55 protein-coding genes and 1 pseudogene are annotated in these 44,150 nt (G+C 40.9%); 8 read left to right on the top strand and 48 right to left on the bottom strand.

The features are described from left to right. Positions 1-258: 258 nt before the first annotated feature. From ADH27_RS05395 to tgt, 31 genes are all read right to left on the bottom strand, one after another. Positions 259-1,560 (bottom strand): gamma-glutamylcysteine synthetase, encoded by a 1,302-nt coding sequence (locus ADH27_RS05395; protein ID WP_048716293.1) that lies wholly within the window; start codon positions 1,558-1,560, stop codon positions 259-261. A gap of 196 nt (positions 1,561-1,756) precedes the next feature. Next, the gene (gene rplQ, locus ADH27_RS05390; RefSeq protein WP_006595176.1) at positions 1,757-2,143 is read right to left on the bottom strand and encodes a 50S ribosomal protein L17; all 387 of its coding nucleotides are present in this window, start codon (positions 2,141-2,143) and stop codon (positions 1,757-1,759) included. A gap of 11 nt (positions 2,144-2,154) precedes the next feature. Next, a complete protein-coding gene (locus ADH27_RS05385; RefSeq protein ID WP_006595177.1) occupies positions 2,155-3,093 on the bottom strand; it encodes a DNA-directed RNA polymerase subunit alpha in 939 nt (312 codons plus the stop codon). 45 nt (positions 3,094-3,138) lie between these two features. Beyond that, a complete protein-coding gene (gene rpsK, locus ADH27_RS05380; RefSeq protein WP_001118385.1) occupies positions 3,139-3,522 on the bottom strand; it encodes a 30S ribosomal protein S11 in 384 nt (127 codons plus the stop codon). Positions 3,523-3,548: 26 nt separating this feature from the next. Continuing rightward, complete coding sequence (rpsM, locus tag ADH27_RS05375) at positions 3,549-3,914, bottom strand: 30S ribosomal protein S13 (RefSeq protein WP_003009631.1); 366 nt, start codon at positions 3,912-3,914, stop codon at positions 3,549-3,551. A 17-nt stretch (positions 3,915-3,931) separates the two neighbouring features. After that, positions 3,932-4,048: a 50S ribosomal protein L36 gene (rpmJ, locus tag ADH27_RS09880; RefSeq protein ID WP_001808836.1), complete on the bottom strand. Its 117-nt coding sequence runs from the start codon at positions 4,046-4,048 to the stop codon at positions 3,932-3,934. 23 nt (positions 4,049-4,071) lie between these two features. After that, positions 4,072-4,290 (bottom strand): translation initiation factor IF-1, encoded by a 219-nt coding sequence (infA, locus tag ADH27_RS05370; RefSeq protein WP_001029883.1) that lies wholly within the window; start codon positions 4,288-4,290, stop codon positions 4,072-4,074. 116 nt (positions 4,291-4,406) lie between these two features. Next, entirely contained in the window at positions 4,407-5,045 is a 639-nt protein-coding gene (locus ADH27_RS05365; RefSeq protein ID WP_006597039.1) for an adenylate kinase, read from the bottom strand. Between the two features lie 96 nt (positions 5,046-5,141). Beyond that, a complete protein-coding gene (secY, locus tag ADH27_RS05360; protein WP_006595180.1) occupies positions 5,142-6,449 on the bottom strand; it encodes a preprotein translocase subunit SecY in 1,308 nt (435 codons plus the stop codon). A gap of 12 nt (positions 6,450-6,461) precedes the next feature. After that, a complete protein-coding gene (gene rplO / locus ADH27_RS05355) occupies positions 6,462-6,902 on the bottom strand; it encodes a 50S ribosomal protein L15 (RefSeq protein ID WP_006595181.1) in 441 nt (146 codons plus the stop codon). Between the two features lie 145 nt (positions 6,903-7,047). Then, the gene (gene rpmD, locus ADH27_RS05350) at positions 7,048-7,230 is read right to left on the bottom strand and encodes a 50S ribosomal protein L30 (protein ID WP_002894509.1); all 183 of its coding nucleotides are present in this window, start codon (positions 7,228-7,230) and stop codon (positions 7,048-7,050) included. A 14-nt stretch (positions 7,231-7,244) separates the two neighbouring features. Continuing rightward, positions 7,245-7,739, bottom strand: a complete 495-nt coding sequence (gene rpsE, locus ADH27_RS05345) for a 30S ribosomal protein S5 (protein WP_006595182.1) — start codon at positions 7,737-7,739, stop codon at positions 7,245-7,247. 17 nt (positions 7,740-7,756) lie between these two features. Next, on the bottom strand, positions 7,757-8,113 hold the full coding sequence (gene rplR / locus ADH27_RS05340; protein ID WP_003010871.1) for a 50S ribosomal protein L18: 357 nt from the start codon (positions 8,111-8,113) through the stop codon (positions 7,757-7,759). An 83-nt stretch (positions 8,114-8,196) separates the two neighbouring features. Next, on the bottom strand, positions 8,197-8,733 hold the full coding sequence (gene rplF, locus ADH27_RS05335) for a 50S ribosomal protein L6 (RefSeq protein WP_048716291.1): 537 nt from the start codon (positions 8,731-8,733) through the stop codon (positions 8,197-8,199). A 188-nt stretch (positions 8,734-8,921) separates the two neighbouring features. Continuing rightward, positions 8,922-9,320, bottom strand: a complete 399-nt coding sequence (rpsH, locus tag ADH27_RS05330) for a 30S ribosomal protein S8 (protein ID WP_006595183.1) — start codon at positions 9,318-9,320, stop codon at positions 8,922-8,924. A 284-nt stretch (positions 9,321-9,604) separates the two neighbouring features. After that, positions 9,605-9,790 carry a type Z 30S ribosomal protein S14 gene (locus tag ADH27_RS05325; RefSeq protein WP_001085699.1) on the bottom strand — a complete coding sequence of 62 codons (186 nt, stop codon included), beginning with the start codon at positions 9,788-9,790 and terminating at the stop codon, positions 9,605-9,607. Positions 9,791-9,807: 17 nt separating this feature from the next. Then, positions 9,808-10,350, bottom strand: a complete 543-nt coding sequence (rplE, locus tag ADH27_RS05320) for a 50S ribosomal protein L5 (RefSeq protein ID WP_006595184.1) — start codon at positions 10,348-10,350, stop codon at positions 9,808-9,810. A 23-nt stretch (positions 10,351-10,373) separates the two neighbouring features. Continuing rightward, complete coding sequence (gene rplX / locus ADH27_RS05315; RefSeq protein ID WP_006595185.1) at positions 10,374-10,679, bottom strand: 50S ribosomal protein L24; 306 nt, start codon at positions 10,677-10,679, stop codon at positions 10,374-10,376. Positions 10,680-10,756: 77 nt separating this feature from the next. Then, a complete protein-coding gene (gene rplN, locus ADH27_RS05310) occupies positions 10,757-11,125 on the bottom strand; it encodes a 50S ribosomal protein L14 (protein ID WP_002894494.1) in 369 nt (122 codons plus the stop codon). Between the two features lie 25 nt (positions 11,126-11,150). Continuing rightward, a complete protein-coding gene (gene rpsQ / locus ADH27_RS05305; protein ID WP_000440801.1) occupies positions 11,151-11,411 on the bottom strand; it encodes a 30S ribosomal protein S17 in 261 nt (86 codons plus the stop codon). Between the two features lie 23 nt (positions 11,412-11,434). Beyond that, entirely contained in the window at positions 11,435-11,641 is a 207-nt protein-coding gene (gene rpmC, locus ADH27_RS05300) for a 50S ribosomal protein L29 (RefSeq protein ID WP_003002350.1), read from the bottom strand. 9 nt (positions 11,642-11,650) lie between these two features. Beyond that, positions 11,651-12,064, bottom strand: coding sequence for a 50S ribosomal protein L16 (gene rplP, locus ADH27_RS05295; protein ID WP_023024998.1), 414 nt, complete (start codon positions 12,062-12,064; stop codon positions 11,651-11,653). Positions 12,065-12,067: 3 nt separating this feature from the next. Continuing rightward, positions 12,068-12,721, bottom strand: coding sequence for a 30S ribosomal protein S3 (gene rpsC, locus ADH27_RS05290; protein WP_006595187.1), 654 nt, complete (start codon positions 12,719-12,721; stop codon positions 12,068-12,070). A 12-nt stretch (positions 12,722-12,733) separates the two neighbouring features. Then, positions 12,734-13,078: a 50S ribosomal protein L22 gene (rplV, locus tag ADH27_RS05285; RefSeq protein ID WP_006595188.1), complete on the bottom strand. Its 345-nt coding sequence runs from the start codon at positions 13,076-13,078 to the stop codon at positions 12,734-12,736. A gap of 11 nt (positions 13,079-13,089) precedes the next feature. Then, positions 13,090-13,371: a 30S ribosomal protein S19 gene (rpsS, locus tag ADH27_RS05280; RefSeq protein WP_000533766.1), complete on the bottom strand. Its 282-nt coding sequence runs from the start codon at positions 13,369-13,371 to the stop codon at positions 13,090-13,092. 102 nt (positions 13,372-13,473) lie between these two features. Beyond that, positions 13,474-14,307 (bottom strand): 50S ribosomal protein L2, encoded by an 834-nt coding sequence (gene rplB / locus ADH27_RS05275; protein ID WP_006595189.1) that lies wholly within the window; start codon positions 14,305-14,307, stop codon positions 13,474-13,476. A gap of 17 nt (positions 14,308-14,324) precedes the next feature. Further along, complete coding sequence (locus ADH27_RS05270) at positions 14,325-14,621, bottom strand: 50S ribosomal protein L23 (protein ID WP_006595190.1); 297 nt, start codon at positions 14,619-14,621, stop codon at positions 14,325-14,327. After that, positions 14,621-15,244, bottom strand: a complete 624-nt coding sequence (rplD, locus tag ADH27_RS05265; RefSeq protein WP_003009591.1) for a 50S ribosomal protein L4 — start codon at positions 15,242-15,244, stop codon at positions 14,621-14,623. The genes ADH27_RS05270 and rplD overlap by 1 nt, the downstream gene beginning before the upstream one ends. 24 nt (positions 15,245-15,268) lie before the next feature. Next, positions 15,269-15,895, bottom strand: a complete 627-nt coding sequence (gene rplC, locus ADH27_RS05260) for a 50S ribosomal protein L3 (protein WP_003010846.1) — start codon at positions 15,893-15,895, stop codon at positions 15,269-15,271. Positions 15,896-15,978: 83 nt separating this feature from the next. After that, positions 15,979-16,287, bottom strand: a complete 309-nt coding sequence (gene rpsJ / locus ADH27_RS05255; protein WP_003009585.1) for a 30S ribosomal protein S10 — start codon at positions 16,285-16,287, stop codon at positions 15,979-15,981. A 427-nt stretch (positions 16,288-16,714) separates the two neighbouring features. Further along, complete coding sequence (tgt, locus tag ADH27_RS05250) at positions 16,715-17,857, bottom strand: tRNA guanosine(34) transglycosylase Tgt (protein ID WP_023024993.1); 1,143 nt, start codon at positions 17,855-17,857, stop codon at positions 16,715-16,717. A 151-nt stretch (positions 17,858-18,008) separates the two neighbouring features. Between tgt and ADH27_RS05245 the strand changes: the two genes are divergently transcribed. Beyond that, on the top strand, positions 18,009-18,896 hold the full coding sequence (locus ADH27_RS05245) for a DUF975 family protein (protein ID WP_239681773.1): 888 nt from the start codon (positions 18,009-18,011) through the stop codon (positions 18,894-18,896). A gap of 159 nt (positions 18,897-19,055) precedes the next feature. Here the strand turns inward: ADH27_RS05245 and ADH27_RS05240 are convergent, their stop codons facing one another. The 15 genes and pseudogenes from ADH27_RS05240 to asnA all read right to left on the bottom strand — a co-directional run bounded on the left by ADH27_RS05240 (position 19,056) and on the right by asnA (position 36,001). Next, the gene (locus ADH27_RS05240) at positions 19,056-19,496 is read right to left on the bottom strand and encodes a CoA-binding protein (RefSeq protein WP_048716286.1); all 441 of its coding nucleotides are present in this window, start codon (positions 19,494-19,496) and stop codon (positions 19,056-19,058) included. A 134-nt stretch (positions 19,497-19,630) separates the two neighbouring features. Then, complete coding sequence (gene polA / locus ADH27_RS05235) at positions 19,631-22,276, bottom strand: DNA polymerase I (RefSeq protein ID WP_048716284.1); 2,646 nt, start codon at positions 22,274-22,276, stop codon at positions 19,631-19,633. 384 nt (positions 22,277-22,660) lie between these two features. Beyond that, positions 22,661-23,023 carry a DUF1304 domain-containing protein gene (locus ADH27_RS05230; RefSeq protein WP_048716282.1) on the bottom strand — a complete coding sequence of 121 codons (363 nt, stop codon included), beginning with the start codon at positions 23,021-23,023 and terminating at the stop codon, positions 22,661-22,663. A gap of 12 nt (positions 23,024-23,035) precedes the next feature. After that, positions 23,036-23,461: pseudogene (locus ADH27_RS05225) on the bottom strand (MarR family winged helix-turn-helix transcriptional regulator). A gap of 348 nt (positions 23,462-23,809) precedes the next feature. Next, positions 23,810-24,433, bottom strand: a complete 624-nt coding sequence (locus ADH27_RS05220; RefSeq protein ID WP_048716280.1) for an HAD-IA family hydrolase — start codon at positions 24,431-24,433, stop codon at positions 23,810-23,812. A gap of 5 nt (positions 24,434-24,438) precedes the next feature. Next, positions 24,439-25,722 carry an MATE family efflux transporter gene (locus ADH27_RS05215; RefSeq protein ID WP_048716279.1) on the bottom strand — a complete coding sequence of 428 codons (1,284 nt, stop codon included), beginning with the start codon at positions 25,720-25,722 and terminating at the stop codon, positions 24,439-24,441. Between the two features lie 60 nt (positions 25,723-25,782). Next, positions 25,783-27,267 (bottom strand): threonine synthase, encoded by a 1,485-nt coding sequence (thrC, locus tag ADH27_RS05210; protein ID WP_048716278.1) that lies wholly within the window; start codon positions 27,265-27,267, stop codon positions 25,783-25,785. Between the two features lie 190 nt (positions 27,268-27,457). Continuing rightward, positions 27,458-28,048, bottom strand: coding sequence for an anaerobic ribonucleoside-triphosphate reductase activating protein (gene nrdG, locus ADH27_RS05205; RefSeq protein WP_048716277.1), 591 nt, complete (start codon positions 28,046-28,048; stop codon positions 27,458-27,460). Further along, on the bottom strand, positions 28,014-28,559 hold the full coding sequence (locus ADH27_RS05200; RefSeq protein WP_009731856.1) for a GNAT family N-acetyltransferase: 546 nt from the start codon (positions 28,557-28,559) through the stop codon (positions 28,014-28,016). Before ADH27_RS05200 ends, nrdG begins: the two co-directional genes overlap by 35 nt. Before the next feature lie 9 nt (positions 28,560-28,568). After that, positions 28,569-29,069: a GNAT family N-acetyltransferase gene (locus ADH27_RS05195; protein ID WP_048716276.1), complete on the bottom strand. Its 501-nt coding sequence runs from the start codon at positions 29,067-29,069 to the stop codon at positions 28,569-28,571. Positions 29,070-29,114: 45 nt separating this feature from the next. Next, positions 29,115-29,255, bottom strand: a complete 141-nt coding sequence (locus tag ADH27_RS10320; RefSeq protein WP_129822760.1) for a hypothetical protein — start codon at positions 29,253-29,255, stop codon at positions 29,115-29,117. 12 nt (positions 29,256-29,267) lie between these two features. Further along, positions 29,268-31,478 (bottom strand): anaerobic ribonucleoside-triphosphate reductase, encoded by a 2,211-nt coding sequence (gene nrdD, locus ADH27_RS05190; protein ID WP_048716275.1) that lies wholly within the window; start codon positions 31,476-31,478, stop codon positions 29,268-29,270. A gap of 125 nt (positions 31,479-31,603) precedes the next feature. Then, positions 31,604-33,385 (bottom strand): heme transporter CcmD, encoded by a 1,782-nt coding sequence (locus ADH27_RS05185; RefSeq protein WP_048716273.1) that lies wholly within the window; start codon positions 33,383-33,385, stop codon positions 31,604-31,606. A gap of 157 nt (positions 33,386-33,542) precedes the next feature. Beyond that, positions 33,543-34,817, bottom strand: a complete 1,275-nt coding sequence (gene hisS / locus ADH27_RS05180; protein WP_048716272.1) for a histidine--tRNA ligase — start codon at positions 34,815-34,817, stop codon at positions 33,543-33,545. A gap of 191 nt (positions 34,818-35,008) precedes the next feature. After that, positions 35,009-36,001, bottom strand: coding sequence for an aspartate--ammonia ligase (gene asnA / locus ADH27_RS05175; protein ID WP_048692049.1), 993 nt, complete (start codon positions 35,999-36,001; stop codon positions 35,009-35,011). Between the two features lie 402 nt (positions 36,002-36,403). Between asnA and ADH27_RS05170 the strand changes: the two genes are divergently transcribed. From ADH27_RS05170 to ADH27_RS05160, 3 genes are all read left to right on the top strand, one after another. Continuing rightward, positions 36,404-38,134 carry an LPXTG cell wall anchor domain-containing protein gene (locus ADH27_RS05170; RefSeq protein ID WP_048716270.1) on the top strand — a complete coding sequence of 577 codons (1,731 nt, stop codon included), beginning with the start codon at positions 36,404-36,406 and terminating at the stop codon, positions 38,132-38,134. Positions 38,135-38,344: 210 nt separating this feature from the next. Beyond that, positions 38,345-38,626, top strand: coding sequence for an autorepressor SdpR family transcription factor (locus ADH27_RS05165; protein WP_048716268.1), 282 nt, complete (start codon positions 38,345-38,347; stop codon positions 38,624-38,626). Next, positions 38,613-39,248, top strand: a complete 636-nt coding sequence (locus tag ADH27_RS05160) for an SdpI family protein (RefSeq protein ID WP_048716265.1) — start codon at positions 38,613-38,615, stop codon at positions 39,246-39,248. The genes ADH27_RS05165 and ADH27_RS05160 overlap by 14 nt, the downstream gene beginning before the upstream one ends. Positions 39,249-39,562: 314 nt before the next feature. Here the strand turns inward: ADH27_RS05160 and ADH27_RS05155 are convergent, their stop codons facing one another. Beyond that, positions 39,563-39,787: a helix-turn-helix transcriptional regulator gene (locus ADH27_RS05155; RefSeq protein ID WP_009732004.1), complete on the bottom strand. Its 225-nt coding sequence runs from the start codon at positions 39,785-39,787 to the stop codon at positions 39,563-39,565. Between the two features lie 2 nt (positions 39,788-39,789). Beyond that, a complete protein-coding gene (locus tag ADH27_RS05150; protein WP_009732005.1) occupies positions 39,790-40,386 on the bottom strand; it encodes a hypothetical protein in 597 nt (198 codons plus the stop codon). A 951-nt stretch (positions 40,387-41,337) separates the two neighbouring features. Between ADH27_RS05150 and ADH27_RS05145 the strand changes: the two genes are divergently transcribed. From ADH27_RS05145 to ADH27_RS05130, 4 genes are read left to right on the top strand one after another with little or no spacing between them, the layout of a single operon-like run. Further along, the gene (locus ADH27_RS05145) at positions 41,338-41,541 is read left to right on the top strand and encodes a hypothetical protein (protein ID WP_003010127.1); all 204 of its coding nucleotides are present in this window, start codon (positions 41,338-41,340) and stop codon (positions 41,539-41,541) included. Continuing rightward, positions 41,534-42,520 carry an ABC transporter ATP-binding protein gene (locus ADH27_RS05140; RefSeq protein ID WP_003010129.1) on the top strand — a complete coding sequence of 329 codons (987 nt, stop codon included), beginning with the start codon at positions 41,534-41,536 and terminating at the stop codon, positions 42,518-42,520. Before ADH27_RS05145 ends, ADH27_RS05140 begins: the two co-directional genes overlap by 8 nt. Beyond that, entirely contained in the window at positions 42,517-43,311 is a 795-nt protein-coding gene (locus tag ADH27_RS05135) for an ABC transporter permease (protein WP_003013825.1), read from the top strand. Before ADH27_RS05140 ends, ADH27_RS05135 begins: the two co-directional genes overlap by 4 nt. A 1-nt stretch (position 43,312) precedes the next feature. Then, complete coding sequence (locus ADH27_RS05130; protein WP_003013947.1) at positions 43,313-44,098, top strand: ABC transporter permease; 786 nt, start codon at positions 43,313-43,315, stop codon at positions 44,096-44,098. Positions 44,099-44,150: the final 52 nt, after the last annotated feature.

The following is a 44,150-nucleotide window of genomic DNA, read 5'->3' as shown; positions in this document are numbered from 1 at the left end:
CTCTCATTAAAATAATTGTTTGTCTTAAACTCATTCTGTCACTGACAGATTTATTGTTTTTTTCATTGTTCAGTACTATAACCTTAGTTATAGCGCCCTGCACATTGGTTCGTCTTGTTCAGTTTTCAAAGGTCTTTGTCGCTCTCGCGCGACAACTATATTAGTATATCACGACCATGAAAACTTGTCAATATCTTTTTTCTATTTTTTTAAATTTTTTGTTGTTTTTTTAATTTGAAAAAAGGAAATGCTGTTAAATCAGCACTTCCCAAGTTCTTTTATGATTTCTTCGAGATAAACCTCTTCTCGGTTTCCTCGATCCATCAATCCTCTTTTTGAGATTTTTAACAGATCTAGTGAATATTGTTTAATTTTCACTAATTCACTTTCAGTTAACTGTTTTTTCGAATATTGCCTTCTTAATTCTTTCGGATTATCTTTATTAAAATCAAAAATGATATTTTGAGCTAAATACTCGTCTAATTCTTTGATATTGTGATGCAATCCAACATGAAATGCAATTGGTGCAAATGTTTTATTTAATGGTTGCGTACAAACACTTCTATATTCGATGGTTCCTCTTGTTGTTAAATCTTGAAAATGGTAGCTTCTATGATTCTTCAGGTCCTCTTCCTGCGGTTTTATTTCTTGTCTAGTTCCATCTAAGCGATAGGCTACTATTTTTTCTTTTGCGAGATAATCTTCTACTCTAATAGGTTCGAAATATAAGATTTCTTTCTCACGATAAACATAAAACAAGGCAGTCTTCGCTAAATATTCTAGAAAGTCATGTTCATTTATAAACGCCTTAGGATTTACACCAACATTTTCCTTATAAAAGCCATGCATGGAATCTTCCCAGAAAATATCTCTTGAGATCTTCGTATCCCAGTCTTCTCCATCGAAAATGGAATTAGCAAACAGATATGCTTTTGCTGGCTCCACCTTATTCATCGCATTAATTATTTCCAAGTAATTCGTTCTTGAAACATCCAATTGTACTTGATTGCCGCAAATAAAGGTTCCATAGTCTGGATAATGATGGAATCGATGGTTAGGTTCTTGTCCAGACAGTTGTAAGAATTGAATCAGCATTTTATAACGATCAATTTTTACAGGTTGATTATCATTTATTCTCCAATAAGGATGGATGCCTTTTCCTTCTATTTGATGCTTTCTCTCTCTTAAGAATGGTTGAATGATTCCTAAATAGTGTTGAAACCGGCTTTCGACTTCTTGGATGGTTTTAGTCTTTTCAAAAGCAAATTCAATGGTATTGTAAGATAACTCAAATACAATTTGATCTTTGTTTATTTTATGCTGTAACTGGACTGGGTTCCCATCTTCATCTTCTTTAATCGCAATAAACTCTTCAACTTCTTGCAGATACCTAAAAAGAGCCTTTGTAACCAGTACATCCGTTTTATTCCCCATTGTATTTACGATTGGAAATTCGAGTTCAACCCCAATGAACTGCTCTGGATTATCTTTTAGCGAGGCGAAGTAACGCTTTGCCAATAATTGCTGGGCGAGTGCTTGTAATTTTTCTTTTACTGTCATAACTCTTCTATTATACCAAAAAACGCCTGCTTACGAAATTGTTTTAAATTAAAGCAATTTCGTAAACAAGCGTCTACCATTTACCTCAATATGATGAGTGTTACCGCTAGGATAAATCCTAGCGGCAGACCAGAGCTAGACTAAGAAGAACCATCCAGTTCTTCCAACATCATAACACTCAACAAAATTGATGATTTTATACTAATTCGATAATTGCCATTGGCGCAGCATCCCCACGGCGTGGTTCAGTTTTAAGGATACGAGTATATCCACCATTGCGCTCAGCATAACGTGGTGCAAGTTCAGAGAACAATTTTTGAAGTGCAGTTGTTTCTGAATATTTACCAGTTTCTTCATCAAAGTTTTGTGATGCAACTTCGTTACGTACGTAAGCAGCTGCTTGACGACGTGCATGCAAGTCACCACGTTTACCTAAAGTAATCATTTTTTCAACTGATTTACGGATTTCTTTTGCACGTGCTTCAGTTGTTACGATTGCTTCATTGATGATAAGATCTGTTGTCAAATCACGAAGCATTGCTTTACGTTGTGAGCTAGTGCGTCCTAGTTTACGGTAAGCCATGTATTCCTCCTCTATTTATCGTTTTTTAGCCCAAGGCCTAAATCGGCAAGCTTAACTTTAACTTCTTCGAGACTCTTACGTCCAAGGTTACGAACCTTCATCATTTCTGGTTCAGATTTTTCTGTCAAATCATACACAGTATTGATACCGGCACGTTTCAAACAGTTATATGAACGAACAGAAAGATCCAATTCTTCGATGGTACGTTCTAGTACTCGATCATCTGATGCTGTATCTACTTCCTTCATAACATCTGTCGCAATCGCGATTTCTGTTAAGTTCGTAAAGAGGTTAAGGTGTTCTGTCAAAATACGAGCAGATAAACCTAAAGCATCTTCTGGAATAATTGTTCCATTTGTTAAGATTTCAAGGGTTAGTTTGTCAAAACCATCGTTGCTACCAACGCGAGCTGGTTCAACTTGGTAATTAACTTTTGTCACTGGCGTATAGATTGAATCTACAGCAAGTGTACCTACTGGTGCATCATCTTTCTTATTCTGATCAGCTGGAACATAACCACGACCGCTGTTTACAGTCAAAGTTGCTTTGAAGCTTGATCCTTCACCGATTGTAAAAAGATAATGATCAGGGTTTACAATTTCAATATCACTATCTGTAAGAATATCTCCAGCAGTTACTTCTGCAGGACCTTCTACATCAAGTTCAATAATCTTTTCGTCTTGGACGTAAGATTTTACAGCGATCCCTTTAACGTTAAGAATGATTTGCATAACGTCTTCACGGACACCTGGAACTGTATCAAATTCGTGCAATACACCTTCAATGTTAATTGAAGTAACAGCAGCACCTGGAAGTGAAGCTAATAATACGCGACGAAGAGAGTTCCCTAGTGTTGTACCATAACCACGTTCAAGTGGTTCTACTACAAATACACCGTAATCTTTATTTTCATCAATTTTTGTTATATTTGGTTTTTCAAACTCAATCATTTGCTATACTCCCTCTGAAACGAAAAGCTGTGTAATTGTTGATGATTATACACGGCGACGTTTTGGAGGACGAGCACCATTGTGTGGCACAGGAGTCACATCGCGGATTGCAGTAACTTCAAGACCAGCAGCAGCAAGAGCACGAATAGCAGACTCACGACCAGAACCAGGACCTTTAACAGTAACTTCTACTGATTTAAGACCATGTTCTTGAGCTGATTTTGCAGCAGCTTCTGAAGCCATTTGTGCAGCAAATGGTGTAGATTTACGAGAACCTTTGAAACCAAGAGCACCTGCAGATGACCATGCAATTGCGTTACCATGCACATCAGTAATCATAACAATTGTGTTATTAAATGTTGCGTGAATATGAGCAATACCTGATTCGATATTCTTTTTCACACGACGTTTACGTGTTGGTTTAGCCAAGATTTTTACCTCCTTATTTTATTTTCTTATTTTTTCTTACCAGCAATCGCAACAGCTTTACCTTTACGAGTGCGAGCATTGTTTTTAGTGTTTTGTCCACGAACAGGAAGTCCACGACGGTGACGGATACCACGGTATGAACCGATTTCCATCAAACGTTTAATGTTCAAGTTCACTTCACGACGAAGGTCACCTTCTACTTTAATTGCGTCAACTTCACGACGGATAGCATCTTCTTGATCTGGTGTAAGGTCGCGAACACGAATATCTTCAGAAACGCCTGCAGCAGCAAGAATTTTCTTAGATGTTGGAAGTCCGATACCATATACATAAGTCAATGAAATTACTACACGTTTGTCATTTGGAATGTCAACTCCAGCAATACGAGCCATGTTTTCTCCTTTCTATCTTATCCTTGACGTTGTTTGTGTTTTGGATTTGCTGGGCAAATTACCATAACACGACCATTACGACGAATTACTTTACAGTATTCGCAAATTGGTTTGACCGATGGTCTTACTTTCATTTTTATCCCTCCAAGTTTTTCGATTATTTAAAGCGGTATGTGATACGTCCACGTGTCAAATCGTACGGACTCATCTCCACTGTAACACGATCTCCCGCTAAAATACGAATATAGTTTTTACGAATTTTACCAGAAACTGTTGCTAAAATCTGATGTCCATTTTCAAGTTCAACCGTAAACATAGCATTCGGCATCGTATCGACTACTTTGCCTTCTACTTCAATCACATCGTCTTTTGCCACGCAAAAGTACCTCCATAAATTTCGATTCATTCCTCTGAGCACAGAGGTAACAATTATAAGTCAGACTAATTCATTGTATCACTTGTTGTCAATTATTGCAAGTGACTAAAACGTTTTTATTTCAAATTCTCCAAGACTTTTTGGATATCTTTAAAGACGTCGTTAATGTCTTGATTTCCTTCGATATCATGGACTAACCCTTTTGCACGATAATGAGCAAGAATTGGCTCACCTTGAGCAATGTTCACATCCAAGCGACGTTTAACCGTTTCTGGTTTATCGTCCTCACGTTGGTAGTAGTCTTCTTCCTTGTAATCAGCTGGTGGATTGAATACCTTATGGTAGGTTTCACCTGTTTCACGGTGAATAATACGTCCACTCAAGCGTTCAAGAAGGCAAGATGGATCTACTTCGATATTGATCACTCCCTCAAGTTCAAGACCAAGGTCGACCAAGATTTGATCCAAAGCATGTGCTTGTTCAATCGTACGAGGGAAACCATCTAAGAGGAATCCTTTTTCCTTAATATCGTCTTGAGCCAAACGTTCTTTTACAATCCCGTTTGTCACATCATCCGGCACCAATTCACCTTTATCGATGAATGATTTTGCCAACACACCCATTTCGGTTTGATTGGCCATTGCAGCACGGAACATATCCCCAGTTGAGATATGTGCAACTTGAAATTGTTCGACAATCTTAGCCGCTTGTGTCCCCTTACCTGCTCCAGGCAATCCCATGATTAATAGATTCATAATCATTTGCTCCTTATTTTGTTTTTAAATAAGTCTGTTACGATCTAACAAACTTATTTAAAAACAAAATAGAAGGTTGACAATGTCAACCTAATTCTATTCTGTTGTATCCATGAAACCAATGTATTTGCGTTTCAATAAGTAACCTTCTAATTGTTTCATTCCTTCAATACCAGTTGAGATGATGATCAAGAGACTAGTTCCTCCGAGAGCAACTGTATCTGTTAAACCAAAGACATCCCGGGCAAGAATTGGAATAATGGTGATGAATCCAAGGAAGAGAGAACCAACCGTAGCCAACCGTCTAAGAAGACGTGACATGTAGTCTTCTGTTCCCTTACCAGGACGTACACCTGGAATGTAGGCACCACTCTTTTGTAGATTTTCCGCAGTTTTTTCTGGGTTAATCTGTACAAATGTGTAGAAGAAAGTAAACAAAATGATTAGCAAAGCATACATTGCTACACCTGTTGGTGTATTGGTTGCTAACATAGATTGTGCTGTTCGAACCCATCCAGCATTGTAACCCATGGCACTAATGACCTGGAAAATTGCTGCCGGCGCAGCTGTGATCGAACTAGCAAAGATGACAGGAATAACTCCAGCTGGATTAACCTTCAATGGAAGATATGAACTAGATGGTGCTCCTTGTGCAATCTTTGTGTATTGAATTGGAATTTTATACTGTGCTTGTTCCACAAAGGTTGTGAAGTAGATAATCACTAAAATCGCTAAGATTAACACACCTACGAAAATTAGTGAATTGTTCAATTGTCCAGGACGGACGTTAACAAATGAATCTTCATAAACACCTTTGATCATTTCTGGGATGGAAGAAACAATCCCTGCAAAGATGATCATAGAAACACCGTTTCCGTATCCTTTGTCTGAAATCTGTTCTCCCAACCAGGTCACAATCATCGAACCTGTCGTTAAAATTGCACCAATTAAGATGTAGGTTTCAACGTTCGGTGTCGATACTAATTTAGCTTGTGACAAAGTATGGAAAGTAGCTGTAATTCCAATGGATTGAACGAAAGCTAGAACCAAGGCAATATAGCGTGTTGCCTGATTTAACTTTCTCCGCCCAACTTCTCCTTGTTTCCCCCACTCAACAAACTTTGGAAGCAAATCCATTTGAAGGAGCTGAACTACGATGGAAGCCGTGATGTAAGGACTCACCCCGAGGGCGAAGACAGAGAAGTTTCTCATGGCATTCCCTGACACCAAGCTCATCATATTCAAGAAGGAAACATCTTGTAAGTTGTTAAGGATCTTCGCATTCACACCAGGAACCGTAATCGTGGTCCCAATTCGGAAGACAAGTATGATAAAAATAGTAAATAAAATTTTTGATCGTACTTGTTTAACCTTAAATGCATCTTTTAATAATTTAAAGAACATAGGTCACCCCTCTTAGATGACTTCTACTGAACCACCTTTAGCAGTGATAGCTTCTTCAGCTGATTTAGAGAATTTAGCTGCCTTAACAGACAATTTCTTAGTCAATTCTCCGTTACCAAGAATTTTAATTCCTGATTTTTCAGCTTTTACAATACCTGCTTCAACAAGTACAACTGGTGTTACTTCAGCACCATCTTCGAAGACGTTCAACTGATCAAGGTTTACAATCGCATATTCTTTAGCGTTGATGTTTGTAAATCCACGTTTTGGAAGACGACGGAACAATGGAGTTTGTCCACCTTCAAAACCAAGACGTACACCGCCACCGCTACGAGCTTTTTGACCTTTTTGACCACGGCCAGAAGTTTTACCATTACCAGATGAAGTACCACGACCAACACGGTTGCGGACTTTACGTGAACCTGCAGCAGGTTGTAATTCATGAAGTTTCATTATTATTTTCTCCTCTTTTGTAAATTGCTAACGCATGTAATCAGGAAAAGGTGTCCCGACTACAAACTCGCCTATACTTATATTTAGTTTTAGGGGATGAGAAATTTCTCATACCCCTGAAAACCTTGTTCTATTTCAAAATAGATTATTTTACTTCTTCAACTGTTACCAAGTGAGATACTGCAGTAATCATACCACGTACTGCTGGGTTATCTTCTTTAATAACAGAGCTGTTCAATTTGCCAAGTCCAAGTGCTACAACAGTTTTACGTTGTGACGGGATGCGTCCGATTGGAGACTTAGTCAAAGTAATTTTAATTTGAGCCATTTGAATCTCCTTTCTTAAGCCAAGTCAGAAACTGAAATACCACGAAGGGCAGCAACTTCTTCAGCGCGTTTCAATTGAGCTAAACCTTCCACTGTTGCACGAACAATGTTGATTGGAGTGTTTGATCCAAGTGATTTAGATGTTACATCTGCAATACCTGCCAATTCAACAACGGCACGAACTGCACCACCTGCAGCAACCCCAGCCCCTTCGATAGCTGGTTTCAACAATACACGAGCTCCACCAAACACTGATGTTACTTCGTGAGGAATTGTTGTTCCAACCATAGGAACTTCAATCAAGTTTTTCTTAGCATCTTCTACTGCTTTACGGATTGCTTCTGGTACTTCTTGAGCTTTACCTGTACCAAAACCAACACGTCCGTTACGGTCACCAACAACTACAAGAGCTGCAAAGCGAAGACGACGTCCACCTTTAACAACTTTTGTAACACGGTTGATGGCAACTACGCGTTCTTCAAGTTCAACTGCATTGTCTTTAAATGCCATTTTCTAGTGTCCTCCTATTAGAATTTCAATCCGTTTTCACGAGCTGCATCAGCCAAAGCTTTAACACGTCCGTGATATAGATATCCACCGCGGTCGAACACCACTTCAGAAATACCTTTAGCAACTGCACGTTCAGCAACAAGTTTGCCGACAACAACGGCTTGTTCAGTTTTAGTTCCTTTTGAAACTTCTTTGTCAAGAGTTGAAGCGCTTGCGAGCGTTACACCCGCTACGTCATCAATTACTTGAGCGTAGATGCCTGTATTAGAACGGAATACGTTCAAACGTGGGCGATCAGCAGTTCCAGAGAGTTTTCCGCGAACGCGACGGTGGCGTTTTTGACGGATTTTATTTTTATCTGGTTTCGAAATCACAATTTTCACCTCTTAATTTTAAAATCATGTGCTAAGCACTGAGTTGGTAAGATGAAGATTGGTTGAAAAACAACCAAACTACATTATTTACCTGTTTTACCTTCTTTACGGCGAACGAATTCACCAACATAACGGATCCCTTTACCTTTGTAAGGTTCTGGTGAACGAAGGCTACGTACGTAAGCAGCTGTTTGACCAACTACTTCTTTTGAAATTCCGCTGATAACGATAGTCGTTGGGTTTGGAAGTTCAAAAGTAATTCCTTCTGGAGCTTCAACTTCGTCTGGATGAGATTTACCTACAGCCAAGACAAGTTTGTTTCCTTGAAGTTGTGCACGGTAACCAACCCCGCGCATTTCAAGTTCTTTCTTGAATCCTTCTGAAACACCAATTACCATGTTGTTCAAAAGGGCACGAGTAGTTCCGTGGATAGTTTTCATTTCTTTTGAATCGTTTGGACGGTGAAGAGTTACTTCAGTACCTTCCACACGGATTTCAATATCTTTTGAGAACTCACGAGTAAGTTCTCCTTTAGGTCCTTTTACAGTTACAACGTTGTCATTGTTAGTGAGTTCAACACCAGCAGGCAACACGATAACTTTATTACCAATACGTGACATGTTTTTATTCTCCTGTTAAATTGTCAGGCCTTTGAAGGCCAGTTTTCACGGGGTTTAAATCATTTTGATTTAAAAGTTAATGTTTAGGTCTTAATTTCTAGGTGAATCGAGGCATTGTCTCGCAGACATAACTTTGTGTTAGGCAAGAGACAATAACGAAGAGCCACAACGAAATTAGGAGCTAAATATTACCAAACGTAAGCGATAACTTCTCCACCAACATTCTTTTGGCGTGCTTCTTTATCAGTAAGCAAACCTTCAGAAGTTGAAAGGATAGCAATTCCAAGTCCATTAAGAACTTTTGGAAGATCTTCACGTTTTTTGTAAACACGCAAACCTGGTTTAGAAACACGTTTCAAGTTTGTGATAACTTTTTCACCGTTTGCTCCGTATTTCAAGAACACGCGGATGATACCTTGTTTGTCATCTTCGATTACTTCAACGTTTTTTACAAAACCTTCGCGTTTAAGGATTTCAGCAATCCCTTTTTTGATGTTTGATGCAGGTACTTCAAGTACTTCGTGTTTTGCTTGGTTAGCGTTACGAATACGAGTTAGGAAGTCTGCGATGGGGTCAGTCATAACCATTTTATATTTCTCCTCTTACTAGTAGTTTGAATGTTTCACTTGCTAGTTAATACATGATACAAAGAGCGTAACAGCACGAGCAAAAATAGGCAATTTAGTGTAGGAGCTCTGCTCAGAAATAAATTGGTCTTTTTTGCCAAAGCTGTAGCTCGTGTTCAAATTGGCAAGCCCAACTGAACCCGGGCTTAACTCTGTGTGAAAAAGATAAACTTTCCTAGAAACTAAAGTTTCTTCGTCAAGTTTCCTATTTTCACTTGGAGTTTTAACGCCCTTGATATCTTAAATTACCAAGATGCTTTAGTGACACCAGGGATTTGTCCTTTGTATGCCAATTCACGGAAGCAAACACGGCAAAGTTTAAACTTGCGGTAAACTGAGTGTGGACGTCCACAACGTTCACAGCGAGTGTATGCTTGAGTAGAGAACTTCGCTGGGCGTTTGTTCTTAGCAATCATAGATTTTTTAGCCATTAGTTTTACCTCCTATATTATTTTGCAAACGGCATACCAAGGCCAGTAAGCAATGCACGTGATTCTTCGTCTGTGTTCGCAGTAGTTACGATTACGATATCCAAACCACGAGTTTTATCAACATCATCAAAGTTGATTTCTGGGAAGATCAATTGTTCTTTCACACCAAGTGTGTAGTTTCCGCGTCCGTCAAATGATTTTGTTGGAACACCATGGAAGTCACGAACACGTGGAAGTGAAACTGAAACCAATTTGTCCAAGAATTCGTACATACGTTCGCCACGAAGAGTTACTTTCGCACCGATCGCTACACCTTCACGAAGACGGAAGCCGGCGATTGATTTTTTAGCTTTTGTGATAAGTGGTTTTTGACCTGAGATCAATGCCAATTCTTCAGCAGCTTTCTCAAGGTTTTTAGCGTTAGAAACAGCATCTCCAACACCCATGTTCAAAACGATCTTATCAACTTTTGGCACTGCCATAACTGATGAGTAGTTAAATTGTTCAGTCAAAGCTGGAACTACTTCATTAAGGTATTTTTCTTTTAAACGATTAGCCATTATACTTCTCCTTTCCTTCGTGATTAGTCAAGCACTTCGCCTGATTTTTTGTTATAACGAACTTTTTTGCCGTCTACGAATTTGTAGCCAACTCGTCCAGCAACACCGTTCTTGTCCAAGACTTGAACGTTTGATACATGGATTGGAGCTTCTTTTTCGATGATAGCACCTTGAGGGTTTTCGTTATTTGGACGTTGGTGTTTTTTAACAAGGTTTACACCTTCAACAACAACTTTATTTACTTTTGGAAGAGCAGCAACGACTTTAGCTTCAACACCTTTGTCTTTACCAGCAATTACACGAACTTTGTCGCCAGTTTTTACAAACATTTTATTCTCCTTTTATTCTTACGCCCGATGGGCACCCTGGCCAATGAGCCAGGGGACTGTGTTTGTGATTTTTAAAATTAAAGTACTTCTGGAGCAAGTGATACGATCTTCATGAAACCACCGTCACGCAATTCACGAGCGACTGGGCCAAAGATACGAGTTCCGCGAGGAGTTTTGTCTTCACGGATGATCACTGCAGCATTTTCGTCGAATTTGATGTATGAACCATCTTTACGACGAGCACCTGATTTAGTACGAACGATAACAGCTTTTACAACGTCACCTTTTTTAACCGCACCACCAGGAGTAGCTTGTTTTACAGATGCCACAATAACATCACCGATGTTTGCAAATTTACGTCCTGAACCACCAAGAACTTTGATAGTCAAGATTTCGCGAGCACCGCTGTTGTCTGCGACTTTCAAACGAGTTTCTGTTTGAATCATTTCAGTTTTCTCCTTTCAGGTTTGATTAGATGATAACCGCTTCTTCAACAACTTCTACAAGACGGAAGCGTTTTGTAGCTGAAAGCGGACGAGTTTCCATGATACGAACGATATCGCCTTCTTTGGCAACGTTGTTTTCATCATGTGCTTTGTATTTTTTAGAATAGTTGATACGTTTACCATAGACTGGGTGGTTACGTTTAGTTTCAACTACAACTGTGATTGTTTTGTCCATTTTGTCAGACACAACGCGTCCAACAAGAACTTTACGATTATTGCGTTCCATTGAAATTCTCCTTCCCTAGTCTATTATTTAGCTTCTGATTGAACAGTTTTGATACGAGCGATTTGTTTTTTCACTTCTTTCAAACGTCCAGTTTGCTCCAATTGACCTGCAGCAGCTTGGAAACGAAGCTCAAACAATTCTTTTTTCAATTCATTTTCACGCTTCGCGAGTTCTTCTTGAGAAAGACCACGAAGTTCTTTAACAAATTCTTTTACTTCTGTAAGTTTCATGACCTCTCCTTATTTTGCTTCACGTTTTACGAATTTACATTTAACTGGTAATTTGTGGCTTGCAAGACGAAGCGCTTCGCGAGCGATCTCTTCAGATACACCAGCAACTTCAAACATTACTTTACCACGTTTAACTGGTGCTACCCAACCTTCAGGTGCCCCTTTACCAGATCCCATACGTACCCCGATAGCTTTAGCGGTGTATGATTTGTGTGGGAAGATCTTGATCCAAACCTTACCACCACGTTTCATGTAACGAGTCATGGCAATACGAGCAGCTTCGATTTGGCGGTTAGTGATCCAGTGGCTAGTTGTAGCCTGAAGACCGTATTCACCGAATGATACTTCTTTTCCACCTTTTGCTTCACCGCGCATTTTACCACGGAATTCGCGACGGTGTTTTACACGTTTAGGTACTAACATTGGTTATTTACCTCCTTTAGCGTCTTTACGAGCTGGAAGAACTTCACCACGGTAGATCCATACTTTAACACCAAGTTTACCGTAAGTTGTATCTGCTTCTTCCCAAGCGTAATCGATGTCTGCGCGAAGTGTGTGGAGTGGAACTGTACCTTCAGAGTATCCTTCAGCACGGGCGATATCTGCACCGTTCAAACGACCTGATACTTGAGTTTTGATTCCTTTAGCTCCAGCACGCATAGTACGTTGAATCGCTTGTTTTTGAGCACGACGGAAAGCCACACGTTGCTCCAATTGACGAGCAATTCCTTCACCAACAAGGTGAGCATCCAAGTCAGGACGTTTGATCTCGATGATGTTGATGTGAACTTGTTTACCTGTCAATTTATTAAGAGCTGCACGAAGTGCATCGACGTTTGCTCCACCTTTACCGATAACCATACCTGGTTTAGCAGTGTGAAGTGAAACGTTAACTTTGTTTACTGCGCGTTCGATTTCGATAGTAGAAACCGCTGCGTCAGCTAATTCTTTTTGAATAAATTTGCGGATTGCAAGATCTTCATGAAGGTAATCCGCGTATTCTTTTTCAGCATACCATTTGGCATCCCAATCACGGATGATGCCGACACGCATTCCAATTGGATGTACTTTTTGACCCACGATGTTACCTCCTTATTTTTCTGTCACAACCACTGTGATGTGGCTTGTGCGTTTGTTGATTGGTGAAGCTGAACCTTTCGCACGTGGACGGAAACGTTTCATCGTTGGTCCTTCGTTTGCGAATGCTTCAGATACTACCAAGTTTGCTTTTTCCAAACCAAAGTTGTTTTCAGCGTTTGCTACTGCTGAGTTCAACACTTTCAAGATGATTTCAGCTGCTTTGTTTGGAGTGAATTTCAAGATTGCTACTGCATCGGCTACGCTTTTACCACGGATGTTGTCAAGAACAAGACGTGATTTACGAGGTGAAACACGCACTGTACGAGCCATTGCTTTAGCTGAAGTAATTTCTGCCATTTATGTTCTCCTTATTTTCTACGTGTCTTCTTGTCATCTGCAGCGTGACCTTTGTAAGTACGAGTTGGTGCAAATTCACCAAGCTTGTGACCTACCATGTCTTCTTGGATGTAAACAGGTACGTGTTTACGTCCATCATAAACTGCGATAGTGTAACCAATGAAACTTGGGAAGATCGTTGAACGACGTGACCAAGTTTTGATAACTTTTTTCTTTTCGTCGTTAGCTTGAGCTTCAACTTTTTTCATCAAATGCTCATCGACGAAAGGTCCTTTTTTAAGACTGCGTCCCATTTTATTATTTTCTCCTTTAAATATAGTACCACAGCGGCTTGCGCTCACAAGGAGCGCTACCGAGCTGGCGGATCATCTAGCGCTTAAGCGACTAGTTCTAAATTATTTCTCGTTGCGACGACGAACGATAAGTTTGTCTGATTTCGCTTTCTTGTTACGAGTTTTAAGACCAAGAGCAGGTTTGCCCCATGGAGTAGATGGCGCTTTACGACCAACTGGTGCTTTACCTTCACCACCACCGTGTGGGTGATCATTCGGGTTCATTACAGAACCACGAACTGTTGGACGGATACCTTTCCAACGGCTACGACCAGCTTTACCAAGGTTTACAAGCCCATGTTGTTCGTTTCCGACAACACCAACTGTAGCACGACAAGTACCAAGGATCATACGAACTTCGCCTGATTGAAGACGAACAAGAACATATTTACCTTCAGAACCCAATACTTGAGCAGAAGCTCCAGCAGCACGTACCAATTCTCCACCACGACCTGGTTTCAATTCGATGTTGTGGATCAAAGTACCAACCGGGATGTTAGCAAGTGGAAGAGCGTTTCCGACTTTGATATCTGCTTCTGGACCTGAAACGATACGTTGACCAACTTCAAGGCCTTTTGGAGCGATGATGTATGCTTTCACACCATCAGTGTAGTGTACCAAAGCGATGTTTGCAGAACGGTTTGGATCGTACTCAATTGTTTTTACAACGGCTTCAACGTTATCTTTGTTACGTTTGAAGTCAATCAAACGGTAATGACGTTTGTGTCCACCACCTTGGTGACGAACTGTGATACGTCCGTTGTTGTTACGACCTGCTTTGCTCTTCAATGAAACGAGCAAAGATTTCTCTGGTGTGCTTGTTGTGATTTCAGCGAAATCCAAAGAAGTCATATTACGGCGACCGTTTGTTGTTGGTTTATAAACACGAATTCCCACGATATTTCCTCCTTAGATTATTCAGCTTCAGTAGCGAACAACTCGATTGCTTTTGAATCAGCTGTAAGCGTGATGATAGCTTTTTTAGTTTTTGAAGTAAAACCAGTGTAACGTCCAACACGTTTAGCTTTTGGTTTTACGTTTACAGTGTTCACATTCGCAACTTTTACACCTTCAAAGGCAGCTTCAACAGCTTGTTTGATCAAAAGTTTGTGAGCGCGAGTGTCAACTTCGAATACATATTTGCCTGCTTCAAGTTGAGCCATTGACTTTTCAGTGATAACAGGTTTTTTGATAACATCATACAAATTCATTATGCAAGAACCTCCTCGATTTTAGAGATAGCTGCTTGAGTAACAAGAAGTTTGTCACTATTTGCGATGTCAAGAACACTTGCAGTTGTAGCAGTCGCAACTTTCACGTTTGGAAGGTTACGAGCTGAAAGAGCTGCGAATTCGTTTCCTTCTTCAAGAATAACAAGGACTTTAGAATCGATGCTCAAAGCTGCAAGAACTTTTGCAAATTCAGCAGTTTTTGGAGCTGTAAATTCAAGAGAATCAACGGCTACAAATTTGTTTTCAGCAACTTTTTCTGAGTAAACAGATTTAAGTGCAAGGCGACGAACTTTTTGAGGAAGTTTGTACGCATAGCTACGTGGAGTTGGTCCGAAGACGATTCCACCACCACGCCATTGTGGAGAGCGGATAGAACCTTGACGAGCACGTCCAGTTCCTTTTTGACGCCATGGTTTGCGTCCGCCACCTGAAACAGCTGAGCGGTTTTTAACTGCGTGAGTTCCTTGACGAAGGCTAGCACGTTGGCTGATGATCACATCAAATACAACTGCTTGGTTTGGTTCGATACCAAAGATCGCATCGTTAAGAACAACTTCGCCCGCTTGTTTACCAGTTTGGTCGAATAATGTTACATTTGCCATTTTGACTGTATTCCCCTTTCCTTATTATTTACCAGCTTTAACTGCTGACTTGATAGTGATAAGAGATTTCTTAGCACCTGGTACGTTACCTTTGATAAGGATAACGTTCTTTTCTGGAACAACTTGTACAACTTCAAGGTTTTGAATAGTTACACGATCGCCACCCATGCGTCCTGCAAGGTTTTTACCTTTGAATACGCGGTTAGGTGCAACAGGTCCCATAGAACCTGGACGACGGTGGTAACGAGAACCGTGAGCCATAGGTCCACGTGATTGTCCGTGGCGTTTGATAACACCTTGGAAACCTTTACCTTTAGAAGTACCAGTTACATCAACAATGTCTCCAGCTTCGAAAGTATCAACTGTGATTTCAGCACCAACTTCCAAGCCTTCAACGTTTTTGAATTCACGAATGAAGCGCTTAGGAGCCGTGTTAGCTTTTGCTACATGTCCTTTAGCAGGTTTGTTGCTCAATACTTCGCGTTTGTCATCGAAACCAACTTGGATAGCGTTGTAACCATCTGTTTCAACAGTTTTCACTTGAAGAACAACGTTTGGAGTTGCTTCGATAACTGTTACAGGGATCAATTCGCCGGCTTCAGTGAAGATTTGAGTCATTCCCACTTTTTTCCCTAAGATTCCTTTTGTCATGAGAAAATAGTTCCTTTTCTATAGTTTTTTATTCAAAAAGTTTTTAACGAGCGTTTTTTATGCTCAAGGTATCAAGCTTTAGATTAAAGTTTGATTTCTACGTTTACACCACTTGGAAGATCCAATTTCATCAAAGCGTCAACTGTTTTTTGAGTTGGGTTGATGATATCGATCAAACGTTTGTGTGTACGCATTTCGAATTGTTCGCGAGAATCTTTATATTTGTGAGTCGCACGAATGATTGTGTAGAGGCTACGCTCAGTTGGAAGTGGGATTGGACCCGCAACTTGTGCACCTGTACGAGTAGCTGATTCTACGATTTTTGCAGCCGCTGTGTCAAGTGTACGGTGTTCGTACGCTTTCAAACGGATGCGGATTTTTTTGTTTGCCATCTTTTTCTCCTTTTCGTCTATTTAAGATAATAGGCTAGCTCCACAAGAAAACCGACGCGCGTTGCGTGGCAATGCAACCGAGCGTGTCGCAACCTCTTGCATCAAAGCTAATAGCTGTTTTTCACAGCACCATAGTAGTTTAACACAATGAAAGCCCCAATGCAAGGAATTTGATCAGATTTTTTTCGTTTTTTTGATGAAAGTGTTTTCGAAAAATATAGATTACTAAAAAAGTTGCTATTATATAGAAAAAGGGAGCGAGACAGAACAAATTTATTTCCAAATTTGTTCTGTCTCGCCCCCGCACAGTTGATTGGAATCTTTGGAGCTTAACAAGCTCCAAAGATTCCAATCAACCACTGCGTCTAGCAGTTATTTCTATTATTCTAAGATGGCTGTAGTCTTTTTTCTTCCTATTTAGCTTTTCCTAAAAATTCCGGCCTGACTTGTTATAGCCATATTTTTCAACAAAATGCTCACGGAATTCTAAAAGATTGTCATCCATGATGGCTTGACGGACCTGCTTCATGAGGTTGATCAAGAAATACAAGTTGTGGTAGCTGGTCAAGCGAATACCGAAGGTCTCATCTGCCTTGAGGAGATGGCGAAGATAAGCACGGGTGTAATTCTTACAAGTGTAGCAATCACACTCGTGGTCTAGAGGTGTAAAGTCTTCTGCAAATTGCGCATTTTTCACTACCAAACGTCCTTGACTAGTCATACAGGTGCCATTTCGCGCAATCCGCGTCGGCAAGACACAGTCAAACATGTCCACTCCACGAATAACGCCATCGATCAGACTGTCTGGTGCTCCTACTCCCATGAGATAGCGAGGCTTGTTCTCTGGTAAGAGCGGAGTTGTGAAATCCAGCACGGCATTCATCTCTTCATGGCTTTCTCCAACAGCTAACCCACCGATAGAATAGCCTGGGAAGTCCATGCTAACGAGATCACGCGCAGACTGACGGCGCAAGTCTTCAAATCCAGCCCCTTGAACAATCCCGAAAAGACCTTGATCATGAGGGCGACGATGAGCCTTCAGGCCACGTTCTGCCCAACGACTGGTCCGTTCGATTGATTTCTTCACATAATCATAGGGTTGATAGAACTGAGGACATTCGTCAAAGGACATCATGATGTCGCTCCCTAGATTATTTTGGATCGAGATGGCCTTTTCTGGGGAGAGGAACATCTTCGAACCATTGAGATGGTTTTTAAAGGTTACCCCTTCTTCGGTGATATTTCGGGTATCCGCTAGTGAATAGACCTGGAAGCCTCCACTATCTGTCAAAATGGGCTGGTCCCAGTTCATGAACTGGTGCAGTCCTCCTGCTTTTGCGACTAGATCATCCCCCGGACGAAGCCAGAGATGGTAGGTGTTGGCCAAAATAATTCCGGACCCCATTTCCTTGAGTTCTTCTGGCGATTGGGTCTTAACGGTTGCCTGAGTCCCTACAGGCATAAACATTGGAGTTGGGAAGGTCCCGTGGGGGGTGATAATTTCTCCCAGACGAGCTCCTGTATGCTTTTCTTTTTTGATTAATCGATATTGAATCGGTGAATCTGTCATGGTTACCTCCGTACTGGGAAAAACAGTCCCAGCCTTCTTATTCCTGTCACAGGATCTCCTGTGAGCACCTGTACGATTGTACCAAATTTTACCAGCTCTGTCACGGACTTGTGTTATAATAAAAGGTACTACTACCATGAAAGAGGACATTATGAATATCAAATTGGTTCGTGCTCAAGCTCGTCAGCTGCAATTGCAACATCCCAAAGTCTTCTCCTACTTTGCCTTGCCAACTTTCCTGACAATCCTTGCAAGTTACATGTTGACAGGGACAGACATCACTGAAACACTTGCTCACATGGAACTTAGAGAAGGGATGCTCTTTCTTCTAAGTCGGCAGATTTTTCCTGCGATTGTTGGTTTTATCCTGTCTTTTCTCTATTTAGGGGCAACTTTTCGCTTTTTGATTTCTGCCTCTAGCAAGGGAGAAAAGAACTTTGGTATCTTCACCATCTTTCAGAGCCAGTATTTTACACCTGCGTTTTTGACGCTATTCATTAAGCAAGTGATCCTGTCTTTGTGGGGGAGTCTCCTCTATGTGAGTCAACTCCTCTTAACGGTGGTCAGCTATCACGTTCTCGCTATCAATGAATCCTCCTCCACTACGTCTACCCTTAGAGCGGATACTCCAGAAGTTCAAGCAATTCTCAAGTTAGCTCCAACGATGACGACCGGCCTCTTAATGGCGCTGGTTGGGCTCCTGCTCTTCCTCCCTTTTTATTACCAGTATAGTTTGGTCGAATTGATCCTATGTAGTCGACTGATGACGGGAACCTATGATGGGCCTATGTCTATCCTCCGCCAAAGTAAGGAAGAGATGAAAGACTTTAAGAGCCACCGCCTTGTTCTTGATTTGAGCCTGCTCGGTTGGCAAATTCTATCTTTTTTCACTTTAGGAATGGCGAATTTTTATGTCAAACCTTATGCAACTAGTTGCCAAATCATCTTCTACCATACCCTCCTTCAAAAACGGATGCAGGCGGACAGTCGCTTCCAGCAAAAGGCGCCGGATCTACCAAAGTCTAATCCACTTGATTAACAAAGAAAACAAGAAAACCCACCTTCGATTGGAACCATTCTCCAAAGTACTAGGTGGGTTCTTTTTTCTCTGTTAGGGAAATCCGTCTGTATTTATTTCATCTCTCGTATCAGTTTAATCACTGAATGAAAGACGAGAGGTTCTGAGATAAACCAAAGGTTATCCTTCTCCTAAGACCAAGCGAGTATGCTCGCGCTTGATACAGCGGTTCATGACGATATCTTCTCGTCCAGCTCTACGAAGGATTTCTTCTGCTTCTTGATTTTCCAGCTCTAGTTGCGCCCAGAAAATTTTCGCATCCGTCTCGATAAAGTCACGCGCTACATCTGGCAAAAACTCACTGCGACGGTAAACATCGACGATATCTACTGGGAAAGGAATTTCCTGCAAGCTAGCGTACACCGTTTCTCCAAGGATTTGCCCACCGGCTGCACGAGGGTTAACAGGAATAATCCGATAGCCCCGCTCTTGCATATCCTTGCTGACACGATGACTGGTCGTCTCTTCACGGTCAGATAATCCAACTACAGCAATGATTTTACTGGTTTCGAGGTAATGTTTGATAATGCCATCACTAGGATTGCGAAATGAATAGGCCATATGAATCTCCTTTTGTATGCGTTTCCTTTCTTTAAATAGTATAACAATACGAAGGGCATTGCAAGTGTTTGTCGTTAAAAGCGGTAGGAAACTTAAAAGTCTCCCACCGCTTTCTGTTTTGAACAAACTCAATCTTATTTGGCTTCATACCATGTTTTGCCTTCATTCTCATCGGCTTCCAGTGGTACCGCAAGTTCAATAGCAGATTCCATGGTCTCTTTGACAAGTGCTTTGATCGCTGCCAGTTCATCAGTTGGTACTTGCAGAACAATTTCATCGTGAACCTGAAGAAGCATCTTGGTCTTGTATGCACCTGCTTCTAAGGCTTGGTCCAAGTGGATCATGGCAATTTTCAAAATATCTGCCGCCGATCCTTGGATCGGTGAGTTGATTGCTGTCCGTTCCGCAAAGCCTCGAACATTGAAGTTGCGAGAATTGATATCTGGAATCTCCCGACGACGCTTGAAGAGGGTCTCGACGTAGCCTTTGTCACGCGCTTCCCGTACCACTCTCTCCATATAGTCCTTGATGCCAGGGTAGCGTTCGAAGTAGGTCTCAATGTAGGCTTTGGCTTCTTTTCGACTAATCCCTAGGTTGTTAGACAGTCCAAAATCGGAAATTCCATAAACCACGCCGAAGTTTACTGCCTTGGCATTGCGACGGTCATTCGGCGTCACGTCTTCTGGTTTTTCAATATTGAAGACCCGCATAGCAGTCGATGTATGGATATCTGCCCCATGCTGAAAGGCATCAATCAAATGCTCATCTCCCGAAATATGGGCCAAGACGCGCAATTCGATCTGTGAATAGTCTGAACTCAACAAGACACTGTTTTCCTCTTCTGGGACAAAGGCCTTACGAATGAGTCGACCTTGTTCCAAACGGACAGGGATGTTTTGTAGATTAGGATCCACGCTGGACAAACGGCCTGTCTGCGTCAAATCCTGTACATAGCGGGTATGGATTTTTCCATCTTCCAAAATCCAGTCTTGAAGGCCGATGACATAGGTCGATTGGATCTTAGCAATTTGGCGGTATTCAAGAATCTTAGACACGATCGGTGCGATGGGAGCTAGGCGTTCCAAGACATCAACAGCTGTTGAATAGCCGGTTTTGGTCTTCTTGGTGTATTCAAGAGGGAGTTCCAATTTTTCAAAGAGGACGACACCCAATTGTTTTGGAGAATTGATGTTAAATTCTTCTCCTGCCAACTCGTAGATTTCTTGAGTCAAGCGCTCCAAGACTGCTTCGTTTTCCACCTGCATGTCTTGGAGGGTCTGGCGTTCCACCTTAATCCCTGCGATTTCCATTTTGGCCAAAACAGCTGCTAATGGTTGCTCCATATCATAGAGCAGATCTAGTTGGTCGTGAGCTTTTAGTTGCTCCGTCATAGGCTCTTCAGTGTCTAGTAAAACAGCGACTTTTCGTGCCAAATGCTCTAATAGAACCGCCTTTTCTGGAATAGCTTTTTTGGCTCCCTTGCCATAAACGACTTCGTCCAGCGGCAGCGCAATCTGACTATAGAGACTCGCAATGGTGGAAATTTCATTGTCCTCTACGGTCGATAAGAGATACTTGGCCAATCGACTGTCAAACGCGGGATTTTGAAGGGTAATACCCAAGTGGCTGAGCAAGACCATGGCCCGTTTGAAGTCATAGACCTTGAGGGGCGTTTTTTCGAGAAATTCTTTGAAAATCGGTGTTTGTAACAAACTGGTGTCTGTGCTAGTGTAGAGCTGACCTTTTGTCCCCCATGCAAAGCCGATGATGGGTTCTGTATGGTAATTGTCCCCAAACATCTCAAAATGGAAGAAACTATCTTCTGTGAGCATATCTGAAGTGACCTGCTCAACTTCTGTGTAGACAAGGGCTACAGGAGTTGCCGCTTCCTCGCTCAAATCCAAGGCCTGACGGAGTTGCTTGAAGCCCATCTCCTCATAAAACTTGGCAAGATTTTCTAGATGAGGACCCGTATAGGTGATGTCATCCAGACCAATCTCGATAGGCGCATTGGTGTCGATGGTCGCGAGAGTCTTGGATAGGTAGGCCTGCTCCTTGTCGTTGATGAGGTTTTCCTTCATCTTAGAAGCCTTCATCTCATCGATATGCTCATAAATACCATCGAGAGAGCCATACTCAAGGAGCAGTTTGATCCCGGTCTTTTCTCCAATCTTAGTGACACCTGGGATATTATCCGACTTATCTCCCATCAAGGCCTTGAGATCGATAAATTGCTCCGGTGTCAGTCCCATCTTTTCTTTCAAATAGGCTGGAGTGAATTCTTCAAACTCTGCCACTCCTTTTTTTGAGATTTCAACCACTGTGTTGTCATCCGTTAGCTGAATCAAGTCCTTGTCCCCTGAGACAATAGTCACATCAAAAGGAACAGAAGTTGATTCTGCCATCTTATCCAGCGTTCCAATAATATCATCTGCTTCATATTGAGCTAGCTCATAGTGGCGAATTCCCAAATGATCCAGTTGTTCACGAATGAAAGGAAACTGCTCGCGGAACTCATCTGGCGTTTTTGCCCGCCCCCCTTTGTAGTCGGCATACATCTCCGTCCGAAAAGTCGTCTTTCCTGCATCAAAGGCGACGAGGACATGGGTCGGTTGGATGCGCTCCAAGAGATGACTCAACATGAGGTTAAAGCCATAGACCGCATTGGTATGCAACCCATTGGCATTTTTGAAGCGATCAATTTGATTATAGAGTGCAAAAAAGGCACGAAAAGCGACGGAAGACCCGTCGATGAGTAGTAATTTGTTCTTTTTTTCCATAGGCTTATTATACCACGAATCACAAGGTCTCTGGTACATAAAAACTCTACCCTTTCGGGTAGAGCCTTCTTTAGGAGTTTCTTATGAAAAAATAGGAGGAGTGTTTATTCGCCGTAACAAGAACCTTGTTGTGGCAATTTCTTAAAGCGTTTTGGATAATTAACTGAGATTTTCATTTTCTGTACCTCATTTCTTATTGGATGAGTTTAGTATACAGCTCAAACCTAAACCATTCCTTATAGAAAGCTTCAAGAAAACTAAAAGTTGAGGCGCAAAGCACGCAGTTGTTTTTTGCTGCAGACCGGTAACTGAAGATGGAGCCCTTGCCATCGTAGCCCTAAGGATAGGAATGAAAAACTCTTCCCAATCTGGAAGAGCTGATCCTTATCCGAGCAGAAGAAGGCTGACTAAAGCGGCTATCGCTGGACCACCTTGGGTCAAAATGATTTTTTTATTAGAAGTTGCAGCCCCATAAGCTGCAGCACCAATAATAAAGAGCAGAAAGATCGTGACAATTTCACTGTTTCTAGCTACAAAGAGGCCGTAGAGGAGGAAGACACCAATCAGAGCATTATAAATGCCTTGGTTTTTGAAGAGAGCCACCACAGATGGACGATGCAATTCTTCCTGATCCATATTAAAGACACGACTAGTCGATGCCGAGTGGGTTGCTAAACTCTCAAGATAAAAAATATAGAAATGTTCGAAAGCAGCAAGGCTTGCAAAAACAATGGTTAAGACAGACATATTATTCTCCTTTTAAAATGTAATGTGTTCGAGACCAGACACCAATTTTACGAGTAAGCGCTTCAACTGATTCCGCTCTTTTTCAGAAAGAATCTGATCCATCTGGCCTTTTACCTGTAGATGGTGCGCTGGAGGATGGACCAACAACCGATCTCTGGCAAGCTCCGTCAGTTCCACCACAATCTCCCGTTGATTTTCTGGATTGCGACTACGAGTGACATAGCCCCCAGCTTCTAAAACCTTGAAGTGGCGGGTTAAGGCTGCAGGGTCAATCGCTAGTTTCTCCTGAAGGGCCACTGGGCTACACGGCGCTTCTGCTAATAAGAACTGAAGCATCTAATAACGGGTCAGACTAATGCCCAATTGTTTTTCAAATAATTGAGTTGAAGACTGATCAGCTAGCTTCAACCGATAAAGCAAGTCATGCATTTCTGCCATTCCTTCTCTCCGATCTATTTATTGACTTATCAATAATTGATTTATCAAGTGTATCATTTTAAAAAAGTCGAGGTAAGAAATTTGCTCGCCTCAAACGAAATGATCTCCTCCTAAGAAAAGCAAAGTAAAAGACCACCGGATTTGGTGGCCTTTTAGGGAGATTATTATGAAAAAGAAAAGTTTTAGGATTTCATAAACAAAGTTAGGAGGTCTTTGTTTATGGTTTTATTATATCGGATTTATCTTAAAGATTTCTTAAGGAATTGTTTCATTTTCAAAACAAATTGTTTACGGATTCTTTTCATAGCGCCATTCCAGCAACAAAGAAGCCTTGCTTTGTTAAATAAGTTAACTTTTTTCTTCTTCAAAATAGAGGCGAATGTCATCCAAACTTTGAATCGCATGATTGATGTCCGGCTTGTAATCTAAAAAATTAATACTCCCGATTCCTGCATTGTCTGCCAGATCAACATCCAAGGTTCGATCTCCAATATAATAGGTTTCGCTCCGATCCAACTGGTACTTATCCACTAGATAATCGACTCCTTCTGGATCTGGTTTTCTCCTAAAACCATTGTCCGTCGTGACAATCTCTTGGAAATAGGATAGGATCCCTAAATCTTCCAGAATTGGGTAAGCATTCCTTCCCTTGTGGGTATAGATGAATTGAACAATCCCTTCCTCTTTAGCCCAAGCTAGAATGTCTCTAGCTCCTGGCATCAGATGGACTTGGGCGTTTTTCTCACGCAAGCTAGAAGCACGATAACGATTCATCTCCTCCGCATCCAAGCCATGTTCTCTAGCAATGTCTTCAAGCAAAGACTGGACGGATTGTTGAAGAATAAAAGCATGGACCGCTTCCCGGTCAAAGTCCAGAGAGTAATAGGCATAAGTCTCAGCAATCCCATCTAAAATAGCTTCATAAGAATCCAAAAGAGTTCCATCCAAATCCCAAATAAAAGCTCGTGTCATACATTTTATTCCTTCCATTTCCGATGATAGAGCGTTTTTAAGAAAAACCAGCGAAAACCATTGTCCAAGAGGGTACCTGCCCAAATACCTGGCAAACCCCAACCGAGGCTAACCCCCATCAAATAACCTGAGCCAATCCGAATCACCCACATGCCGATCGTGGTCGCATAAAAAGGAAGGCGGGCGTTACCCAGACCTTGCCAGACAGCCGTATAGATGACCGTTCCAGCGGTCAGAGGCGTTCCAAGCAAGGAGAACAAAATGACGGATAAGGAAGCGGCAAGAGCTCCTGAATCCTTGGTGTAAAGGGCTGTTAAAGGACTTCCAAATAAGAAAATAGTGAGGGCGAGAGGAAACATGGAGAGAAAGGAGAGCCAGAAACTCCGACTGGTGATTTGCTTGATCCCTTGCCAATCATCCTGTCCCAAATTTTTGGCGACCAACATGACTGTCGCTGTCGCAATCCCAAAAGCCGGCATATAGTTGAACTGGGTCAAGACTTCCCCAATGGCATTCCCAGCTACTGCTCTTGTACCAAAAACAGCGACCATAGCAATGATAACAATATCCCCTGCTCGCATCATGAGGCGTTCACCAGCAGCAGGTAAGGCAAGGGATAACAAGTCTCGATCCAATCCCCAACGAAAAGGAGCGAAGGGAAGTTGAACCTGACGCCAGAGCAAGTAAGTCCCTAATAAGCGAGAGAGAACCGTTCCTAAGGCAGCCCCAGCGATGCCTAGCCCAAAAACAAATATCAAGATGCTCGATAGCAGAGCATTTAAAACATTGGTCAACAAACTGACATACATAGGTACTCGCGGATTGTGGGCCACACGGACTAGGGCTCCAAAAGTCGTCATCAGCCCCAAAAGCAAAATACTTCCTCCGACAAGAGATAAGTAAATCCCTCCTGCTTCTGCAACTGCTGCTTCAACCCCCAAGAGGGAAATCAATTCCTTGCCAAAGCAGAGGGATAAAGTCCCTAAAACAAGACTTATTAAAACCGTTACTTTGATAGACTCAGTGGCTTGACGAGCTATGGCCTGCCGATTTTTTTGTCCCATACTTTTGGACAAGAGACTCACAACCGCTGCTCCAAGAGCGATAAAAATAGCTTGGTAAATCGTAATGATATTGCCTGCGACGGATACACCCGAGACAGCGACTAAACCCAACTGAGCAACCAAGTAGCTATCTACCATCCCCATGAGCATTTGCAAGAAATTTTCTCCGATAGCAGGGAGGGCAATCCTTAAAATTTGTCGATCCACTTGTTGTTGACGAGACACACTTTCCTCCTGATGAAAAGAAACTCAGTTAGTTTCCCAACCGAGTTTACTTCCTCTCTTTTAAAGTCCTAAATAAGATTCTACTGCAGTCTGCATATCTGCTGCCGCAACAGTTGTCTTGTGACGAACTGGAGCTGTTTCGAGGCCATCAACTGCTGGTGGCAAGGCTACACCTGAAATTTCGTGCAACTGAGCCAAAGCTTCAAAGTCAGTCAAGCCTGATTTCCCTGTTACAGCTTCTACTGCAACGACTGGGAATTTATATGGACTAGCTGTTGAAGCAATCACGGTCTTAGCCACATCGCCTGTCGCCGCTTGGTATTTTTTATATACGGCCGAAGCAACTGCTGTATGAGGGTCCTCAATATAAGCATCTGCCTCATAAACACGCTTGATTTCTGCTGCTGTTTCCGCTTCTGTCGCATACTCCGCTGCAAAGAGATCCAGAATCTCTGCATCAAAATCAGTCAACTCATACTGACCTTGAGTGTTCAAAGCGTTCATGAGTTCACCTGTCTTCACCGCATCATTTCCCAAAAGATGGAAAATCAAACGCTCCAAGTTTGAAGATACTAAGATATCCATAGATGGACTAGTGGTTACCTTGAACTCACGCTTCTTGTCATAGACACGAGTTTTAAAGAAGTCTGTCAAGACATTGTTGTCATTTGAAGCACAGATTAACTTACCAACTGGTAGGCCGATTTGCTTAGCGTAAAAGGCAGCTAAGATATTTCCAAAGTTTCCTGTCGGAACTGTGAAATTGACTTTTTCACCAGCCACAATCTCGCCAGTTTTAACAAGCTGAGCGTAGGCATAAACATAATAGACAATCTGTGGGACCAAACGACCGATATTCATAGAGTTAGCTGATGAGAACTGAAGCTTGTTGGCTGCCAATTTCTCACGAAGAGCCACATCATTGAACATATGTTTCACATTGGTTTGAGCATCATCAAAGTTTCCATCAATAGCGATAACATGGGTGTTTTCGCCCGTTTGAGTGGTCATTTGCAACTCTTGGACCTTGCTGACACCATCTTTTGGATAAAAGACGATAATTTCAGTTCCTGGTACATCCGCAAAACCTGCCATAGCAGCTTTCCCAGTATCTCCAGATGTCGCTGTCAAGATGACAATCTTGTTTTCCAAGCCGTGTTTCTTAGCTGCCGTTGTCATAAAGTAGGGCAAGATAGACAAGGCCATATCCTTGAAGGCAATGGTTGAACCGTGGAACAATTCCAAGTTGTATTGCCCATCTAGTTTCACAAGAGGAGCAATGGCTGGAGTATCAAACTTGCTGTCATAGGCGTTAGTGATACAGTAGTCCAACTCTTCTGCTGTAAAGTCATCCAAGAAGGCTGACAAAACAAGCTTTGCCACCTCTTGGTAAGAAGCATCTTTTAATGTGTCAAAATTCAAGTCCACCTTTGGATAGCTTACTGGAGTAAACAAACCGCCATCTGTTGCCAAACCTTGCAAAATCGCCTGACTGGCTGTTACGGTATTTTTCGCATCACGCGTTGATTGATAAACTAATGTCATGTCAATTTCCTCATTCTGTTCCTTAAATGTACGAGTTGGATCACTCTAGCTTTCGTACAATCTATTCCATTATACCATGAATCCTTCTGAATTTTATCAGTGAGAATGAAATTGTCTGAAAAAAGAGCCCACTTCTTGCAAACTGAAAAATCACGAAAAGTCCATCTTTATAATTGCTATTCGACTCGTGCTAGTCTCTTTTTATTTGCTCATAGGAATCCTTGCCATCATTGAGCTTGTCCCAGATGACAACCTTTCCTTCTTTCAATGATTTTTGAACATCAATGATCCGCTGGTTAGAAGAGCCTCGGAACTGCAACATGAGGTTGCGTTTGCTTTTATCATACCGTCCATCGACCAGGATATCAATCAGCGACAAGAGCTCCAGTTTATCAGGCGTTTCTAACATCATTTCTTCCCAAGTGTAGCCGGTCCAAGACCAGATATCTTTGTCAGGCAATTCTCTTTTCACGCGCTTGACCAAAGGCAGCAGGATACCAGTGTTGAGAAAAGGTTCCCCCCCAAGCAGGGTCAAGCCCTGAACATAGGGTTGGGCCAAATCGGCCATGATCTGTTCTTCTAACTCTTTGGTGTAGGGAATACCCGCGTTAAAAGACCAGGTGGCTACATTGTAACAGCCCTCGCAGTGAAACATGCAACCCGCTACATAAAGGGAGTTGCGGACACCTTCGCCATCTACAAAGTTAAAGGCCTTATAGTCAATGATTCGCCCTTTACTCAGCTCCTTACTTTTCCATTCTTGAGGTTTGGGATTGTTCATCTTCATCCTCCAAATCAATCCAGTAGCGCTGACTTCTGTCGATTGTGTTTTCGTAAACACCACCAGCAGAGAGAATGGTGCGACGACTGGCTTCGTTGTCTTCATCACAGGTAATCAGTACTCGTTCCAATCCTTGCTTTCGAGCCTCTGCTAGTCCTAGCTCTAGCTGCAACTTAGCCAAGCCCTTTCTGCGTTGACTGGGCCGGATGGAATAGCCAATGTGACCACCCTCTACAAATAATTTGTCATTCAAGGACAAGCGCAGGGCTAAAAAGCCCAGAGGGTAGCCAGTCTCATCAAAGGATAAAAATTGAATGGTAGGAACCCAGCCTTCTGGCAGATTCTCAGTATCCTCCTGCTGCTCTACGATTCGCAACCAATCCGCAAAATCCTTTGCTCGCTTCCAAGTGGAGCCCATGCCACCGTGCATATAGGATTTTGCAGCATCGAACTCAGCAATCATCTCTAAAATCGCGTCTTTATCTTCTAAAGTTGGTCGTTGTAACTTCATAAACTTTCCTCAATCTAAATCAATCCAATAGCGCTCTTTCCCGCCTCGAACATCCTCTAAAGCTCCGCCATTAGTCAGAATCACTGCTCGACTGGCAGCATTGTCACTATCACAAGTCACTAAAGCACGTTTGATATTTTTACTTTTGGCTACTTGCAATCCTTGCCGCAGCTGCTCTTTTGCCAATCCTTGCCCACGCGCAGAGGGACGGATACTATAGCCAATATGACCACCTACCTCCAGCAAATAGTCACTAAGACGCAATCTCAGATTGAGAAACCCTACGGCTTGTCCATCTCTCGAAAAAGCAACTAACTGAATATCAGGCACCCACCCTTCAGGCAAATTAATCCCCATTTCATGATTCTGATTACTTTCCAACCACTCTTCATAAACAAAATTCTCAGCATCCCAAAATCCGCCATCGTGAGCTGATTGATTCGCTTCAAACTCTGCCATCATGTCTAATACAGTTTCTTTATCTGCTAGAGTCGGTCTGCGTAGTTCCATCTTTACCTCCCCCCATACGAGAAAAGCGAGAGCGGACTCTCACTTTTATTTTTTCTTAGCCTTTTTTAAAAATTTCTCTCTTAGGCTGGCCACGCGGTCTTTTTTATTGACTCCACCTGTCGAATGCTTTTCGTGGAATCGTTGAACCTGGGCCTTGCCTTTATCGTCTAATTGGTATTTTCCCATAATCTTCCTTTTCTAATCTGTCACTTGCTGTCCAGCTGATTTGATCGTGGAGCCATTCATGTGTTTCACCCGTGCAGCTATTTCCTTATGGCGGCCATTGACCATGGGGCGAGCTTGAGGATTTCCGAGATAGCCGCAGGTCCGTTTGACCACATCTACTGTCTTGGGATCACTATTGCCACAGTTTGGGCAAGTAAAACCACGCTCGGTTGGTGTGAAGTCCCCTTCGAAGTCACACTTGTAGCAACGGTCAATCGGCGTATTGGTTCCGAGATATCCGACCCGGTCATAGGCATAATCCCAAACCGCCTCAAGGGCTTTTGGATTTTGTTGGAGAACGGGGTACTCACAATAGTGGATGAAACCACCCGTCGCTCCAGCTTCTGGATAAACTTTTTCAAAATCCAGCTTCTCAAATGGGGTTGGGTTCTTGCGAACATCGTAGTGGAAACTATTGGTATAGTATTCCTTGTCTGTGATATCCGGAACCTTCCCAAATTTCTCCGTATCCAGGCGACAGAAGCGGTCTGTCAAGCTTTCTGATGGCGTCGAATAAATCGAGAAGTGGTAGTCATATTGGTCAGACCATTCTTCGACCCGTTTCTTCATATCCTTAATGATTTCGATTGTAAATTGTTTGGCTTCTGGATTTTCTTCCCAGTTAGGCCCATAAAAGACCGTCGCCACTTCATACAATCCGATATAACCGAGTGAAATCGTCGCTCTACGGTTACGGAAAAGCTGGTCTACCTGATCGTATTTGCCCAAGCGTTTCCCAAAAGCGCCATACTGATAGAGAATCGGCGCATTGGCTGGGGTTGCCTCCTTGGTCCGCTCTACCCGATAGACCAAGGCGTCTTCAGCGATGTTCATCCGCTCATTAAAGATTTCCCAGAATTTCTCTTTATTTCCTTCCGACTCTAAGGCTATCCGAGGAAGATTGACTGTCACGACTCCAAGATTCATCCGGCCAGAATTGACTTCCACACCATTCTCGTCCTTCCAACCTTGAAGGAAAGAACGACATCCCATCGGTACCTTGAAGGAGCCTGTCAACTCTACAATCTTGTCATAAGACAAAACGTCTGGATACATGCGTTTGGTCGCACATTCCAAGGCCAATTGCTTGATGTCATAGTTGGGACTATCTGGTTCTAAGTTGAGACCTCTTTTCAAGGTAAAAATCAACTTAGGGAAAATTGCGGTCCGGTGCTCCGAACCGAGCCCCTTGATTCGAATCTCCAGAATAGCTTTTTGGATTTCGCGTTCAAAACGGTTAGACCCTAGCCCGAATCCCAGCGAGGTGAAAGGGGTTTGCCCATTGGAGGTAAAGAGGGTATTGATTTCATACTCCAATGATTGCATGGCATCGTAGATGTCTTTTTTCGTTTTTTGCCAAGCATAGTCCTCACGTTTTTCAGGGAGAACCCACTCCTCAGCTTCCTTCAAATGCTTGTCATAATTCTTCTCTGCATAAGGAGCCAGGACTTCATCAATCCGATCTGCTGAGCAACCACCGTACTGGCTAGAGGCCACATTGGCAATGATTTGCGAGATTTGAGCCGTTGCAGTTTGGATGGACTTAGGACTTTCTACTTCTGCATTCCCAATCTTAAAGCCATTTTTTAACATACCTTCAAAATCGATCAAGCAACAGTTAGTCATTGGAGTATAAGGACTATAGTCTAAATCATGGTAGTGGATATCCCCTTTTTGGTGGGCATTGGCTACGTGTTTGGGCAACATTTTGAGACCAATGGACTTGCCGACGATCCCTGCTGTCAAATCTCGTTGGGTGTTGAAGACATCACTGTCCTTATTGGCGTTCTCATTCACCACTGCTTGGTCCTTGTTGAGGAGCTTGCCAATCGTAAAATTGATATCGGTTGCTTTTGAGCGCTCAAAATCCCGCTGAGTCCGATAGGTAATATAGCTCTCTGCAATCGCATACTCATTGGCTTGTAATAACTCATGCTCAACGACATTTTGAATCTCGTAGATTTTCACGCCACGAGGGAAGCGTTCCAAAATTTCAGCAACGATCCGGTCTGTAACGGTTTCTAATTTCGCTTCCAAGGCTGGAGTGAGGCCTGTCACTTCTTCTGTCGCCTTAACCAAAGCACGGTATATTTTATCGACATCAAACTTGACCTTCCGCCCATCTCTCTTTTCCACAAAGAGTTGGGGGAGACTTTGGATATGCTCTTCTCGTAACGTTATCATACGCTCGCCCACTTTCTTTTTTATACAAATACAATTCACCCCATATTATATCACTCAAAAATAAAAAATCAATATCTTGTGGAAAAAAATGTTATTTCATTTCAAAACCACAAGATATTGATATTCTATTTATATTGGTACAAGGTGTACTGCGAACCCTTCTGGTTCACTTTTTCATAATTTTTGGTTAGAACTTTCTGCAGAGCAGACGTTACATCTAGGTCCTTATTGACCACAATAAACTTCGGCCTGGCTTGCTTAATCTGATTAATCAGATTGGTTCGATTTTCCCTCGGCCCCATATAGGCAGTCGGAGTTAGGAGGGCTGAAGCTGCTAAGCGGCCACTTTCTTGATAGAGATGAGCTGTCTGATCCCAAGCATAGATAGTATCTTTGGAATCGCTATGACTCTTGATATACTGAGCAATTGCACTTCGGTCACTAGTTAGATTGTTTTGAAGAATCAATTGATTCACAACTGGATAGCCTACTAAATAAGCCATTGCCAAAATCGGTAGGAAGGCTTGACTGGAGAAATAAAGGTCCCAGATTGAATTGTTCTTCATCTTTCGGCGCTGATAAGTCGACTCATCCCCAGCAAACCAAAGGGCTAACAAGGGAAGACCAAAAGGTAACAGGCTAAGGAACTGATAGGCTCCTTGCTCTGGTGTCCCAACCACAACTGCAACAACTAGCAGAAGACCGAACCAACTCATAAACCGAATCACACGTTGACCACTTGTCGATACTTTTCGGAAGGACATGACGAAAGCTGAAGCGAAACCAAGCGTCAGGAGCAATAAACAGTAATAAACTAGGTTGGCAAAGAGATGCCCGGCATCAAACTGGAGGGAGCGGAGACTATACAAGGTCTGATGGATTGCATATCCAAAAGAGCCGTTCCACACGGTGATGTATCCTAAAGGATAAAAGAGAAGCGAGAATCCCAAGAGGGCAGCAAGGAATTGATAGAAGCCATGGGCTAATTTCTTTTGCTTCACATGATAAGCTGTCAATCCCAGAAAAGCTAGCAGATAAAAAATCACACTCAGCCATGGCACAATCATAAAGGCCAAACAGGCTCCTGCACCGTAGGCGACAAAGGATTCGTCTGTTTTCTCACCCTCTAGATAAGCAAGAATGAAATTCATAGAGCTAAAGAGGAAGGGAAGGGCATAAAAGACAGCATAGTTCCCACCAAATCCAAGCACTCCAGCAAGAAGGTAGAAGAGTAGCTGAACTTGTCCTGCAATTTTTTCACTTGCAACCAGGCTTCTGACCATCCGATATAGGCTCGTCCCAGCAAAAAAGTAGGCTAAAATCTGGAAGACCACCAGGAGAACTTGACCCCCTACCAAACTTCCTAAGCCACTGAGCCCATAGTAGAGCAAACCATTGACCCCAAAGAAATGACCATAGGGAACTTGACCTTGAGAAATCGCCCAACCAGCATATAAGTCCTGTGTTTGTTGATTGGTCGCAAGTAAGTTGATAAACGGAAGGGCTACATGGACCATCCCGAGTAAGACGCTAAAAGCAATTGGTAGTGACAAGGGAACTGGTCGCTTAATAGCATAACGCCCCAACGACTTCTCATCTTCTTGATCTTCTAATGTCTCTTCTATATCCTCTTGGTCTTTTGGCCGCGCTTCAACCTTCTCTTTGCGATGATGACCAGATCGTGATAAGCGACTTAGAGTTTCGGTCGAAGCTTCCGTTTCGGACCCTTCTCCATCAACTTGGCTCTCTTCCAGGTCCTGCTCTGATTCCACCGGTTGACTAGCAGTCAAAACTTCTTCTTCCCGGCTAATTGATTGTTCCAATACTTTTCGTAGCTCTTGAGTATCTTGAAAATTGGACCCGACACTTAAGCCAAGTTTATGCGATTCTTTTTCTTTTTCACTCATACCTTGTTTTTTCCTTTACTAGACTTGCAAGTGCTAAAGGGCACATGCACACCCTACTAGTATATCAAAAATGGACCCAACTGTCAGCTTTCTCCACAAGGAGATGATAGATGGTTTAAAAAAAGACCGATACCCTCTAGGCATCCGTCTTTTCTTTTTAAAGTTGATTCAAGATAGTCTGAAAATCGTTTTTTACGTCTTCGATGGAAGTGGTCACTTCCTGACGAGTCTGGTTGTTTTTGACGGTGATTTGGCCACTTTCAACCTCGCTACCACCTAAGGCAATGATGGTTTTTGCCCCAAAGACGTCAGCTGACTTGAACTGAGCCTTCAACTTACGTCCTAGGTAATCACGTTCTGCGATAAAGCCTTGACGACGAAGAGCCTGAACCAATTCCAAGGCGGCTACTTCTGCTTCTGAACCCAGAACAGCCACATAGACATCCAACGATGCCTCAACAGGAAGTTCAACTCCTTGTTTATCGAGGATCAACAAGAGACGTTCCAGTCCCATCCCGAAACCGAATCCAGGAGTTGCTGGCCCACCAAAATATTCTACCAAGCCATCGTAACGGCCTCCCGCACAAACAGTCAATTCATTTCCATCGACTTTTGTCACGAATTCGAAAATGGTGTGGTTGTAATAGTCTAGGCCACGAACCATGTTGGTGTCGATGACATAGTCAATTCCTAGACCGTCTAGCATAGCCCGAACAGCAGCAAAGTGTGCCTGGCTTTCTTCATCCAAGTAGTCCAGAATAGATGGAGCATTCTCAACCGCTTGTTTGTCTTCTTTTTCTTTTGAATCCAAAACGCGGAGCGGATTTTCCTCTAAACGACGTTGGCTATCCTTTGAAAGTTGGTCTTTCATTGGAAGGAGGTAGTCAATCAAAGCTTGACGATAAGCCGTCCGACTGGCTGTGCTACCAAGGGTATTCAAGTGGAGGACGACATTTTCAATCCCGATTTCTTTGAAGAAGTGGTCAGCCATGGCAATCGTCTCGACATCCGTTGCAGGATTGCTAGAACCAAAACACTCTACTCCAATCTGGTGGAATTGACGCAAGCGGCCAGCCTGAGGACGCTCATAGCGGAACATAGGGCCGATATAATAGACCTTGCTTGGCTTTTGAACCTCTGGTGCAAAGAGTTTATTTTCAACATAGGAGCGGACCACCGGTGCTGTCCCTTCTGGACGCAAAGTAATGTGACGATCTCCCTTATCATAGAAGTCGTACATCTCCTTGGTCACGATATCCGTTGTATCCCCTACCGAACGACTAATCACCTCGTAATGCTCAAATATCGGTGTGCGGATCTCTGCATAATTGTATTTTTTAAAGGTTTCGCGAGCAAATCCTTCTACATATTGCCACTTAGCAGACTCCTGTGGCAGGATATCTTGGGTTCCTTTTGGTTTTTGTAATTTCATAGACACCACTCCTTTGCTTGCTTTGTACTATTTATTCTATCATAATTTCCAGTTCGTGACAGTGCTCAAGCGATAAAATCATCCCACAAGCCCATCAGGAACAGAAAAAGGTAACTTCTCCAGTCCCATAAAAATAGAGCCTGCATCACATGCAAGGCTCCATTTCTTTCGCTACTTTACTTTCCACTATCTTATAAGATATTTTCATATTGTTCGCGAACTTCTTGTGGCCAGACGCTGGTCTGGACTTCACCGATATGTTTCTTACGAAGCAAGAACATAGCCATCCGTGATTGACCGATCCCACCTCCGATAGTTAGTGGAAACAAGCCATTCAAGAGCGCACGATGCCATTCCAACTCTAAACGATCTTGATCTCCTGTAATAGCAACCTGGCGTTTGAGGGTATCCTCATCGACCCGGATCCCCATAGAAGACAATTCGAAAGCCGCACCTAGGTTATCATTCCAAACTAGAATATCCCCATTTAAGCCCTTGTAGCCATTTTCTGTTTCTGTCGTCCAGTCATCATAGTCCGGCGCCCGTCCATCATGCGGTTTGCCATCTGATAAGACGCCACCAATCCCAATCAAAAAGACGGCTCCATATTCTTTGGTGATGGCATTTTCCCGTTCTTTCGGCGTCAAGTCAGGGTAACGCTCTACCAACTCTTCTGTGTGGATAAAGGTGATTTGTTTCGGTAAGATAGATTCAATATCATAGCGAGCTTCGACAGCTAGCTCCGTCAAGCGAATGGCCTTGTAGATTTTTTCGACTGTTTCTTTCAAGTATGCAAGGTTGCGGCTGCCGTTTGGAATGACCTTCTCCCAGTCCCACTGATCGACATAAACTGAGTGGGTCGCATCCAACGAATCCTCATCCGGACGAAGGGCCTTCATATGGACGAAGAGACCTTCCCCTTCCCCAAAGCCAAACCGCGCCAAGGTATGACGTTTCCATTTCGCTAGGGAATGAACGACTTCATAGGTTTCATTAGGAATTTGTAAGACCTTTACAGAGACAGGGTTTTCCACACCGGATAGGTTGTCCTGCATCCCATCTCCTACCTTGCTCAAGATTGGACCTTGAACCTCAACGACTTCTAGTTTGTCTTTCAAATATTGAGTAAATGTTGTTTTTACAAATGAAATTTCTTCTTGCTGATGAATAAAACTCTTCTTCATAGAGACTCCCTTTAAATAGTATGAATTTGATTATACGCTTTTTTAGAGAAAAAGCAATACCTACTGCTTCAAAAAGGGGTTTTGAAAGCTGTTTCAAGACCCTCTCCTTTCAGCTATTTAACCTATCTATTTTATACTCATTTTTATTTTAACAATCAAAGTTATACTGTTGAAATAAGGTGCTTTTTGTGCTACAATCTATCTAAGAAGACGATCTTGTGATTGTTTGAACAAAGGGAGGATTTCATTCTTAACAACACCGTAACTAACAACCGAGTAACCTGTCGCAATACCGTGTCGTTTAATAGCAACTCCATCTTTTGGAAGCCTACGGTTCGTCTTAGTTGAACTAAGAGTAGGATTGTTTATTAAACACCCATCTTATGAAAAAGGAAGAAAATTATGGATAAAAAGAAATTTTGGATTTTCCCATTTGTTCTTTGTTTACTAGCCACCCTATTCACTTTAGGTTTGAATAGATCATCTGCTGAAACATCGACTGTTTCGGTAACAGGAAAATTTGCGGACACGATTACCAGTGTCAACGTCACCAATAACGAAGGTGGAGATCTCACTTGGGAGTTGGAGCAATGGGCTACTTTCCGAATTAATGCCACCTACGATTTAGCTGGAAAAAATGTCAAGGCAGGGGACACCACCGTCGTGACTGTGCCAGATGCCCTCATCATTTCTTCAGATAGCTTCGAGATTCGAGATGTTAACACCAACGAGGTCATCGCTCATGCAACCGTAGATGCTGCAAAAAAATCGATTTCCCTCACCTATACAGACTATGTTGAAAAACACTCTGACACAAACGGCTCCTTCTTCTTCTATGCACGGATTGATTTCCAAAAGCACCCTGAAAAAGGAGAAATTCCGATTGAAATCACCATTAACAACGAGCTTAAGGTTGGTGGAAAAGTAACCTTCAAGGGAGTTGGAGACGGGAATCCCAAAGTTTTGACAAAGACGAGCTGGGTGAATTCAGACAATCACAAGAAGGTATCCTATACCATTTCTGTCAACCGGACCAGAGAAAATATCAATAGCGTGACCATTGAAGATCACATGAAATTTACCAACGCTTCTTATGTGCCTGGTAGCATCAAGGTGCTGAAAGGTACCTTTGCCTTTGTATCAGGTGAATGGCAATTTAGCAACCGAACAGATGTCACTGACCAACACAAGGTGACCATTAGTGAAGACGGCCAATCCTTTGTAGTTGACTTAGGCGATATCACTGAAAACGACCAGTATCGTATTGCTTACGACGTTGAGCTCAACTACGAGCCTGTAGATGGCGAACTCCTAAAAAATGATGCCATCTTGAAAGGAAAAAATACAGTAGTGAAAGAAGTAACCAATGCTGCCGCTGTACAAATCGCTGGTGGCTCTGGTGTTGGCTATGTATTTACTATCAATATCCACAAAGTAGATGATGCCAACCAACCTCTTCAAGGTGCCAAATTCAAGGTCGTACGTCAAGCGAACAACCAAGTCATCGGTGAGTATGTAACCGACGAAAACGGGAACATTACTGTCAGTGCTTTGCTAAAAGATAAGTATATCTTAACTGAAACAGAAGCACCCGCAGGCTACACCATCAAATCTGCAGATACAGAAGTCAATACTGAAGATTTCGGAGCCGATCACTCAGTAACCAAGACGATCGTCAATCCGAAGGAAGAAACAACTACGACCACGACTACAACGACTACAACGACTACAACCACCACAACGACTACTTCAACGACTACGACGACTGAAGAGCCGACTACTACTTCAACCACTACAGGTGAAACAACAACAACTACGACTACAACTACAACTGAAGAACCGACTACATCTTCAACGACTACTACAACCAAAGAAGATACAACAACGACAACTACGACAGGTGAAACAACGACAACAACTACTACAAGCGAAGAACCGACTACTAAAGTGACGACTACTCCAACCCCAACTCCATCATCTTCAACAACTGAAGGTACCGGCGATGGCAAAGGTAAAGGTCGTAAGAAAGTTCTCCCAAGTACAGGTGACGTCGCAACTACTGGATTCATCGTCCTCGGAGCAGTTGTTCTAACCGGTGCTATCTTATTGAAACGTAAACTTTCAAATCAATAAACCTGACTAAATCGTAACCTCTAGCTAATGGCTAGAGGTTTTTTGTCTTCTAAAACAACATTCCTACTGGCAACAGCATCCTTCTAGCAGGTCGTAAGGGGATTCAAGATGGACCTATTTAGATTTTTTTCTAAATAGAATCGACAAAATTATATTGAAGCTGTACAATCTATTTAGAAAGATATCTAAATAGATTAGAGGAGATGAAGAATGAATTTTGCGCAAACATTTAAAGCTTTATCAAATCCGATAAGACGAAGTATCTTAGAACTGCTAAAGGCGGGAAAATTATCTGCTGGAGATATCGCTGGCCACTTTGATGTAGCAGGAGCGACCATTTCCCATCATTTAAGCCTCCTCAAGCAGGCAGATTTAATTCGAGAGGAAAAAGAGAAGAATTTTATCTACTATGAACTCAATACTTCTGTCTTGGAAGATTTGATGATCTGGCTCGTTGATTTGAAAGGAGATTCTACTGATGAAAACAAATAAAACTCTATTGACTGTAACTTCTACCGTAACACTCTTCCCCATACTTTGGGGCTTGATCATTTGGTCACAATTGCCTAACCAAATCCCGATTCACTTTAATCTTGCCGGTCAGGCCAATAACTTCCAATCGAAAGCACTAGCTGTGTTTGGTCTTCCTTTTTTCCTTCTCTTGGTGCATCTGTTTGTGATCTTTATGATCGGACGCGATCCTAAGAACCGTACTATGAATGAGAAAATGGTCAGAGTGATTTACTGGTTGACTCCAATCGTTTCCTTAAGTGTCTCTTATCTCATCTATAGTAAGGCACTAGGTTCTACTACCAATCCATCTGTTTTTGTTTCGGTTTTGCTGGGTCTTATCTTTGTGATCATGGGCAATTACATGCCTAAGTTGAAAGTGAATCACACGGTTGGAATCCGTCTGCCTTGGACCTTGCAGAGTGAAGATAACTGGCACAAAACTCATCGCTTGGCAGGGAAGTTGTGGGTCCTCGGAGGTTTGATCCTTCTTCTTGAAGCAGGCCTTCAATTCGCTATTTCTTATGTACTGGTGCTGGTCCTCCTCGCCATTGTCCTTATCCCTGTGATGTACTCTTATCAATTAAGTCGGAAAAATCGTTAGTATAAAAAACAACCAGAGAAGAAGCAGTCGTGAACTGTTTCTTTTCTGGTTGTTTTTGCATATTCATCGTTTCAAATTCCAAATTTTCAGGGAAAGATTTTTTTCTGAAAGTCGAAGGTCTATCCTTTGTATGAGGAAGGTTTTATGTCTTTGGATAAGTAGAGTGGATGACTAGGGGTTCCATTTTTATTTCTCTTTAAGCAATGTAAGTTAGGTATCAATGAAATAACTTCTTTATCACGACTAAAAAGGATTTTTCCTTTGGCTTCAATTCCTAATTAATCAATGAACCTAATACTAGGTCTCGAAAAGAATTATGCTTCCTCTTTCTGTCTGAGTTCAAAGAGGTCTTCTATTTTCAGATTAAAAACTTGAGCAATTTTAAGAGCCATTTCCAGCGAAGGATTGTAACGGTTATTTTCTAAGTGCAGAATTGTCTCGCGTCGCATGCCGATGAGGTCGGCTAACTCCTGCTGGGTCATGCCTGTGGACTCACGAACAGATTTGAGATTAGTAATAATCTTGCTTTCTTTGGCCATGCTTATCCTCTCCGTTCCAAGATAAGATAGACAACCGCAAAGATGAAAATCAAGGCAGATATGCTAATAAAGATCTGGCCCATGTGAAGAGTGAGAGACCCTATATACCCAATGATAACTGCTAGAATCATCAGTGCGCCTAGTATAAAAACAAACATCAAGCTAGCTGCCTTGGCTAAATTAGCATAAAAGCGTTCGTCCGGAGTTTCCTTGACATTTTTCAAACAGAAAAAACCAAATACAATCACTTCAATAACGAGACCAATTCCCAAAATCCATTCTTTAATACCAGAACTTTCGCTTGGGGTCGCAACCCAAATCCCTACTGTATAAAAAATGCTTGCTGCAAAAAAAAGTATCGTGTAAAGCTTAGCAGACAAGTCAAAAATAGTCTTCCCCTCACCTTTCTGAATCTTATGAGGCCGTGGTTTCATATGTAGCCAGCTCCATATAGCTATAATTTGACCTGACACTGAAATACCAGTAATAACTAACTTGGATCCCCAACTAAGATTAGAACCAAATAAAACAATAAAATCAATAAAGAGAGCTACGGCAATCATTGCAATGAGGCCACGCATTTTTTGACTTTTTTTCACGATAGACTCCTTTTTTATGTTATAAATATATAACACTTAAAATTTATGTTATAAATATATCACATTTAAACTTGGAAAGCAAGAATTTATGTGTCAAGGTGGTAATTATTTTAAAAATTTTTTTAATTAAAGACCTCGCTAGTCAAACAACTAAAGAATTCTTTGAAGCAATGTATCGGATTTAGTTTGGATAGTTTTGTTAATAATATTTGATGATAAAGAATTTTTGGAAAATCTAGATACTGTATGAATCTTTACTTTTTTCTTAGACAGTTATAAAGTCGATCAGAATGAACCTTGTAAATGTATAAGTTAATTCTTACAGACCTAAACTATTCCCCTGTTTAAAAAATACTGATTCAAATTTTATGAAATTAATCAGTAGATTCCGTTCTGAAAAGCCTTGATATGACGCTATTTTTAATCCAACTGAAACCCAAACTTTCCAAACCAGGTCTTAAGAAAGCTCGTAAAGCATCACAATTATCAAAACGTTAATCAACACGCTTATATCAACGTTTACAGACATTTAAGAATTTCTCTTGGATGTCTTTTTTTGTCTAGCTAAATTTTACAAATTGGGCAATTTAGGTTACTCAATAATATAAAAAAGATAAAAATTTAAAGTTCGAATTTTAATTTTAAAAAAAGTAATTATTATTGAATATCTGTTCAAACATTTTTTCTTTTCTAAGGTTAATATAAGTATATATACTTTAAAAAAGGAAGTCAAACATCTTGCTCATAGATTTTTGCATTTTTAAAAAATACATTTTGTCATATAATAATGTGGAAAATTGACGGATTCCTTAAACAATCATATAATATGAATATGTAAACCCTTACATACTATTCTACTTATACTTGATAAAATGCAAGTTCTTGAGGATCTATAAATATATAGACACTCTTCTATTTATAAAGTGAAATAAAGAATCACGGAGAAAGTTTATGGATATTAAAGAGACATTCAACCAGCTAGACAATACAAAATTTAATGATTTCAATAATCGCCTTGAAGGTTTTGAGAAACTTTTTAAAGACAAATATTATTTTACCCATCCCGAAGATTTTAGCTCAATCTTTAGCATTTTGGTAAAGTATGGAAAAAGTACAAGTAAATATATTTTATCGAAAGGAGAGATATATGAGTGAAATAGTTATTAATGCTCAGAATTTATCTAAAAATTTTTATAATTTTGATTCAAGACTCCCATTTATCAAGAGATTTTTGAAACGTAATCAAATAACGATTCGAGCTGTTCAAGATATTAGTTTTACGATTAAGAGAGGGAGTATAGTTGGCTTTATTGGGAGTAATGGAGCTGGTAAATCCACAACGATTAAAATGTTGACTGGGACTCTTTATCCTAGTTCCGGAAAATTAGAAGTGAATGGAGAAATTCCATTTAAAAGAAGTATAAATTTTAGAAAAAAAATTTCAATAGTAGTAGGAAATAAATTACAGTTATTTCAAGATGTTTCGGCTATGGATTATTTTCAATTGATTGGTACTTTATATGAGGTAGAACCGGCGATTTTACAAGAACGAATTCAGGAATTAAGCAATTTGTTGAATGTAAAAGATCAGCTTTACCAGCAGGTCCGGACCCTCTCTCTTGGACAAAAAATGAAAATGGAGTTTATCGCGGCATCTTTAACAAGTCCGGAAATATTATTTTTAGACGAGCCTACTATAGGGTTAGATATACAGTCTAAAAAAGATATCAGAACATTTTTAAAGAAAATGAATGAAGAATGTCATACTACTATTATTTTAACGAGTCATGATATGGATGATATTTCGTCTGTTTGTGACGAATTAATCGTCATTGACAAAGGAAAAATTATTTTGCAGGAGTCAATGGATGTTATTTTATCTAAATTTTCTGATTTTAAATATTTAAAGATAAAAATGACATTAGATTTGGTACCAGAGTTATGCTCTGTTAAAGGAGTAGTAGTCATTTCTCAAACAAAATCGGAATGTATACTAAAAATACCTAGAGATTTTGTCTTTGAGACATTAGAATCAATCAATAAGCTTGTAGATATAGAAGATTTTGAAATATCAAATCTTTCTTTAGAAGAAATTATTTTACAAAACTATTTTACAAAAAAGGAGCACAATTGAAAAAAGAAATGTCTATTATTCTGATATCATTTCGATCTATTTTGAACTATAAATCAAGTGTACTATTGTTAATGTTACAGGCAAGTATACAAATTATGATATCAGTATTTTTATGGACGTATATATATCAGAGTAACCAGATAAATATAGCAGGATATGATTTTACCTCAATGGTTCAATACTATTTGGGGACTATAATTTTTTCATATTTTGTTTTTTATCCAGTTGATTGGGAAATCAATGACGATGTTCATTCAGGAAATTTTTTTAGCATATTAATAAAACCTGTTACTTTTTATAAGTATTATTTTTGTAAAATGCTTGGAGATAGGCTTGCTCATTTATTATTTATCATCATTCCTGTCATTTTATTCTCCAGTGTTTATTACAAGAATGAGTTATTAACCATTGAAATTCTTATTTTAGGAAGTATTGCAATTATTCTATCTATGGTTCTATGGTTTTTAATATCATGTTGTGTAGGTATGCTTTCTTTTTGGTTAGAAAATATATTTTTTGTCCTTACTGTTAAAGAAATAGTAATTCAGTTTTTATCAGGAATATTATTGCCTTTAAGTTTTTTTTCAAATAATTTTCGTCTGTTTTTAGATGTATTACCTTTTAAATACTTAGTATATGAACCGCTTCAGATGTTTAGTAATGATACATATAAATTAATAGACTATTTGAGAATTATTTGTATTCAATTGATTTGGTGCATCATTTTTTATATTATATCAAGATTCATATTGAGAAAAGGAGTGGAGCACTTCTCAAATGTGGGAGGATAAAATGTTTAGAATAAAAGTAATTTTTAGGCTACTTCATTTTGGTTTTAAATCTGATATGAATTTTCATTTTGACTTCTTTTGTGGTCTATTTTCGTCGATACTGTGGATTGGTTTACCTATTGTATTTTTTAGATTGATTTTCTTAAACATAGACTCTTTTAATGGTTGGGACTATTATCAAATTTTATTTTTGGTAGGTTCCTACACTATTGTAGATGGAGTTATGATGGGATTGTTAATTAGAAGTATGGGAATTTTAGAATCAGATATTTTGAGTGGTAACTTGGATCAAATTTTATTGAGGCCGTTTGATACTCAGTTGTTCTATATTTTTAGATCATTTAATTTAGTTCAATTCGTGAATACTTTTTTTGGTCTTGCGATCATTTTTATAAGTTATGGAAATTTAAATGTACATTTAAATTCATTAAAAATATTATTTTATATCCTTTCTTTAATGTGTGGTTGTATTATATATTATTCAATTTGGTTTCTAATAACGATTAGTTCATTTTGGTTCCCAACTAAATTTTCAAAAGTAGATGTATTTTTGAATTATATTGGAATTTCTAAGTATCCATATAATATTTTTACAGGTATTAACAGATTGATCACTATGTTATTTGTTCCCAATTTATTAATTGCCAATCCTGCAGTATTAATATTTTTAGGGAAAGATACATTGAACCTATTTTTCTATCAAATAGTTTTTACAGTTTTTTTGATTATTATCAGTCGTACAATTTTTAGAAAAGGATTGAAAAAATATGAAAGTGCAGGAAGATAAACAATGTTGTTCAGTTATATGTTTGACTAAAGGAAGTGATTCGCTGTACTTT

Origin of the sequence: Streptococcus sp. 343_SSPC, from assembly GCF_001072385.1 — a bacterium.
Lineage (GTDB): Bacteria > Bacillota > Bacilli > Lactobacillales > Streptococcaceae > Streptococcus.
Note: the sequence above shows the minus strand (reverse complement) of the source record. Positions and strands in the feature narration are given on the sequence as shown.

What these genes read in the sequence shown, in the direction of transcription:
- ADH27_RS05395 (WP_048716293.1), bottom strand. Translation starts at nt 1,560, where the DNA reads ATGACAGTAAAAGAAAAATTACAAGCACTCGCCCAGCAATTATTGGCA.
- rplQ (WP_006595176.1), bottom strand. Translation starts at nt 2,143, where the DNA reads ATGGCTTACCGTAAACTAGGACGCACTAGCTCACAACGTAAAGCAATG.
- ADH27_RS05385 (WP_006595177.1), bottom strand. Translation starts at nt 3,093, where the DNA reads ATGATTGAGTTTGAAAAACCAAATATAACAAAAATTGATGAAAATAAA.
- rpsM (WP_003009631.1), bottom strand. Translation starts at nt 3,914, where the DNA reads ATGGCTCGTATTGCTGGAGTTGACATTCCAAATGACAAACGTGTAGTA.
- rpmJ (WP_001808836.1), bottom strand. Translation starts at nt 4,048, where the DNA reads ATGAAAGTAAGACCATCGGTCAAACCAATTTGCGAATACTGTAAAGTA.
- ADH27_RS05365 (WP_006597039.1), bottom strand. Translation starts at nt 5,045, where the DNA reads ATGAATCTATTAATCATGGGATTGCCTGGAGCAGGTAAGGGGACACAA.
- secY (WP_006595180.1), bottom strand. Translation starts at nt 6,449, where the DNA reads ATGTTCTTTAAATTATTAAAAGATGCATTTAAGGTTAAACAAGTACGA.
- rplO (WP_006595181.1), bottom strand. Translation starts at nt 6,902, where the DNA reads ATGAAACTTCATGAATTACAACCTGCTGCAGGTTCACGTAAAGTCCGC.
- rpmD (WP_002894509.1), bottom strand. Translation starts at nt 7,230, where the DNA reads ATGGCTCAAATTAAAATTACTTTGACTAAGTCTCCAATCGGACGCATC.
- rpsE (WP_006595182.1), bottom strand. Translation starts at nt 7,739, where the DNA reads ATGGCATTTAAAGACAATGCAGTTGAACTTGAAGAACGCGTAGTTGCC.
- rplF (WP_048716291.1), bottom strand. Translation starts at nt 8,733, where the DNA reads ATGTCACGTATTGGTAATAAAGTTATCGTGTTGCCTGCTGGTGTTGAA.
- rpsH (WP_006595183.1), bottom strand. Translation starts at nt 9,320, where the DNA reads ATGGTTATGACTGACCCCATCGCAGACTTCCTAACTCGTATTCGTAAC.
- ADH27_RS05325 (WP_001085699.1), bottom strand. Translation starts at nt 9,790, where the DNA reads ATGGCTAAAAAATCTATGATTGCTAAGAACAAACGCCCAGCGAAGTTC.
- rplE (WP_006595184.1), bottom strand. Translation starts at nt 10,350, where the DNA reads ATGGCTAATCGTTTAAAAGAAAAATACCTTAATGAAGTAGTTCCAGCT.
- rplX (WP_006595185.1), bottom strand. Translation starts at nt 10,679, where the DNA reads ATGTTTGTAAAAACTGGCGACAAAGTTCGTGTAATTGCTGGTAAAGAC.
- rplN (WP_002894494.1), bottom strand. Translation starts at nt 11,125, where the DNA reads ATGATTCAAACAGAAACTCGTTTGAAAGTCGCAGACAACAGCGGTGCT.
- rpsQ (WP_000440801.1), bottom strand. Translation starts at nt 11,411, where the DNA reads ATGGAACGCAATAATCGTAAAGTTCTTGTTGGACGCGTTGTGTCTGAC.
- rpmC (WP_003002350.1), bottom strand. Translation starts at nt 11,641, where the DNA reads ATGAAACTTACAGAAGTAAAAGAATTTGTTAAAGAACTTCGTGGTCTT.
- rplP (WP_023024998.1), bottom strand. Translation starts at nt 12,064, where the DNA reads ATGTTAGTACCTAAACGTGTAAAACACCGTCGCGAATTCCGTGGTAAA.
- rplV (WP_006595188.1), bottom strand. Translation starts at nt 13,078, where the DNA reads ATGGCAGAAATTACTTCAGCTAAAGCAATGGCTCGTACAGTGCGTGTT.
- rpsS (WP_000533766.1), bottom strand. Translation starts at nt 13,371, where the DNA reads ATGGGACGCAGTCTTAAAAAAGGACCTTTCGTCGATGAGCATTTGATG.
- ADH27_RS05270 (WP_006595190.1), bottom strand. Translation starts at nt 14,621, where the DNA reads ATGAATTTGTATGATGTTATCAAAAAACCTGTTATCACTGAAAAGTCA.
- rplD (WP_003009591.1), bottom strand. Translation starts at nt 15,244, where the DNA reads ATGGCAAATGTAACATTATTCGACCAAACTGGTAAACAAGCGGGCGAA.
- rplC (WP_003010846.1), bottom strand. Translation starts at nt 15,895, where the DNA reads ATGACAAAAGGAATCTTAGGGAAAAAAGTGGGAATGACTCAAATCTTC.
- rpsJ (WP_003009585.1), bottom strand. Translation starts at nt 16,287, where the DNA reads ATGGCAAACAAAAAAATCCGCATCCGTTTGAAAGCGTACGAACACCGT.
- tgt (WP_023024993.1), bottom strand. Translation starts at nt 17,857, where the DNA reads ATGACAGATTCACCGATTCAATATCGATTAATCAAAAAAGAAAAGCAT.
- ADH27_RS05245 (WP_239681773.1), top strand. Translation starts at nt 18,009, where the DNA reads ATGAATATCAAATTGGTTCGTGCTCAAGCTCGTCAGCTGCAATTGCAA.
- ADH27_RS05240 (WP_048716286.1), bottom strand. Translation starts at nt 19,496, where the DNA reads ATGGCCTATTCATTTCGCAATCCTAGTGATGGCATTATCAAACATTAC.
- polA (WP_048716284.1), bottom strand. Translation starts at nt 22,276, where the DNA reads ATGGAAAAAAAGAACAAATTACTACTCATCGACGGGTCTTCCGTCGCT.
- ADH27_RS05230 (WP_048716282.1), bottom strand. Translation starts at nt 23,023, where the DNA reads ATGTCTGTCTTAACCATTGTTTTTGCAAGCCTTGCTGCTTTCGAACAT.
- ADH27_RS05220 (WP_048716280.1), bottom strand. Translation starts at nt 24,433, where the DNA reads ATGACACGAGCTTTTATTTGGGATTTGGATGGAACTCTTTTGGATTCT.
- thrC (WP_048716278.1), bottom strand. Translation starts at nt 27,267, where the DNA reads ATGACATTAGTTTATCAATCAACGCGTGATGCGAAAAATACCGTAACA.
- nrdG (WP_048716277.1), bottom strand. Translation starts at nt 28,048, where the DNA reads ATGAACAATCCCAAACCTCAAGAATGGAAAAGTAAGGAGCTGAGTAAA.
- ADH27_RS05200 (WP_009731856.1), bottom strand. Translation starts at nt 28,559, where the DNA reads ATGAAGTTACAACGACCAACTTTAGAAGATAAAGACGCGATTTTAGAG.
- ADH27_RS05195 (WP_048716276.1), bottom strand. Translation starts at nt 29,069, where the DNA reads ATGGAACTACGCAGACCGACTCTAGCAGATAAAGAAACTGTATTAGAC.
- ADH27_RS10320 (WP_129822760.1), bottom strand. Translation starts at nt 29,255, where the DNA reads ATGGGAAAATACCAATTAGACGATAAAGGCAAGGCCCAGGTTCAACGA.
- nrdD (WP_048716275.1), bottom strand. Translation starts at nt 31,478, where the DNA reads ATGATAACGTTACGAGAAGAGCATATCCAAAGTCTCCCCCAACTCTTT.
- ADH27_RS05185 (WP_048716273.1), bottom strand. Translation starts at nt 33,385, where the DNA reads ATGAGTGAAAAAGAAAAAGAATCGCATAAACTTGGCTTAAGTGTCGGG.
- hisS (WP_048716272.1), bottom strand. Translation starts at nt 34,817, where the DNA reads ATGAAATTACAAAAACCAAAAGGAACCCAAGATATCCTGCCACAGGAG.
- asnA (WP_048692049.1), bottom strand. Translation starts at nt 36,001, where the DNA reads ATGAAGAAGAGTTTTATTCATCAGCAAGAAGAAATTTCATTTGTAAAA.
- ADH27_RS05170 (WP_048716270.1), top strand. Translation starts at nt 36,404, where the DNA reads ATGGATAAAAAGAAATTTTGGATTTTCCCATTTGTTCTTTGTTTACTA.
- ADH27_RS05165 (WP_048716268.1), top strand. Translation starts at nt 38,345, where the DNA reads ATGAATTTTGCGCAAACATTTAAAGCTTTATCAAATCCGATAAGACGA.
- ADH27_RS05160 (WP_048716265.1), top strand. Translation starts at nt 38,613, where the DNA reads ATGAAAACAAATAAAACTCTATTGACTGTAACTTCTACCGTAACACTC.
- ADH27_RS05155 (WP_009732004.1), bottom strand. Translation starts at nt 39,787, where the DNA reads ATGGCCAAAGAAAGCAAGATTATTACTAATCTCAAATCTGTTCGTGAG.
- ADH27_RS05145 (WP_003010127.1), top strand. Translation starts at nt 41,338, where the DNA reads ATGGATATTAAAGAGACATTCAACCAGCTAGACAATACAAAATTTAAT.
- ADH27_RS05140 (WP_003010129.1), top strand. Translation starts at nt 41,534, where the DNA reads ATGAGTGAAATAGTTATTAATGCTCAGAATTTATCTAAAAATTTTTAT.
- ADH27_RS05130 (WP_003013947.1), top strand. Translation starts at nt 43,313, where the DNA reads ATGTTTAGAATAAAAGTAATTTTTAGGCTACTTCATTTTGGTTTTAAA.